The organism is Sphingobium fluviale, assembly GCF_004122115.1.
In the GTDB taxonomy this organism is placed as follows: domain Bacteria; phylum Pseudomonadota; class Alphaproteobacteria; order Sphingomonadales; family Sphingomonadaceae; genus Sphingobium; species Sphingobium fluviale.
Genome location: NZ_SBKP01000005.1, coordinates 111,940 through 168,020, shown reverse-complemented (window position 1 = coordinate 168,020; position 56,081 = coordinate 111,940). Strand labels below are relative to the sequence as shown.

General features: G+C 61.7%; 56 protein-coding genes and 1 tRNA gene (2 of these 57 only partly in view). 21 read left to right on the top strand and 36 right to left on the bottom strand.

Annotation, left to right across the window (positions count from 1 at the left end):
• From EQG66_RS07400 to coxB, 3 genes are all read right to left on the bottom strand, one after another.
• Nucleotides 1–576, bottom strand: the 5' portion of a protein-coding gene (locus EQG66_RS07400) for a heme o synthase (protein ID WP_129403943.1). 333 nt of this gene lie to the left of the window's left edge; only the first 576 of its 909 coding nucleotides appear in the window; it begins with the start codon at nt 574–576; the stop codon falls past the left edge of the window.
• 96 nt (nt 577–672) lie between these two features.
• Nucleotides 673–2,352: a cytochrome c oxidase subunit I gene (ctaD, locus tag EQG66_RS07395; protein ID WP_129403942.1), complete on the bottom strand. Its 1,680-nt coding sequence runs from the start codon at nt 2,350–2,352 to the stop codon at nt 673–675.
• An 18-nt stretch (nt 2,353–2,370) separates the two neighbouring features.
• On the bottom strand, nt 2,371–3,372 hold the full coding sequence (gene coxB, locus EQG66_RS07390) for a cytochrome c oxidase subunit II (protein ID WP_129403941.1): 1,002 nt from the start codon (nt 3,370–3,372) through the stop codon (nt 2,371–2,373).
• Between the two features lie 192 nt (nt 3,373–3,564).
• On the opposite strand from coxB, the gene pyrE reads away from it, so the two are divergent.
• Genes pyrE through lepB form a run of 4 tightly spaced genes read left to right on the top strand, consistent with a single transcriptional unit; the run spans nt 3,565 to nt 6,162 of the window.
• Nucleotides 3,565–4,152, top strand: a complete 588-nt coding sequence (gene pyrE, locus EQG66_RS07385; protein ID WP_129403940.1) for an orotate phosphoribosyltransferase — start codon at nt 3,565–3,567, stop codon at nt 4,150–4,152.
• A gap of 8 nt (nt 4,153–4,160) precedes the next feature.
• Complete coding sequence (locus EQG66_RS07380) at nt 4,161–4,886, top strand: pyridoxine 5'-phosphate synthase (RefSeq protein WP_129403977.1); 726 nt, start codon at nt 4,161–4,163, stop codon at nt 4,884–4,886.
• Complete coding sequence (gene acpS / locus EQG66_RS07375; RefSeq protein WP_129403939.1) at nt 4,883–5,293, top strand: holo-ACP synthase; 411 nt, start codon at nt 4,883–4,885, stop codon at nt 5,291–5,293. Before EQG66_RS07380 ends, acpS begins: the two co-directional genes overlap by 4 nt.
• A gap of 17 nt (nt 5,294–5,310) precedes the next feature.
• Nucleotides 5,311–6,162, top strand: coding sequence for a signal peptidase I (gene lepB, locus EQG66_RS07370; protein ID WP_129403938.1), 852 nt, complete (start codon nt 5,311–5,313; stop codon nt 6,160–6,162).
• A gap of 317 nt (nt 6,163–6,479) precedes the next feature.
• On the opposite strand, the gene EQG66_RS07365 is transcribed toward lepB, so the two are convergent.
• Together EQG66_RS07365 and rpsU are read right to left on the bottom strand one after the other, a co-directional pair.
• On the bottom strand, nt 6,480–7,040 hold the full coding sequence (locus EQG66_RS07365; RefSeq protein WP_129403937.1) for an FKBP-type peptidyl-prolyl cis-trans isomerase: 561 nt from the start codon (nt 7,038–7,040) through the stop codon (nt 6,480–6,482).
• Between the two features lie 67 nt (nt 7,041–7,107).
• Nucleotides 7,108–7,314: a 30S ribosomal protein S21 gene (gene rpsU / locus EQG66_RS07360; RefSeq protein WP_129403936.1), complete on the bottom strand. Its 207-nt coding sequence runs from the start codon at nt 7,312–7,314 to the stop codon at nt 7,108–7,110.
• 316 nt (nt 7,315–7,630) lie between these two features.
• Between rpsU and EQG66_RS07355 the strand changes: the two genes are divergently transcribed.
• The 3 genes from EQG66_RS07355 (at nt 7,631) to EQG66_RS07345 (ending at nt 9,574) form a co-directional block, all read left to right on the top strand.
• The gene (locus tag EQG66_RS07355; protein WP_129403935.1) at nt 7,631–8,167 is read left to right on the top strand and encodes a (2Fe-2S)-binding protein; all 537 of its coding nucleotides are present in this window, start codon (nt 7,631–7,633) and stop codon (nt 8,165–8,167) included.
• Nucleotides 8,164–8,910: a prolyl hydroxylase family protein gene (locus EQG66_RS07350; protein WP_129403934.1), complete on the top strand. Its 747-nt coding sequence runs from the start codon at nt 8,164–8,166 to the stop codon at nt 8,908–8,910. The genes EQG66_RS07355 and EQG66_RS07350 overlap by 4 nt, the downstream gene beginning before the upstream one ends.
• 142 nt (nt 8,911–9,052) lie before the next feature.
• Nucleotides 9,053–9,574: an RcnB family protein gene (locus EQG66_RS07345; RefSeq protein ID WP_129403933.1), complete on the top strand. Its 522-nt coding sequence runs from the start codon at nt 9,053–9,055 to the stop codon at nt 9,572–9,574.
• 44 nt (nt 9,575–9,618) lie between these two features.
• Here EQG66_RS07345 and EQG66_RS07340 read toward each other — a convergent pair whose 3' ends face one another.
• Complete coding sequence (locus EQG66_RS07340) at nt 9,619–11,262, bottom strand: lysine--tRNA ligase (RefSeq protein ID WP_129403932.1); 1,644 nt, start codon at nt 11,260–11,262, stop codon at nt 9,619–9,621.
• Nucleotides 11,263–11,429: 167 nt separating this feature from the next.
• On the opposite strand from EQG66_RS07340, the gene EQG66_RS07335 reads away from it, so the two are divergent.
• The 3 genes from EQG66_RS07335 to EQG66_RS07325 are packed head-to-tail and all read left to right on the top strand — an operon-like array spanning nt 11,430 to nt 15,204.
• Complete coding sequence (locus EQG66_RS07335) at nt 11,430–11,852, top strand: PilZ domain-containing protein (protein WP_129403931.1); 423 nt, start codon at nt 11,430–11,432, stop codon at nt 11,850–11,852.
• 50 nt (nt 11,853–11,902) lie between these two features.
• A complete protein-coding gene (locus EQG66_RS07330) occupies nt 11,903–14,662 on the top strand; it encodes an ATP-dependent DNA helicase (RefSeq protein ID WP_129403930.1) in 2,760 nt (919 codons plus the stop codon).
• Nucleotides 14,659–15,204, top strand: coding sequence for a SixA phosphatase family protein (locus EQG66_RS07325; RefSeq protein WP_129403929.1), 546 nt, complete (start codon nt 14,659–14,661; stop codon nt 15,202–15,204). Before EQG66_RS07330 ends, EQG66_RS07325 begins: the two co-directional genes overlap by 4 nt.
• Before the next feature lie 4 nt (nt 15,205–15,208).
• Here the strand turns inward: EQG66_RS07325 and EQG66_RS07320 are convergent, their stop codons facing one another.
• From EQG66_RS07320 to EQG66_RS07285, 8 genes are all read right to left on the bottom strand, one after another.
• Complete coding sequence (locus tag EQG66_RS07320) at nt 15,209–15,586, bottom strand: MerR family transcriptional regulator (protein ID WP_129403928.1); 378 nt, start codon at nt 15,584–15,586, stop codon at nt 15,209–15,211.
• Between the two features lie 59 nt (nt 15,587–15,645).
• Entirely contained in the window at nt 15,646–15,942 is a 297-nt protein-coding gene (locus EQG66_RS07315; protein ID WP_129403927.1) for an integration host factor subunit alpha, read from the bottom strand.
• Nucleotides 15,943–16,077: 135 nt separating this feature from the next.
• Nucleotides 16,078–17,046 (bottom strand): beta-ketoacyl-ACP synthase III, encoded by a 969-nt coding sequence (locus EQG66_RS07310; RefSeq protein WP_129403926.1) that lies wholly within the window; start codon nt 17,044–17,046, stop codon nt 16,078–16,080.
• Entirely contained in the window at nt 17,046–18,092 is a 1,047-nt protein-coding gene (gene plsX, locus EQG66_RS07305; RefSeq protein ID WP_129403925.1) for a phosphate acyltransferase PlsX, read from the bottom strand. The genes EQG66_RS07310 and plsX overlap by 1 nt, the downstream gene beginning before the upstream one ends.
• Nucleotides 18,093–18,121: 29 nt before the next feature.
• Nucleotides 18,122–18,301 (bottom strand): 50S ribosomal protein L32, encoded by a 180-nt coding sequence (rpmF, locus tag EQG66_RS07300; protein ID WP_129403924.1) that lies wholly within the window; start codon nt 18,299–18,301, stop codon nt 18,122–18,124.
• A 149-nt stretch (nt 18,302–18,450) separates the two neighbouring features.
• The gene (locus EQG66_RS07295; protein WP_129403923.1) at nt 18,451–18,819 is read right to left on the bottom strand and encodes an iron chaperone; all 369 of its coding nucleotides are present in this window, start codon (nt 18,817–18,819) and stop codon (nt 18,451–18,453) included.
• A 6-nt stretch (nt 18,820–18,825) separates the two neighbouring features.
• Nucleotides 18,826–19,503 carry an MBL fold metallo-hydrolase gene (locus EQG66_RS07290; protein ID WP_129403922.1) on the bottom strand — a complete coding sequence of 226 codons (678 nt, stop codon included), beginning with the start codon at nt 19,501–19,503 and terminating at the stop codon, nt 18,826–18,828.
• A gap of 69 nt (nt 19,504–19,572) precedes the next feature.
• Nucleotides 19,573–20,271 carry a S24 family peptidase gene (locus tag EQG66_RS07285; protein WP_129403976.1) on the bottom strand — a complete coding sequence of 233 codons (699 nt, stop codon included), beginning with the start codon at nt 20,269–20,271 and terminating at the stop codon, nt 19,573–19,575.
• A 304-nt stretch (nt 20,272–20,575) separates the two neighbouring features.
• Here EQG66_RS07285 and EQG66_RS07275 point away from each other — a divergent pair, with 304 nt between their 5' ends.
• Nucleotides 20,576–21,031: a hypothetical protein gene (locus EQG66_RS07275; RefSeq protein WP_129403920.1), complete on the top strand. Its 456-nt coding sequence runs from the start codon at nt 20,576–20,578 to the stop codon at nt 21,029–21,031.
• A 172-nt stretch (nt 21,032–21,203) separates the two neighbouring features.
• Here EQG66_RS07275 and EQG66_RS07270 read toward each other — a convergent pair whose 3' ends face one another.
• The 9 genes from EQG66_RS07270 to EQG66_RS07230 all read right to left on the bottom strand — a co-directional run bounded on the left by EQG66_RS07270 (nt 21,204) and on the right by EQG66_RS07230 (nt 30,470).
• Nucleotides 21,204–21,410 carry a formate dehydrogenase subunit delta gene (locus EQG66_RS07270; protein ID WP_245987926.1) on the bottom strand — a complete coding sequence of 69 codons (207 nt, stop codon included), beginning with the start codon at nt 21,408–21,410 and terminating at the stop codon, nt 21,204–21,206.
• Nucleotides 21,411–21,414: 4 nt separating this feature from the next.
• Nucleotides 21,415–24,264 carry a formate dehydrogenase subunit alpha gene (gene fdhF / locus EQG66_RS07265; protein ID WP_129403919.1) on the bottom strand — a complete coding sequence of 950 codons (2,850 nt, stop codon included), beginning with the start codon at nt 24,262–24,264 and terminating at the stop codon, nt 21,415–21,417.
• Nucleotides 24,254–25,066, bottom strand: a complete 813-nt coding sequence (fdhD, locus tag EQG66_RS07260) for a formate dehydrogenase accessory sulfurtransferase FdhD (protein ID WP_129403918.1) — start codon at nt 25,064–25,066, stop codon at nt 24,254–24,256. Before fdhD ends, fdhF begins: the two co-directional genes overlap by 11 nt.
• Nucleotides 25,063–26,580 carry an NADH-ubiquinone oxidoreductase-F iron-sulfur binding region domain-containing protein gene (locus EQG66_RS07255; protein ID WP_129403917.1) on the bottom strand — a complete coding sequence of 506 codons (1,518 nt, stop codon included), beginning with the start codon at nt 26,578–26,580 and terminating at the stop codon, nt 25,063–25,065. The genes fdhD and EQG66_RS07255 overlap by 4 nt, the downstream gene beginning before the upstream one ends.
• Entirely contained in the window at nt 26,577–27,002 is a 426-nt protein-coding gene (locus EQG66_RS07250; protein WP_129403916.1) for an NAD(P)H-dependent oxidoreductase subunit E, read from the bottom strand. The genes EQG66_RS07255 and EQG66_RS07250 overlap by 4 nt, the downstream gene beginning before the upstream one ends.
• Nucleotides 27,003–27,081: 79 nt before the next feature.
• Nucleotides 27,082–27,972 (bottom strand): LysR family transcriptional regulator, encoded by an 891-nt coding sequence (locus EQG66_RS07245; protein WP_129403915.1) that lies wholly within the window; start codon nt 27,970–27,972, stop codon nt 27,082–27,084.
• Nucleotides 27,973–28,062: 90 nt separating this feature from the next.
• Nucleotides 28,063–28,902: an S-formylglutathione hydrolase gene (gene fghA, locus EQG66_RS07240; protein ID WP_129403974.1), complete on the bottom strand. Its 840-nt coding sequence runs from the start codon at nt 28,900–28,902 to the stop codon at nt 28,063–28,065.
• A gap of 25 nt (nt 28,903–28,927) precedes the next feature.
• Nucleotides 28,928–29,326 (bottom strand): VOC family protein, encoded by a 399-nt coding sequence (locus EQG66_RS07235; RefSeq protein ID WP_129403914.1) that lies wholly within the window; start codon nt 29,324–29,326, stop codon nt 28,928–28,930.
• A gap of 31 nt (nt 29,327–29,357) precedes the next feature.
• Nucleotides 29,358–30,470, bottom strand: coding sequence for an S-(hydroxymethyl)glutathione dehydrogenase/class III alcohol dehydrogenase (locus tag EQG66_RS07230; protein ID WP_129403913.1), 1,113 nt, complete (start codon nt 30,468–30,470; stop codon nt 29,358–29,360).
• A 101-nt stretch (nt 30,471–30,571) separates the two neighbouring features.
• Between EQG66_RS07230 and EQG66_RS07225 the strand changes: the two genes are divergently transcribed.
• The 3 genes from EQG66_RS07225 (at nt 30,572) to EQG66_RS07215 (ending at nt 33,700) form a co-directional block, all read left to right on the top strand.
• A complete protein-coding gene (locus EQG66_RS07225; protein WP_129403912.1) occupies nt 30,572–31,456 on the top strand; it encodes a LysR family transcriptional regulator in 885 nt (294 codons plus the stop codon).
• 1,280 nt (nt 31,457–32,736) lie between these two features.
• Nucleotides 32,737–33,366, top strand: coding sequence for a DUF1989 domain-containing protein (locus EQG66_RS07220; RefSeq protein WP_129403911.1), 630 nt, complete (start codon nt 32,737–32,739; stop codon nt 33,364–33,366).
• Between the two features lie 49 nt (nt 33,367–33,415).
• Nucleotides 33,416–33,700 (top strand): hypothetical protein, encoded by a 285-nt coding sequence (locus tag EQG66_RS07215; RefSeq protein WP_129403910.1) that lies wholly within the window; start codon nt 33,416–33,418, stop codon nt 33,698–33,700.
• Between the two features lie 138 nt (nt 33,701–33,838).
• On the opposite strand, the gene EQG66_RS07210 is transcribed toward EQG66_RS07215, so the two are convergent.
• The 5 genes from EQG66_RS07210 to EQG66_RS07190 all read right to left on the bottom strand — a co-directional run bounded on the left by EQG66_RS07210 (nt 33,839) and on the right by EQG66_RS07190 (nt 40,258).
• Nucleotides 33,839–34,024 carry a DUF3008 family protein gene (locus tag EQG66_RS07210; RefSeq protein ID WP_129403973.1) on the bottom strand — a complete coding sequence of 62 codons (186 nt, stop codon included), beginning with the start codon at nt 34,022–34,024 and terminating at the stop codon, nt 33,839–33,841.
• Between the two features lie 38 nt (nt 34,025–34,062).
• On the bottom strand, nt 34,063–35,850 hold the full coding sequence (locus EQG66_RS07205; RefSeq protein WP_072597918.1) for a hypothetical protein: 1,788 nt from the start codon (nt 35,848–35,850) through the stop codon (nt 34,063–34,065).
• Complete coding sequence (locus EQG66_RS07200; RefSeq protein ID WP_062061010.1) at nt 35,847–37,196, bottom strand: tyrosine-type recombinase/integrase; 1,350 nt, start codon at nt 37,194–37,196, stop codon at nt 35,847–35,849. Before EQG66_RS07200 ends, EQG66_RS07205 begins: the two co-directional genes overlap by 4 nt.
• A gap of 156 nt (nt 37,197–37,352) precedes the next feature.
• Nucleotides 37,353–38,102 carry an ArdC family protein gene (locus EQG66_RS07195; RefSeq protein ID WP_129403909.1) on the bottom strand — a complete coding sequence of 250 codons (750 nt, stop codon included), beginning with the start codon at nt 38,100–38,102 and terminating at the stop codon, nt 37,353–37,355.
• Between the two features lie 167 nt (nt 38,103–38,269).
• Nucleotides 38,270–40,258, bottom strand: a complete 1,989-nt coding sequence (locus tag EQG66_RS07190; protein WP_129403908.1) for a ParB/RepB/Spo0J family partition protein — start codon at nt 40,256–40,258, stop codon at nt 38,270–38,272.
• A 418-nt stretch (nt 40,259–40,676) separates the two neighbouring features.
• Here EQG66_RS07190 and EQG66_RS07185 point away from each other — a divergent pair, with 418 nt between their 5' ends.
• From EQG66_RS07185 to EQG66_RS07170, 4 genes are read left to right on the top strand one after another with little or no spacing between them, the layout of a single operon-like run.
• The gene (locus EQG66_RS07185) at nt 40,677–41,564 is read left to right on the top strand and encodes a DNA-processing protein DprA (protein WP_011445843.1); all 888 of its coding nucleotides are present in this window, start codon (nt 40,677–40,679) and stop codon (nt 41,562–41,564) included.
• The gene (locus EQG66_RS07180; RefSeq protein WP_011445844.1) at nt 41,557–42,210 is read left to right on the top strand and encodes a hypothetical protein; all 654 of its coding nucleotides are present in this window, start codon (nt 41,557–41,559) and stop codon (nt 42,208–42,210) included. Before EQG66_RS07185 ends, EQG66_RS07180 begins: the two co-directional genes overlap by 8 nt.
• A 2-nt stretch (nt 42,211–42,212) precedes the next feature.
• The gene (locus EQG66_RS07175) at nt 42,213–43,250 is read left to right on the top strand and encodes a DNA-processing protein DprA (RefSeq protein WP_129403907.1); all 1,038 of its coding nucleotides are present in this window, start codon (nt 42,213–42,215) and stop codon (nt 43,248–43,250) included.
• Nucleotides 43,251–43,252: 2 nt separating this feature from the next.
• Nucleotides 43,253–44,500, top strand: coding sequence for an HAD family hydrolase (locus EQG66_RS07170; protein WP_129403906.1), 1,248 nt, complete (start codon nt 43,253–43,255; stop codon nt 44,498–44,500).
• 251 nt (nt 44,501–44,751) lie between these two features.
• Here EQG66_RS07170 and EQG66_RS07165 read toward each other — a convergent pair whose 3' ends face one another.
• Nucleotides 44,752–45,549, bottom strand: a complete 798-nt coding sequence (locus EQG66_RS07165) for an ImmA/IrrE family metallo-endopeptidase (RefSeq protein WP_245987936.1) — start codon at nt 45,547–45,549, stop codon at nt 44,752–44,754.
• Between the two features lie 40 nt (nt 45,550–45,589).
• Nucleotides 45,590–45,913 carry a helix-turn-helix domain-containing protein gene (locus EQG66_RS07160; protein WP_011445848.1) on the bottom strand — a complete coding sequence of 108 codons (324 nt, stop codon included), beginning with the start codon at nt 45,911–45,913 and terminating at the stop codon, nt 45,590–45,592.
• A 132-nt stretch (nt 45,914–46,045) separates the two neighbouring features.
• Between EQG66_RS07160 and EQG66_RS07155 the strand changes: the two genes are divergently transcribed.
• Both EQG66_RS07155 and EQG66_RS07150 read left to right on the top strand, forming a co-directional pair.
• Nucleotides 46,046–46,264: a hypothetical protein gene (locus EQG66_RS07155; RefSeq protein WP_083440007.1), complete on the top strand. Its 219-nt coding sequence runs from the start codon at nt 46,046–46,048 to the stop codon at nt 46,262–46,264.
• Nucleotides 46,265–46,321: 57 nt separating this feature from the next.
• Nucleotides 46,322–47,227, top strand: coding sequence for a hypothetical protein (locus EQG66_RS07150; protein WP_129403905.1), 906 nt, complete (start codon nt 46,322–46,324; stop codon nt 47,225–47,227).
• A gap of 169 nt (nt 47,228–47,396) precedes the next feature.
• Here EQG66_RS07150 and EQG66_RS07145 read toward each other — a convergent pair whose 3' ends face one another.
• From EQG66_RS07145 to EQG66_RS07130, 4 genes are all read right to left on the bottom strand, one after another.
• On the bottom strand, nt 47,397–48,131 hold the full coding sequence (locus EQG66_RS07145; RefSeq protein ID WP_129403904.1) for an RES family NAD+ phosphorylase: 735 nt from the start codon (nt 48,129–48,131) through the stop codon (nt 47,397–47,399).
• Nucleotides 48,128–48,541: an MbcA/ParS/Xre antitoxin family protein gene (locus EQG66_RS07140; RefSeq protein WP_129403903.1), complete on the bottom strand. Its 414-nt coding sequence runs from the start codon at nt 48,539–48,541 to the stop codon at nt 48,128–48,130. Before EQG66_RS07140 ends, EQG66_RS07145 begins: the two co-directional genes overlap by 4 nt.
• A gap of 53 nt (nt 48,542–48,594) precedes the next feature.
• Nucleotides 48,595–52,836 carry a bifunctional class I SAM-dependent methyltransferase/DEAD/DEAH box helicase gene (locus EQG66_RS07135; RefSeq protein ID WP_129403902.1) on the bottom strand — a complete coding sequence of 1,414 codons (4,242 nt, stop codon included), beginning with the start codon at nt 52,834–52,836 and terminating at the stop codon, nt 48,595–48,597.
• A gap of 75 nt (nt 52,837–52,911) precedes the next feature.
• Entirely contained in the window at nt 52,912–53,808 is an 897-nt protein-coding gene (locus EQG66_RS07130; RefSeq protein ID WP_129403901.1) for a DUF7146 domain-containing protein, read from the bottom strand.
• A gap of 124 nt (nt 53,809–53,932) precedes the next feature.
• On the opposite strand from EQG66_RS07130, the gene EQG66_RS07125 reads away from it, so the two are divergent.
• Entirely contained in the window at nt 53,933–54,589 is a 657-nt protein-coding gene (locus tag EQG66_RS07125) for a lytic transglycosylase domain-containing protein (protein ID WP_129403900.1), read from the top strand.
• A 54-nt stretch (nt 54,590–54,643) separates the two neighbouring features.
• On the opposite strand, the gene EQG66_RS07120 is transcribed toward EQG66_RS07125, so the two are convergent.
• On the bottom strand, nt 54,644–55,897 hold the full coding sequence (locus tag EQG66_RS07120; RefSeq protein WP_129403899.1) for a tyrosine-type recombinase/integrase: 1,254 nt from the start codon (nt 55,895–55,897) through the stop codon (nt 54,644–54,646).
• 177 nt (nt 55,898–56,074) lie between these two features.
• Nucleotides 56,075–56,081, bottom strand: a tRNA-Met gene (locus EQG66_RS07115); it runs 70 nt beyond the window's last position.

Here is a 56,081-nt window from a genome sequence, read left to right as displayed (position 1 = left end):
CGCAAGTGCCCAGAAATGCGGCGGAGTCCAGAAGAAGATCAGGCAAAAGAGCGCTATGGGCAGCGCGGAGACGTCCCCCGTCACCGCCGCCCAGCCAATCACTGGCGGAAACGCGCCCGCCGCACCGCCGATAACGATATTCTGCGCGGTGCGCGGCTTGAGCCAGATCGTATAGACGAACACGTAGAACAGGATCGAAACGCCAAGGATCGCGGCGGCAAACCAGTTGAGCGCGAGGCCCATCAGGATCACTGAAAAGAACGAGAGTCCCACCCCGAAATGCAACGCCGACTGCCGGTCCATCCGCCCTGCGGGCAGCGGGCGGTTGGCGGTGCGTTTCATCAGGCCATCGCTGTCCGCCTCAACCCATTGATTGAGCGCCGCGGCTGCGCCCGCGCCCAGCGCGATGCACAGGATCGCGGTGAAGGCCAGCACCGGGTGGATATGCCCCGGCGCCGCAAGCAGGCCGCACAGGCCGGTGAACACGACCAGCGTCATCACACGCGGCTTCGTGAGCGCGACAAAATCGCGCCAGTCGGCGGTGAGGGCAGCAGGATTCATCGTCGCGGTCGTCATGCTCGTTGCGCCACTCCGGGGGCGAAGAGAGAAATGCGGCTGAGGGCGGGCCAATTCAAGCCCGCCCCCTCAAAGTTTGTCAATGTCAGCGCACGATCAATGGTGCGCATTGTCCTCGATCACCGGCAGGGTCTCGAACTGGTGATAAGGCGGCGGGCTGGACAGGGTCCACTCCAGCGTCGTCGCGCCCTCGCCCCAGGGGTTGCCCTCCGCCTTGGCGCCGAACATCATCGAATAAGCGATGTTCACGAACCAGATGCCAACGCCAACCGCCATGATCGTGTAGCCGTGGCTCGCGATCTGGTTCCAGTATGCGAACGCCTCCGGATAGTCGGGATAGCGACGCGGCATGCCGGAAAGGCCGAGGAAGTGCATCGGGAAGAACAGCACGTTCACACCAATGAAGAAGATCCAGAAGTGCAGCTGGCCGAGCAGCTCGCTATACATGCGGCCCGACATTTTCGGGAACCAGTAATAGAAGCCCGCAAACAGCGAGAACACCGCGCCCAGCGACAACACATAGTGGAAGTGCGCCACGACATAATAGGTGTCGTGCATCACATCGTCGATGCCGCCATTCGCCAGCACCACGCCAGTGACGCCGCCCACGGTGAACATGAAGATGAAGCCCAACGCCCACACCATCGGAGTCTTGAAGCTGAGCGAGCCGCCCCACATCGTCGCGATCCACGAGAAGATCTTCACGCCGGTCGGCACCGCGATGACCATGGTTGCCGCGGTGAAATACATCTTCACGTTCACGCTCATGCCCGTGGTGTACATGTGGTGCGCCCACACGACGAAGCCGACGACACCGATCGCGACCATGGCATAGGCCATGCCGAGATAGCCGAACACCGGCTTGCGGCTGAAGGTAGATACGATCTGACTGATGATGCCGAAGCCGGGCAGGATCATGATGTACACTTCGGGGTGGCCGAAGAACCAGAACAGATGCTGATACAGCTCCGGGTCGCCACCCTTCAGGCCATCATAAAAAACGGTGCCGAAGTTGCGGTCCGTCAACAGCATCGTGATCGCCGCAGCAAGGACCGGCAGCGCGAGCAGCAGCAGGAACGCCGTGACCAGCACCGACCACACGAACAGCGGCATCTTGTGCAGGGTCATGCCCGGCGCGCGCATATTGAAGATGGTCGTGATGAAATTGATCGCACCCAGAATCGAGCTGGCGCCCGCGATGTGGAGCGACAGGATCGCCATGTCCACCGCTGGCCCAGGCGAGCCGGAGGTCGAGAGCGGAGCATAGACCGTCCAGCCCGTGCCCGCGCCGTTGCCGGCGCCGCCGGGTACGAAGGTCGAGCCGAGTAGCAGCAGGAACGCCGGGATTAGCAGCCAGAAGCTGATGTTGTTCATGCGCGGGAAGGCCATATCCGGCGCGCCGATCATGATCGGGACGAACCAGTTGCCAAAGCCGCCGATGATCGCGGGCATCACCATGAAGAACACCATGATGAGGCCGTGCGCGGTGATCAGCACGTTCCAGAGGTGATAGGCCTGATCGAGCGATGCGGTGCCGCCTTCCGCGATGGAGGCCCAACCCTGAAGGTACTGGATGCCGGGCTGCGCCAGCTCGATACGCATCAGGCCGGAAATCGCACCGCCGATCACCCCCGCGATAATCGCGAAGATGAGGTAGAGCGTGCCGATATCCTTGTGGTTCGTCGACATGAACCAGCGGGCGAAGAAGCCCGGCTTGTGATCAGCGTCGTGATGATCGTGGGCGTGGCCGTGAGCGTCTGCTGCAATCGTCGTCATGATGAAGAGACCCTTATATCAAATCTTGGCGGGCGCGACTGGCGCGGCTGTATCGGCGGTCTTGGCCGGTTCAGCACCAGCCTTGGCTGTGGGATCGCCGCCCTGCGAACGGACCCACTGCTCCCACTCGGCCACAGGCCGCGCCTCGATGGCAATCGGCATGAACCCGTGCTTCACGCCGCACAGCTCTGAGCACTGACCGTAATAGACGCCCGGCTTCTCGATGAAGATACTGCGCTCGTTGAGGCGGCCCGGCACCGCGTCCATCTTGAACCAGAGTGATGGGACAGCAAAGCTGTGAATAACATCTGCCGCAGTGATTATAAGACGGATCGGGCGGCCAACGGGGAGAACCAGACGGTTATCCACCGCAAGCTGGTTCGGTTCGCCATTTTCCAGAGCCTTTTCGGGCGGCAGGATGTTCGACACATATTCCGGTATGCCCTGATCGGGATATTCATAGCCCCAATACCACTGATATCCGGTGACTTTAACCGTCAACGCATCCTTGGGCGCGGGTTTGTATTGCTCGGCAATCAGGCTGATCGAAGGCACCGCGATCACCACGAGGATCAGGACTGGAACCACGGTCCAGACGATCTCGATAAAGGTGTTGTGTGCCGTCTTGGACGGAACGGGGTTGGCCGCGCGGCGGAACCGGACGACGATATAGAGCATCAGGCCGAGAACGAACAGCGAGATCACGGTGATAATCGGCAGCAGCAGCGCATCATGCATCCACAGCGCCTCGCGGCCGGTCGGACTGAATTGCTTCTGGATCGTATATTCGCCCGGCGAGGGCATGCCGATGCCTTCTGTCGGCTTCATACGCTCAGGAGCGGCCACCTTTTCCGCAGCGGGGGCGGCAGCATTAGCGGCAGCAATATCAGCCGGAGCGGCCATCGATTCGACTGCCGCAGCAGGTGCAGCAGCTTCCTGCGCCATAGCCGGATAAGAGCCAGCCAGCGCCGGCACCAGTGCCAGCAATCCCGCCGCAAGCAATGATTTCACGATATTCATAGGCGTATGATACCCCGTTCCCCTTAGGCCTTGCCCCCTCTACCGCAACGCATTGTCGCAGGGACGTAACTGGCGGGCTTATAGGCATGGTTGCCAGCAGGCTCAAGCCGCAAAAGGGGTTTTTCTTCATGGTTGCATCAGCTACCCAACCCCCCTATCTGCACCGCGGAAAATGAAACGGATTCAAGGTAAATGAACGAAGACGCGATACTGGCAGAATTCCGTGCAGCCGAAGCATTGCTTGAAGGGCATTTCGTCCTTTCATCGGGCAAGCACAGCGCCTATTATTTGCAATGCGCACGTGTGCTGATGAGCGCCGAACGCGCGGGAAGACTGGCGCTGGCGCTGGCGCAAAAACTGCCGCGCGATCTGAAAGCCGAGATAGATCTGGTCGTCTCGCCTGCGATGGGTGGTCTCATCATTGGCCATGAAATGGGCCGCGCTCTGGGTGTGGACGCAATTTTTCTGGAGCGGCCGGAGGGGCAGTTCACTCTTCGGCGTGGCTTTGCCATCGAGCCGGGGCAGAAGGTGCTGCTGGTTGAGGATGTAGTGACCACCGGCCTGTCATCGCGCGAAGCGATGAAAGCTGTACGAGCCGAGGGCGGCATCGTGCTCGCCGAAGCTGCGCTGGTCGATCGCTCGGCAGGCGAAGCGGAACTGGGCGTGCCCTTCTATCCTCTAGTGTCGCTGAATTTTCCAGTTTATGAGCCTGATGCCCTGCCACCAGAGCTGGCCGCAACCCCCGGCATCAAGCCGGGAAGCCGCAAAAACGCCGTATAGTGGCCGCGCTGCCGCCCCTGCGCTTAGGCGTCAACATCGACCATGTCGCGACGATCCGCAACGCGCGCGGTGGCGATTTTCCCGATCCGGTGCGCGCCGCGCTGATGGCCGTTGAGGCAGGCGCGGACGGCATTACGGCCCATCTGCGCGAAGACCGGCGCCATATACGCGATGAGGACATCGCCAGCCTGATGGCCGCGCTCACCGTGCCGCTGAACCTCGAAATGGCAGCGACGGACGAGATGCTGGAGATCGCGCTGCGCCACAAGCCGCACGCCGCCTGCATCGTGCCGGAAAAGCGCGAGGAGCGGACGACCGAGGGCGGGCTGGACGCCGCGCGGCAGTTCGATGCGCTCGCCCCGATGGTACGTGCGCTGGGCTATGCCGGCGTGCGCGTCTCTTTGTTCATAGAACCGGACGTGGCGCAGATCGATGCCGCCATCCGCTTGGGCGCGCCGGTGGTGGAGTTCCACACCGGGCGTTATGCGCATCTCGATGGCCAGCCGCGCGCCGACGAGTTGCGCCGCATATCGGATGCCGCCGCCCTCGCCGCGCGCAACGGCATCGAGCCGCATGCAGGCCATGGCCTTACCTTTGAGAATGTTGGGCCGATCGCCGCGATCCCGCAGATCCGCGAACTCAACATCGGCCATTTTCTTGTCGGCGAGGCGATCTTCACCGGCTTGGCCGACGCCATCCGCACCATGCGCGCGCATATGGACGCCGCGCGATGATAGTGGGTTTAGGCTCAGACCTCTGCAACATTGACCGGCTGGCCAAGGTGCTGGAGCGGCACGGCGAGCGGTTCGAGCTGCGCGTTTTCACGGCCACGGAACGCGCGAAGGCCGCCAGACGCCCGTTCACCAAGGCCGGCACGCTGGCCAAACGCTTCGCCGCCAAGGAAGCCTTCTCGAAGGCGATAGGCACCGGCTTCAACCATGGCGTCTATATGCGCGACATCGGCGTGGTCAACGCGCCATCGGGTGCCCCGACGCTGGAACTGACCAACGGCGCCGCCGCGCGCCTTGCGGCGATGACTCCGCCCGGCCACCGCATGCTTGTTCATCTCACGCTCACCGATGATCATCCATTTGCGCAGGCGTTCGTTATATTGGAAGCGGTGCCGGATGCCGCGGCGTGAGCGGGAATGATTCGGATATGAACCATATTGCTGGTAGCGCCGTCGCTCCACCCGCCCGTTCCGGCATAGACTGGTGGGCCGAGTTCAAGAGCCTCGCGGTACTCCTGCTCTGCGTATTGGGGTTCCACAGCTTCATTGCCAAGCCCTTCTATATCCCTTCCGAATCGATGATGCCGGTGCTCCTGAAAGGCGACCGTCTGGTAGTCAGCAAATATCCCTATGGCTGGTCCTATGTGTCGCTGAGCTTTCATCCGCTGCCCTTTATGCCAGGGCGTGTGATGAGCCAGCTGCCTGAGCGCGGTGACGTCGTTATCGTTACGCCCCGCAACAGCCGCGAAGATTATATCAAGCGTGTGATCGGCCTGCCGGGCGACACGATCGAGATCCGCGGCGGGACCGTGATCCTGAACGGCGTGCCTGTGCCGCAACGAACTCTGCCGCCGCTGATGCTGCCTGTCGACGCCAACGCCCCCTGCCCCGCCGGGCAGTTTCCCGGCGCGCTGGTGGCCGGGCAGGATGGCAAGCGCTATTGCCGCCTGCCGGTCAGCGAAGAGACGCTGCCCAATGGCCGCCACTATCAGGTCATCGATGTCGGGCCCAGCGCGCTGGACTGGTATGGCCCGGAGAAAATTCCCGCAGGCCATCTATTCCTGATGGGCGACAACCGAGACAACAGCGCGGACAGCCGCGCGACGCTGGCCGAACGGGGCTTGGGTGGCCCTGTGCCATTTGAAAGCATCGGCGGGCGGGCGGAGTTCATCACTTTTTCGGTGGACGGCACAACGAGCCTTTGGAATCCGCTGAGCTGGTGGACATCCCTGCGCGGCGGCAGGGCGGGCGCAAGTTTGCATGCCGAAGGGGGAAACTGACGTACCATAACGTCATGCTGAACTTGTTTCAGCATCCATCAAGCCTCACGGTCTCCCGCAACTGAGGGAGCGGGCTTCGCCCGATACTGATATTTCGCAGAGTTCAAGATGCGCGGTTGCTGCTCGATCTTGGAGCATCGTGCGCAAAAGTGGGAACCGGTTTTTGGAAAAAAACGATGCGACAACAAAAAGTTAGAGCGCACATCTTGCGTCAGATTTAACGCAGCGCGCTCCAGAATTGAGCCTGCCGCACAATGGATGCTGAAACAAGTTCAGCATGACGGTGGGATAAGTCGAAACCTACCCCAGCCCGGAAATCAGGGCTGCATAGCCTCGCCGCCGCCCTGCATCTGTTGCATCTGCTGCTGCATCGCCATGATCTCGGCGCGGGATTTGAAATCGAGCAGCTTCACGCTGAAAATCAGCAGAGAGTTGGCCGGGATCGGGCCGGACTCTTTGTCGCCATAGCCCAATGCGGGGGGAATGAAGAGTTGATACTCGCCGCCGCGCTTCATCCGTTGCAAACCCTCGGCAAAGCCAGGCACAACGCCATCGACCGGCATCGCCGCCTGCTCACTCTGGTCGAACACCGTACCATCGGTCAGCGTCCCGGTGTAGCCGACCAGCGCGATGTCGCCCGCCGTGGGGCTTGGCCCCTCGCCTTCGCGGATCACTTTATACTGCAGGCCGCTATCCGTGGTGATCACGCCCGCCTCTTTGCCGTTTTTTGCGAGATAGGCGGCTGCAGATGGCACCACATTACGCTGCCCCGCATAGGCAAGGCCCGCCGCAGCGAGCGCTATAGCGCCGACGCCCACCCACAGGCGGGTCAGCGACCATTTAGCGACAGGACGAAGCGGGACAGCTGTGATAGACATGGACAAGGCCCTGATATAGCGGAACGGAACAAGAAATGCGGGCAATCACGCCCGCATCGTCTCCAGCTTAGCGGCTGCCGTCGCGCTCCACGCGCTTGCGCTCCAGCTTGCGGGCGCGGCGCACGGCAGCGGCCTTTTCACGGGCGCGCTTTTCCGACGGCTTTTCGTAGTGACGGCGCAGCTTCATCTCCCGATACACGCCCTCGCGCTGCAGCTTTTTCTTGAGCGCGCGAAGTGCCTGATCGACATTATTGTCGCGGACGATGATTTGCATAAGGCCGTCTTGCTCCAATCTAGCATGGCTGGAGGGCGACTTACTCGCCATACACACAGCCGAAATAACATATTAAAAACAACAAAAAACATAGCGCCGCAAGCAACAAGCTGCGTCGTGATCGGCGCGCCCTACCAGCGAACAGGATTAACATCAAGATGATTCCTGATTTTTGGTGCGTGTGTGATCCGCTCACGCGGATATGCCGTACCAGCCCTCTCCCCCACCCGAACCTCCGAAACGCAGCAAAGCTGCCTGTTTCGGATCATGCATATAACTGTTGCGAGCGAACCACGCTCAAAGCCATAAGCGCATCATGACGAGCTTTACCGTGAACGACCGCCCGGTGCGCTACCTGATGGATCCGGAGACACCCCTCCTGTGGGCTTTGCGCGATGCATCGAACCTGACCGGCACCAAATATGGCTGCGGCACCGGCGATTGCGGCGCATGCACCGTGGATGTGGATGGGCAAGCGGTGCGCTCCTGCCGTATCTCGATTGCCGCGTGCGAGGGGCGCTTCGTCACGACGATCGAGGCGCTCTCCACCGATCGCAGCCACCCGGTGCAGCAGGCGTGGATCGAGGCGAACCTGCCCCAATGCGGCTATTGCCAGCCGGGCATGATCATGGCCGCCGCCGTCCTGCTGAAAAAGAACCGCGCGCCGTCTGACGCGGACATAGACGCCGCCATCACCAATATCTGCCGCTGCGGCACCTATCCGCGCATTCGCGCCGCGATTCGCCGGGCGAGCGCGATGATGAACGGCTCAGGCCCGGCTCCCGCCGGTCCCGCCACCCCGGACACACAAGCCGAGCCGCGAGCCGCCACCCAAGCAGAGCCTACCACATGAGCCTGCTCTCGCGCCTGCCGTTCTTCGGCGCCTCGAAGCAAGCAACCCAGCCCCCGACGATACGACAGGACGGCCCCTTCCCGGATGATGCCGACCAACCCTCAGCGGCGCGCGCGCATATCGCGCGGCAGGTCAGCGCCAAGCTCGCCCGTAACCCGATGATAGAGCGGCTGGGCGATGCGCGGCTCGACCTGTTCCTTCGGCCCCATTTCGCGACGCCCGCCGAGTGCGCAGCCCTGTGCGCAATGATCGACGCAGGTGCGCAGCCCTCTATCCTCTTCTCCGGCACACAGGGGCCGGAATATCGCACCAGCCACAGCTGCCACATGGACCGCGCAGACCCGCTCGTTACCACCATCACGGAGCGCATCTGCGCCCTGATGGGCATCGAACCGCGCTTCACCGAAACGTTGCAGGGCCAACGCTATACGGCGGGGCAGGAATATAAACCGCATTGGGATTACTTCCCGCAAAACGACACCTTCTGGCCGCAAATGCGCGACATGGGCGGGCAGCGAACCTGGACTGCAATGCTCTATTGCAATACCGTAGAGGCGGGAGGCGAAACGCAGTTCGTCACCACCGGCCTTTCCATAATCCCCTCGCAAGGTGCGCTGCTCTTATGGAACAATATGGACCGCGATGGAGCGCCCAACACAGACAGCGCCCATTATGCAAGGCCAGTGGAAGCAGGCGTCAAATATGTGCTGACCCTGTGGTTCCGCGAGCGACCCTGGCTCTAAAAAAGCGTCCAGGCGTTAACCTCAACTGCTCATCACCCTTTCTGTTCGCTGAACCTTCCATTCCCGCTCCGTTCAGCACGACTCGGCAATAACCTTCTTGTCGGCACGGCATTGCCCGCCGAAAGGAATGAGGAGAACGACTATGCGTAAACTGATACTTTCCGCCGCGATGGCCGCCACCGCGCTGACTGGAATGACCCTGTCCATGGCCGCGAACGCGCAGGACTGGCGTCAGGAACGGCGTGAAGAACGGCGCGATGACCGCCAGGATGTGCGCGAGGCAGGCCGCGATGTACGCGAAGAGCGGCGCGAACTGCGTGAAGCCTATCGCGAGGGCGACCGCCGCGACATTCGCGAGGAACGGCGCGATGTTGCTCGCGCGGAGCACCGCTACTCCCGCGAACTGCGCGATTACCGGCGCGATAACCCCCGCGTCTATTCACGCGGCAACTGGAGCGCGCCGTACCGCTATCGCCACTGGGATCGTGGTGTGCGCGTCGACCGCGTCTATTATGCGCCGCGCTATTATGTGAACGATCCGTGGCGCTATCGTCTGCCGCACGCACCGGGCTATGCCCGCTGGGTGCGCCATTATGACGACGTGCTGCTGATCGATCTGCGCAGTGGCCGGGTGATCGACGTCTACCACCGCTTCTTCTGGTAAGGAGCTTTGCGGAAGACCGCCCGGAGAAATCCGGGCGGATTTTCCTATGCCGACAGAGCTTCCGCGATAAGCCGCCTACTATTCTCTATGCCGTAGAGCGCGATGAAGCTGCCCATGCGCGGACCTTGATCGGCCCCCAATAGCGTCTGATACAGCGCCTTGAACCAGTCTCGCAGTTGCTCGAACCCATAGTGCGGATCTTTGCCGATCGCGTAGACGATGTTCTGGATGTCCTCCGCCGAAGCATCTTCGGAAAGCGCGCCCAGCTGTGCGTCCAGCTCCGCCAACGCACCGGCCTCGTGCGCTTCCGGCTTCCGCCGCTTTAATGTCGGCGCAACAAAATCCCGGTTATAGGCCAGCGCGCAAAGTATTAGTTTTCCCAGATAATCGTCTGCAAACACCTCGGTGTTATTAATGAATTCTGCCTCTGCTGGCGACGTTGATCTGATATTGGGGTTATTACCCAGCAACTTATCTAAATAACCTCGGACCTGAAGCTCAGTAGCTTCGGCTCCAAGTACCCCAACGAGATTCAGCAACAAGCCATAGGAAACAGGCAGCGGCTGTTCGGGCACAGCCTCTCCCCGCGCGGCATGAACATGATGCACCGGGTTGCCAAGCTGCTTGTCGAGCGGTTGGGACGCATAATTGCCGCGAAACTGCTCATACTCATCCACTGCGCGCGGGATCACGCCGATGTGGAGCTGCTTGGCGCTCTTCGGCTCGCGATAAGCATAGAAAGCGAGGCTTTCTTCGCTGCCATAAGTCAGCCACTCTTCCAAAGACAGGCCATTACCCTTTGATTTACTGATCTTTTCCCCTTTTTCATCGAGGAACATCTCATAGATCAGCCCTTCGGGCTTCCGCCCTCCCAGCACCTGCGCGATCTTGCCGGATTGCACGCCGCTGTCGGTCAGGTCCTTGCCATACATCTCATAGTCGACATCCAGCGCGACCCAGCGCATCGCCCAGTCAACCTTCCATTGCAGCTTGGCCCCGCCGGAAAGGATGCAATGCTCTACCTGTGCGCCTTCGTCCTCGAACCGCACGATGCCGCTTTCAGCGTCCACCACCTCCAGCGGCACCTGCAACACCACACCGGATCGAGGGCTGACGGGCAGCACCGGAGAATAGGTCGCCGCGCGCTCCGCCCGCAATGTCGGGAGCATAATATCCATTATTTTCTGATAGTTACGCAAGACGTTCCGCAGCGCGTCGTCAAACGCCCCTGATTTGTACAACTCCGTTGCACTATGGAAAGAGTAATGGAAACCGAACCGGTCCAGAAACTCCCGCAGCATCGCATTGTTATGCGCGGCAAAGCTGTCATACTTGCCGAACGGATCGGGGATGGCGGTCAGCGGCTTGCCAAGATGCTCCCTCAGCATCTCCTGATTGGGCACGTTGTCCGGCACCTTGCGCAGCCCGTCCATATCGTCCGAAAAAGCGATCAGGCGCGTGGGGATGTCAGACATTTCCTCGAACGCCTTGCGCACCATCGTTGTGCGCAGCACCTCGTTGAACGTGCCGATATGCGGCAGGCCTGAAGGACCATAGCCGGTCTCGAACAGCGCATAGCCCTTGGCGGGCGTAGCGTTAGCCAGGCGCTTCAGAACCTTACGCGCCTCTTCATGCGGCCAGGCTTTGGAAAGGAGGGCGGCTTCGCGCAATGTCGTGGTGTCAGTCATACGCGCCCCCATAGAGCATCGCGCGAAAAAGTGGGAACCGGTTTTTTCGCCTAGCGGTGCGACCAGCAACAACAGCGGCCTTGAACATAAGTTTAAGCCCTTTCTACAGGCATACCTGTATCACGGTTTACCGGCAATTAAGCATCTGGGGCTATGCTAATCCCATCATGCACGCATCGCAGAGTCAGGCCCAATATAAGCGCGAGCTGCGCATTCCGGTGGACATACCGGTGCGCATAGACAGTGTGCTTGTCTCCACCGATGCGATGTTGCGCAATCTCACCGAGCATGGCGCGTTGATCGAGGGCATATCGCTGCCCAAGGGAGCGCAGTTCCAGATCGATTATGAGGGGCAGATCGTGTTCGGCATTGTCGCTTGGGCGGAAGACGACCGCATCGGCGCACGCTTTCCATTCATGCTGGACGATGGCCCGCTCTATACGCGGCTGCAACAGGCCGTAGTGGAGCATGAGGTACGGCAGAAGCATACGCCGCGCGTCTACGCTTCGGCACCCGCGCCGCATATTCAGAATCCCGCGCCCAGCGCCTTGCGTCGCGCGACCGGGGGTTTTGGCCGCAGAGGCCTCTGATTTCTTCTCAAAAGCATTGAAGCAATTGGACGAGGCGCTATGCCGGGTTGATGAACCGGCTGCCTCCCCTGCCCGCGCTCCACGCCAGCCACGCTGGCATCTGGCTGTGCGAGCCGGGGGGCGAGGCGCGAGCGGTATCGCGCGGCGAGGCGGTGTCTGCCGCCGCCGAAACGCCGGTGCTCGTTTTGAATGCACCGCTCACCGGCCAGCGGCTGGGCTATGATGCGCTGTCGGGCCTGGATCTTCTCGAACTTTGGGCCTTCATCCACCCCGCACGGTTTCTGGTTCCCACGCCTTCCGGGTTGGCGCGCGCACTTGACCTGACTGAACCTGAACGAGAGCAAGACATCCCCGCTCTGCTGACAGCGGCAACGGGCGCCTTGCTGGCCCGGCTTGGCGAACCGGATTGGCGCGAGCGCGAGGGCGCGTGGTTGTCTGCGCAATCATTGCAGCGTTTGCGCTGGCCCTGGGCACCGATTGTCGGCCCGCTGATCGCACGGCCAGACGATAAGGACCGCTGGCTGTTCAGCCGCCTGCCGGAATGGGAGGAAGGCGCGCCCCGCCCTGCCCCGCGCGCCTATACGCCCGACCCGGACGCCATCGAGGCACGGCTGGAGGCACTGACCGGATCGGGCGCGGAACCCCGGCCCGGCCAGCGAGCCTACGCGCAATCCGCTGCCGCAGCCTTCGCCCCTCGTCAGGCGCGGGACCGGCCCAATATCCTGCTCGCCGAGGCCGGCACTGGTATCGGCAAGACCCTGGGCTATCTCGCCCCCGCCTCATTATGGGCGGAGCAGGCGGGCGGCACCGTCTGGGTCTCTACCTACACCAAGGCGCTGCAGCGCCAGCTTGATGCCGAGACACGGCGACTGAGAGAGAACCCCGGTAGCGCGGGGGGGAAGGTCGTGGTCCGCAAGGGTCGCGAGAATTATCTCTGCCTGCTCAACCTTGAGGACGCGCTGCAGGGAGGCTTTTCCGGTCGTGCGGCGATCCTCGCCCAGCTCGTCGCGCGCTGGGCGGCCTATACCAAGGATGGCGACATGGTCGGCGGAGATCTGCCTGGCTGGCTGCCCACGCTGTTCCGACGCAACGGCTCCACCGCGCTGACCGACCGGCGGGGCGAGTGCGTCTATGCCGGCTGCCCACATTACCGCAAATGCTTCATCGAGCGTAGCGTGCGCGGCGCGGCGCAGGCGGACATTGTCATCGCCAATCATGCGCTGGTGATGATCAACGCCGCACGCGGGAGAGACGATGGCGGCGCACCCACCCGCCTGATCCTCGATGAGGCGCACCACATCTTCGACGCCGCGGATTCGACCTTTGCAGTAGCCTTGACCGGGCAGGAAACGATAGAGTTGCGTCGCTGGGTCATCGGGCCGGAGGGCGGATCGCGTGGGCGCAGGCGCGGACTTGCCGCCCGCCTTGCCGATGTCGCCAGCTATGATGCCGAGGGCGCTGCCGCGATCAATCAGGCGCGCGATGCAGCCAGCCTGCTGCCTGCCGACGAATGGCTGAAGCGTGTGGTGCATGGCGAACCGTTCGGCCCGATCGAGGATTTGTTGTGCGCCGTGCGCGCGCATGTCTTCGCCCGCGCCGAGGATGGCAAGGCCGCGGATGCCGATGCGGGCTATGGGCTGGAGGCAGAGCTGGCCGAACCAGATGGCGCGCTGGTTGAGGCCGCGATGAACGCCGCCGCCGCGCTCGACAGCTTGTTGAAGCCCCTCAACCGCCTCGGCAAAAGGCTGGAAGCGATCCTTGCTGACGGGCCAGACTGGATGGACGGCCCAGCACGCGCGCGGATCGAAGGCGCGATCGGCTCGATGCAATGGCGGACGGATTTACTCTCCGGCTGGCTCGCCCTGCTCGCCCGCATCGGCGGCCCCGGCGACCCGGATTTCGTCGACTGGCTGGCGGTCGACCGGTTCGAGGGGCGCGAATATGACATGGGGTTGCATCGCCACTGGCTCGACCCCACCCGCCCCTTCGCCGAAACCGTGCTGAAAGGCGCGCACGGCGCACTACTGACTTCCGCCACCCTGCGCGGCAGCGTTGGCGAGGGCTGGGCGCGGGCCGAAGCACGCACCGGCGCTGCGCACGTCGAGGGGCCAGTCCAGCGGTTCGAGGCGGCCAGCCCGTTCGATTATGCTTCACAAGCCGAGGTCTTGATAGTCACCGATGTAAAGCGCGGAGACATCGGCGCCCTGTCTGGCGCCTATGCGCGCCTGATCGAGGCGTCAAACGGAGGCGCGCTCGGCCTGTTCACCGCGATCCGTCGTCTTCGCGCCGTCCACGCCCGCATCGCGGACCGGCTGGCGCGCGCATCCCTCCCGCTTTATGCCCAGCACGTTGACCCCATCGACACCGGTACGCTGGTCGATATCTTCCGTGACGACATGCGCGCCTCACTGCTCGGCACTGATGCTCTGCGCGACGGTGTCGACGTGCCCGGTCATTCGCTGCGCCTACTGATCATGGAAGGGGTGCCGTGGTCCAAACCCACGGTGCTGCACGCCGCGCGCAAGCTCGCCTCCAGAGCGGAAGACGGCGGCGGTAACGCCTATGACGACGCGATTATCCGCGCCCGCCTGGCGCAGGCCTTTGGCCGCCTCATCCGGCGCGCCAATGACAAGGGGATTTTCGTCATCCTCTCCGCCGCAATGCCGAGCCGCTTGCTAAGCGCCTTTCCACCCGGCGTCCCGATCCGGCGCATCACCTTGGATGACGCGGTAATTACGGTGAGCGAACGACTTGGATTTGCAACGTCTTTGGTGCATCAGGAGGATGAATCGAGGATGCTCAATAAATGAAAACGCTGATCCTGCTACGCCACGCCAAATCGGGATGGGATGACCCGGAGCTGCGGGATTTCGATCGACCGCTGAATGCCAAGGGTGTGCGCGCAGCTGTTATGATGGGGCGCAAAGCGGCAGCAGATAGACTGAGGGTCCAACGGCTGATCGCCTCTCCCGCCGTGCGTGTGATGCAGACGCTGGAAGGCTTCCGCGAAGGGATAAGCGCTTTGCCTGAGCCGGAATGGGACCGGCGCATCTACCTTTCCTCGGCGGCCACCCTGCTCGATATCATCCGCGAGACGGAGACGGGCATCGATACGCTGATGCTGGCAGGGCATAATCCGGGGCTGGAGGATTTGATCCTGGAACTGGTGGCGGATGACAGCGCATCGCCGCTGCGCGCGCTGGTCGAGGAGAAGTTGCCCACTGCCTCGCTCGCCGTGCTGGAATGGCAGGGAGACGACTGGGCCATGCTTGACAGCAAGAGCGGTGTACGCCTCGCTGCGCTCACCCGCCCGCGTGATCTTGATTCGTCCTTGGGGCCAGACACGGACTAAACGCTCAGTCCAGTGCGACGACCAGCTTTGAACGGATAGACAACAGGCTGGGTATAAGGTCAGCGCTGGGTTGCCCTGCCGGCTGTTGCGTATGCGCAACAGCTTCCACATCGTCAGGTTCAGTCTTGCGCCCCTTTACACCTGCCTTACTGGATAGCGCCTGTTGTGCGCCGCGCACGGTATAGCCTTCGACATTCAGCAGTCTGTGAATGAGCCGGGCCAGCTCTACGTCGTCCGGCCGGTAATAGCGGCGATTGCCTGCGCGCTGGAGCGGGCGCAGCGCCGGAAAGCGCGTCTCCCAATAGCGCAGAATGTGCTGAGGCACGTTCAGCTCGGCTGAAAGCTCGCCAATGGTCAGGAAGGCACCGGATTGTTTGGTCATGTGCGCCACTTTACTCGGCACTCCGAACCCGTCAATCACTCAGCGCACATACTTGCGATTCAGCCCTTGGAGACTTGCTCACGCATGATCTGGCTGGGGCGGAAGGTAAGCACCCGGCGGGAAGTGATCGGCACCTCAACGCCAGTCTTGGGATTACGGCCAACCCGCTCAGACTTGTCGCGCAGCACAAACGTACCAAAACCGGAAATCTTGACGTTCTCGCCACGGGCCAGCGCGTCGCACATCATATCAAGTATCGATTCAACAATGCGCGCAGACTCTGCACGGGAAAGGCCAACTTTCCCGTTCAGGCTTTCTGCAAGATCGGCGCGCGTGAGCGTTTCTCTGCCCCCCATGTATGGTTCTTTCTCTTCTTCCCACCTAGAATTGCGCACTTGATTCCCCAAGCCGCCCTTATTTGCAAGTGCGGTACGTGAAATTGATCTAAAATTGCATCAAATCGGAGCGAAATCAGGGGGAATTTACAATTATTACAGCCGAATCAGGCAAGCGCCCCAGGTAAAGCCACCGCCCATAGCCTCCATTACCACCAGATCACCCGGTTTGATGCGCCCATCCCGCACCGCCACATCGAGCGCAAGCGGCACGGATGCGGCGGATGTATTGGCGTGCTGATCGACCGTGACGATCACCTTTTCAGGCGCAAGGCCGAGCTTGCGCGCAGTAGCATCAAGGATGCGGGCATTGGCCTGATGCGGCACGACCCAGTCAATATTGTCCGCACTCTCGCCTGCCATATCCAGCACCTCGCGCAGCACGGCGGCAAGGTTGGTGACAGCGTGGCGGAACACCTCCTGCCCCTTCATGCGCAGCTTGCCGACGGTGCCGGTGGTTGACGGCCCGCCATCGACATAGAGCAGCTGGTTGTGCCGCCCGTCCGCATGTAGCTTTGTAGCAAGAATTCCGCGTGCGCCGTCTTTACTCTCTTCAGCTCCGAGCACGACTGCACCCGCGCCATCACCGAACAGCACGCAGGTCGTGCGGTCTTCCCAGTCTAAGATGCGAGAAAACGTCTCCGAGCCGATCACCAGCGCCGTATTGGCTGCGCCGGAGCGGATCATGCTATCCGCCACGCTGACCGCATAGAGAAAGCCGGAGCATACAGCCGCAACATCGAAGGCCACACAGTCATTTATGCCCAGCGCCGCCTGAACCTTTGTGGCGCTCGCGGGAAAGGTCTGGTCCGGCGTGGCGGTGGCGAGGATTATGAGGTCTATTGCTTGCGGCTGGACCCCCGCGGCATCCAGTGCCGCGCGCGCGGCCGCCGTGCCGAGGGAGGAGGTTGTCTCGCTCTCGTCCGCAATATAGCGGTTGGCGATGCCGGTGCGCTCGCGAATCCATTCGTCGCTGGTGTCTACCCGTTCTGCCAGCTCAGCGTTACTAACGGATTTCGCTGGTAAGGCAGAACCTGTGCCCAGCAGGACCGAACGACGGATCATCAGGAAGCGAGCTCCATTTTTCCAAGCGCATCGATCCGCGCCAGATCGCTGGTGATACGCTGCGTTATATCGGCCTCCAGCAGGCGCGCTGCGACATGGACTGCGTTGGCGACCCCGGCCGCGTTTGCGCTGCCATGGCTTTTCACCACTACGCCGTTGAGGCCCAGGAACACTGCGCCATTATGCTGGTTCGGGTCCAAATGATGTTTCAGCAAGTGCATCGCCGGCTTGGAAATGAGGAAACCGATTTTGGACCGGATCGAGCTGGTGAAAGCCTTGCGCAGCAGATCCGTCACGAAGCGCGCAGTGCCCTCAGCAGTCTTGAGCGCGATATTGCCGGAAAAACCATCACTCACAATCACGTCCGCCTCGCCGCGCGCGAGCTTGTCGCCTTCGGTAAACCCGTCAAACTGCATCGCGAGCTGTGGGCTGGCCCGCAATATGGCCGCGGCATCGCGAATTTCATCCGTGCCTTTCAAATCCTCAGTGCCGATATTGAGCAAGCGAACGCGGGGCCTCTCCAGCTCCATCGCTGCGCGAGCATAGGCCGCGCCCATCACCGCGAACTGCACAAGGTTGCGCGCGTCGCATTCGGTGTTCGCTCCAAGGTCGAGCATCACCACATCATTGTCACCCAGCGTAGGCAACAGCGCGGCGAGCGCAGGCCGGTCAATCCCTGCCATTGTGCGCAACGCCAGCTTCGCCATCGCCATCAGCGCACCCGTATTGCCGGCCGAAACTGCGGCGCCCGCATCGCCTTTCTTCACTGCTTCGATCGCGAGTCCCATGGAGGTACTTTTAGCGCGGCGAATGGCAGCAGCGGGCTTTTCACTCGCATCGACCACGCCATCGGTATGGACGATCTCGGATGCGGCGCGCAGATTGGGGTGATTATCAAGCGCGGCCTTGATCCGCGCCTCATCGCCAAAGAGGGTGAAGCGCAGGCCGTCGTGCCGTCGACGCGCCTCGGCTACGCCCGCCATCATGACGCGCACGCCTTCATCGCCGCCCATCGCGTCTATGGCGATATGCGGCTTGCGGTTCACATGGTCCCCCTGAATGTCAGTGGCCCCGATCAGGCCCCGACGGCGATAACTTCGCGGCCGTTATAATGGCCACATGCCGGGCAAATGTGATGCGGGCGCTTCAATTCGCCACAGTTGGAGCATTCCTGGAATGCCTCCACTTTCAGCGAATCATGGCTGCGGCGCATACCGCGCTTGGATGGAGATGTTTTCCGCTTCGGGACAGCCATATCGGCACCTGTATCCGTATCTGTAATCAGTTGATGCGACGTCTGGGAAGGCTCAGCATCGGCAAGGCCGACACGGAACCGATTGCGCCAAGGCACCCGGTTGTCGCGAAGTCATGCGCCTATAGCGGGTTTTTGCCGGAGGGCAAGAGTTATTGTCTGCTCTCGGCGCCTGCCGACGCAGCACCAGACGCATATTCCGTGTGCAGCGAAAGGATCACCCGCTCCACCAGATCATAGGGGATGCCATCCGCATAGCGGAACTGCAGATTACCCTTCGGCCCGCGATGCGGCTTCAGCGCTTCCACTAGCTCCGCTGGCGCCTTAACTGGCGGATATATCCCGATATGATGCTTGAAGCCCGCATAATAGAGGAACACCCTGCCCTGCCGCAACGCGGGCATCTTATAGCTGATCGTCTCGTGCGCATCGGGACATAGCACAACCGCCATCTCCCTGATCCGCCGCAATATCGGCCGGGCAACATCGGGGCTGGCCACGATATACTCGTCAACCGTCATGACCTGTTATTCCGCCAGCGCGCGATCCCCCACAAAGGGGTTGGTCGCGCGCTCATGCCCGAAGTTGCTCATCGGGCCATGGCCCGGCACAAATGCCACATCATCCCCCAGCGGCCACAGCCTTTGCGTGATCGCGTCGATCAGATCCTGATGATTGCCGAGCGGGAAGTCTGTCCGCCCGATCGAGCCCTGAAACAGCACATCTCCCACTATCGCGAGGCGGGAGGGCGCGTGATGGAACACCACATGGCCGGGCGTGTGGCCGGGGCAATGGATGACATTAAGCGTCAGCTCCCCCACCTGCACCGTATCTCCGCCGTGAAGCCATCGATCCGGCTCGAACGGCTTCCCCTCCACGCCATATTTGCGGCCGTCATCCTCCAGCCGGGCGATCCAGAAGCGGTCGTCCTCGTGTGGCCCCTCGATCGGCACGCCCAGCTCTGCGGCCAGCACCCCCGCCTGCCCGCAATGGTCGATATGGCCATGGGTCACGAGAATCTTCTCGATAGCCACACCCTGCTCGCGCGCGGCGGCTTTCAGCCGGTCCAGATCGCCACCAGGGTCAACGAACGCGCCGCGCATCGTGACAGTGCACCACAGCAACGTGCAATTCTGCTGGAGCGGAGTGACGGGAATAATCGCCGCGCGCAACGGCGGCTCGGCCTGCTGAGGTGCATCTGTCATATCTGCGATGTGCGTCAGTAATGCGCTGCTTGCAACCACCTAGTGCCCGGCATGGTCCAAATCACGCTATCACACCAGTCGCTTGCAACTCCATACCACGCGGCCGACAATATCAACCAGCGCAGGAGCCACATCCGCCCATGTAGGATAGTGCGGGTTGTCGCTCGATATGGTCAGCCCAGCCTTGCCACGCTTGGGCGAGAGCGAGACACGCTTCACCATCAGCGCATCATCGAGCCTCAGCACATAGACGCCGTCGCGCAGCCGGTCCGCGCCTTCGGCACGATCGACCATGATGCTGTCACCATTGCCGAGTGTAGGCGCCATCGATTCACCTTTTACATCGATAATGGAGAGAGTTTCCGGGGATAAACCGAGCTGTTTGAGCCAGTGCCGGTCAAAATGGATGGTGCCCCTCTCATCCTCCGCCCCGGCAAGCGCGCCATGCCCCGCGGAGGCCTCGACAGACAGGCGGGGTATGGATACCATATCCCCAAGTCTAGGAAATATCCTCGAATTTTCCCGATCGTCTGACAGCATATGCGGTGGCGAATCAGGGGTTGGAGCGCCCAGCAGCGCCTCGTCCACGCCGAAATAGCGCGCCAGTAGCCTGCGATCCTCCTCGCCCAGCCTGCGCGGGCTACCTCGCTTTATAAACTGCTGAATATAGGCCGCATTACGCCCGATCAGGCGAGACAGCGCCCCATAATTCTCGCCCCGGTCCGCAATCAGCCTTGCGAGGAACTGGCGCGGCGCATTCTCATCCATTTCGGCACCATACATTCAAGAAATTTCCTAGACATGTTGGATTTCCCTCTGGATATAGGATTATTCCTATTTGTCGACTCACCATAAGCAAGCTACTGGAAAGTGGAGGAAAACTGATGCCCATATTGAGGAAAATTGAGTCCTTTCTGCGTGACACTGGGATGGCTCCTACTCGATTCGGGCGGGACGCGGTGCGAGACCCGCGACTCGTGTTCGACATAAGAAATGGAAGGGAGCCTAGCCCCAGAATGATCCAAAAGATAGAACATTTCATGAACATATTCCAAAATGGAGCTATCAGCCAATGACTCGCCCTCAGACTCAACCCAAGCTTTCAGTCCCATCGACACGCAACCGTCAGCGCCTGCGCTCCCGCGACTGGCCACGCCAGCCACGCCGCGATCCGCATGTGCGGGTGATAACACAGCTCTCTGAGCTTGCCGGATCGGATATGTCCATTATTGCCAGTTCATCGCGCCCATGGGCAAGCGCGACCTTCATCGGAGCGCAGCACCGCGTGATTCTGCGCTTTGCTGGAAAAGATGCCCCGGAGCGCGCAGCGCGCTTTGCCGAATGTCTGCCGGAGGCCGAATTCGCTATTGCCGGGCATATAGTGGCTGACGCCTGCGTCGACGAATGGCTACGCGAAACGAACAAGCGCGAAGACACAGCAGATCAAGACTGTACTGATAAGGGCCATCAGGCGCAGGCGGAAGGCCTTACGCTACGAATCACCGTGCTGACGGTGGAGGACTGGTGAGCTCCCTTCACTATAGCGACAGAAGCCTGCTGGAAGGTTTCTGACGTGCTCCAGTCAGTGTAGACACGGAAGAAACCTCTCAGTGGATGGCTGAAGAATAGAGAGCAGTAATTGTGCCAGTGGCAGCTGATTTATACCAAGCTGCACTGATTGTGACCGATCACAGCTGGTATCAGCCACTATCCCCAAGTCGCGTAAGCGCTGCACGGGCGATCGGCTCAAGTGAGTCACGCGCGGCTTCGTGCAACGCCTTGATCATCCGCGGGTCCCAGAAATCACGGATATGCTCAGCCACTGCGGCCACAGCCACCTCTTCACCCCTCGCGGCAAGATTGCGGGCGATCTGGTTCGCCATCATCACGAGCGTGTCAACGTTCATGCGATTACTCCGCCGCCTCGGCATGACCCGCGATACGGCGTGACTGGCGCGCCTGAGCGTCATAGTCCCGCTGCCAGTCTGATGGCCCGTTGGAGGGCGCCACCTGCACCGCCGTCACCTTGTATTCCGGGCAGTTGGTGGCCCAGTCGGAATAGTCCGTCGTGACGACATTGGCCTGCGTGCTCGGATGGTGGAAGGTCGTATATACGACGCCGGGCGCGACCCGGTCCGTCACCAGCGCGCGTAGTGTCGTCTCGCCGGTGCGGCTGGCGAGGCGCACCCAGTCGCCGGTATTAAGGCCGCGATTTTCGGCATCTGTCGGGTGGATTTCTAGCACGTCTTCGTCATGCCAGATGCTGTTCTCGGTCCGCCGCGTCTGCGCGCCGACATTATACTGTGAAAGGATGCGCCCTGTTGTGAGCAACAGCGGGTAGCGCGGACCGGTGCGCTCGTCGGTCGGGATATAGTCTGTGACGACAAAATGGCCTTTCCCGCGTACAAAGCCATCCTCGTGCATGATCGGGCTGCCATCCGGGTGGGCGGCGTTTACCGGCCACTGCAACGACCCCGCCTCCTCCAGCCGCGCGAACGACACGCCTGCAAAGCTCGGCGTGAGGCGTGCGACTTCGTCCATGATCTCGCGTGGGTGAGAATAGCTCCAGCCCAAACCCATCGCGTTGGCAAGCGCCTGCGTCACCTGCCAGTCCGACATGCCATTGGCCGGTTCCATCACCTTGCGGACGAGCTGGATGCGCCGCTCGGCATTGGTGAAGGTGCCGTCCTTCTCCAGAAAGGTGGAACCGGGCAGGAACACATGCGCGTAGTTAGCCGTCTCGTTCAGGAACAGGTCGTGGACTATGACGAGGTCCATCGCCTTGAGACCAGCCGCGACATGGTGGGTGTTGGGATCGGATTGCAGGATGTCCTCGCCCTGCACATAGAGCGCGCGGAAGCTGCCATCCACCGCGGCATCGAGCATGTTCGGGATGCGCAGACCCGGATCGGGGTCGAGAGCGACGCCCCAGTCCGCCTCGAACAGCGCGCGGGTAGCACCGTCCGAAATATGACGATAGCCGGAGAGCTCGTGCGGGAAGCTGCCCATGTCGCAAGCACCCTGCACATTATTCTGGCCACGTAGCGGGTTCACGCCCACGCCCCGGCGGCCGATATTGCCAGTCGCCATCGCGAGATTGGCGATCGCCATCACGGTCGAGCTGCCCTGGCTATGCTCGGTCACGCCGAGGCCATAATAGATCGCGCCGTTGCCTCCGGTGGCGTAGAGCCGCGCCGCCGCGCGCAGGTCAGCGGCGGGAACGCGCGTTACGGCTTCCAGCGCTTCAGGGCTATGGCGCTCGTCAGCGACGAACGCGGCCCAATCCTGATACTCGTCCCAATCGCACCGCTCACGGATGAACGCCTCGTCCGCCAGCTTTTCGGTCACGATCACATGCGCCATAGCGGTCAGCACCGCGACATTGGTGCCCGGTTGCAGCGGCAGATGATGTGCCGCCTCAACATGGGGCGATCGTACCAGATCGATCCGGCGGGGGTCGATGACGATCAGCTTTGCCCCTTGCCGCAGCCGTCGCTTCATGCGGCTGGCGAAGACAGGATGTGCGTCCGTCGGGTTCGCGCCGATCAGCAGGATGACGTCTGCATCCATCACGCTGTCAAAATCCTGCGTGCCCGCCGAAGTGCCGAAGGTCTGCTTGAGACCGTAGCCGGTGGGCGAGTGGCACACGCGGGCGCAGGTATCCACATTGTTGCTGCCGAACCCTGCGCGCACCAGCTTCTGCACGAGGAAGGTTTCCTCGTTGGTACAACGGCTCGAGGTGATACCGCCCAGCGCCCGCGCGCCATGCTGCGCCTTGATCGCGTTAAGACGTGTGGCGGTATGACTCAGCGCCTCGTCCCAGCTCACCTCGCGCCAGGGCTGGTCGATGCTCTCGCGGATCATCGGGCTGGTGATGCGGTCCTTGTGATGGGCATAACCCCAGGCAAAGCGCCCTTTGACGCAGCTGTGCCCACGGTTTGCCTTGCCATCCTTCCACGGCACCATGCGCACCAATTGCTCGCCGCGCATCTCGGCGCGGAAGGTGCAGCCGACCCCGCAATAGGCGCAGGTGGTGATGACGGCGCGCTCCGGCTTGCCGATCTCCTTCACCGCCTTTTCCTGCAAGGTCGCAGTAGGACAGGCCTGAACGCAGGCGCCGCAGGACACGCACTCGCTGGAGAGAAAATTATCTGCGCTCTGCCCCGCGCTAATGGTGCTGGCAAAGCCGCGCCCGTCCATCGTCAGCGCCAATGTGCCCTGCACCTCGTCACACGCGCGGACGCAGCGCGAGCAGGCGATGCACTTGGACGGGTCAAAATCGAAATAGGGGTTGGAGCTGTCAACACCCAGCCCAAGATGACTCGCGCCTTCATAGCCATAGCGCACATCACGCAGACCAACCTGCGCCGCCGTATCCTGAAGCTCGCAGTCGTTGTTGGCGCTGCATGTCAGGCAATCGAGCGGGTGGTCGGAGATATATAGCTCCATCACACCCTTGCGCAGCCTTTGCAGCCGGGGCGTCTGGGTGTGAACCACCATGCCCTCCGCTACCGGCGTGGTGCAGCTTGCGGGCGTGCCGCGCATGCCGTCCACCTCAACGAGGCACAGCCGGCAGGAGCCGAATGCGGCCAGATTGTCGCTGGCGCAGAGCTTGGGGATGGAGCCGCCGCTTTCCGCTGCCGCGCGCATGACGCTCGTGCCCGCCGGAACGCTGATGGGGCGCCCGTCTATCGTCAGCGTCACTGTGATCTCAGAGAGGACTTCCGGCGTTCCGAAATCAGCCTGCGGTTCATAGCCCATATGCGGCCTCCATTTGTGGGCCTGTCACCCATAGCATAGTATCATTTCGAGCGACCACGGCCAAGGCCAGTCCAGCCGCCTTCGCCCGGCGTACAGCAAGGTCTGTCGGTGCGGAGATCGTCACCAGCAGCTGGCAATTCGCGCGGACCGCCTTCTCGACCAGCTCGTAGGAGCAGCGCGATGTCATCACGATGAAACCGAGCGACGCATCTTCACCTGCGCGAGCGAGCGCGCCAATCAACTTATCGAGTGCGTTGTGGCGGCCGACATCCTCGCGCACCAGCACAAGCGCACCGTCGGCCTGCGCAAAGGCGGCAGCATGGGTGGCGGAGGTCAGCGCGTTCAGGGGCTGAGCATCGTGCAACGCGGCCAGCGCGTTACGGATCGCTTGCGGCGTCGCGGTTGATGGAGTGGTGAGTTTGGGCAGGGGGCGTAGCGCCGCCTCTATGCTCTCCACCCCGCACAGCCCACAGCTGCTGTCCCCCAGCCGCCTGCGCGCGCGCTCCATGATCGGCACGGCACGGTCAGCGGGCAGGTTGATCCGCGCGACCACTCCCTCGCCGTCTGCAACCCGTACCAGCTCCACCGGCCCGATCTCGCCTGCGTCGGCCAGCCCTTCGGACAGGATGAATCCGGTGACGAAATCGTCCAGATCGGCAGGCGTCGCCATCATTACGGCATAGACCACGCCGTTGATCTCGATCGCCACCGGCGCCTCGATGGGGATGGCGCGCTCGCCTTGCTCCAGCGCGTCGTTATAGGCGCTGCGTCGCGTCGTGATGCTGGCTACGCCCTCAGTCACGGGCGGAAATCTTCCGGCCAGTGCTTCAAGGCCGAAAGCACCGGATAGGGTGTGAACCCGCCGAGTGCGCACAGCGAGCCGAACTTCATCGTCTCGCACAGATCCTCAAGCAGGGCGATGTCATCCTCGGTACTGCGCCGGGTCTTGCGAGCATTATGCATCTGCGGCAGCACCTCGACCGCATCGACGCCCCTGCCCCCTGCCCTGATCCGGTCGATCAGCTCCACCCCACGGGTCGAGCCAATGCGGCAGGGCGTGCATTTGCCGCAGCTTTCCGCCGCGCAGAATTCCATCGCGAAGCGCGCCATGTGGCCCATATCCGCGCTCTCATCGAACACCACGATGCCCGCATGGCCGATCAGCGCATCGGCCTGCGCATAGTCCTCATAGGCGAAGCGCAGATCAAACTGATCCGGCGGTATATAGGCCCCCAGCGGCCCGCCGACCTGAACCGCCTTCACCGGACGACCGGACGCCGTCCCACCGCCGATTTCGTAAATCAGCTCGTTCAACGTGATGCCGAACGCGATTTCATACAGCCCGCCATGCTTGATATTGCCCGCGAGCTGGATCGGCATCGTGCCCTTGGAGCGATCGACGCCCAGACTGTCATACAAGCTCGCGCCGCCCTCGGTCAGAATGTGAGGCACCGCGGCCAGCGTCAGCACATTGTTAACCACGGTGGGGCAGCCGAACAGTCCCTGCAAGGCGGGCAGCGGCGGCTTGGCACGCACCTCGCCGCGCTTGCCCTCGATGGAATTCAAAAGCGAGGTTTCTTCACCGCAGACATAAGCCCCCGCCCCCATCCGCACTTCGAGCCTGAGGGGCGCAATGATGCCCGCCGCAAGCTCGATCGCGGCATTCAGCTTGGCGATGGCGTGCGGATATTCGCTGCGCACATAGATGTAGCCCCGCTGTGCGCCGACTGCATAAGCGGCAATCGCCATGCCTTCGATCAGCTGAAACGGGTCGCCCTCCATCAGCATCCGGTCGGCGAAAGTGCCGCTATCGCCCTCGTCCGCGTTGCAGACGATATATTTGCGCGCTCCCGCCGCCTTGGCCACCGTTTTCCACTTAACGCCCGCCGGGAAGCCCGCCCCGCCGCGTCCGCGCAGGCCGCTTTGCAGAACTTCGGCGACAACTTGCGCCGGCTCCAGCGAGCGGGCGCGATTGAGGCCCGCCCAGCCGCCGGTGGTGGCATAATCCTCAAGGCTCAAGGGCCGCGTCTTGCCCGCGCGCGCAAAGGTCAGCCGCTGCTGCCCCGCGATGAAGGGGTGATCCGATATCTTGCCGATGCACTTGGCGCTGGTGCCGTCCAGCATCGCCGGTACATCGGCGGGCATCGCCGGGCCATAGCCGATGCCGTCAATCTCGACCAAGGGTTCGAGCCAGTGCATGCCCCAGCTCGATACCCGCTCAACGGTGCATCCTGCGGCTTCAAACGCCTGCGCCACCGCCTCGGCGCCGCATGCGATGCTGAGGGCGTCGTCGGAAATGCGCGCAACCCGTTTCATGCTTGCTCCACCAAGGCGACAAGCGCCGCCTGATCCAGCCGGGCGTACAGCGCATCGCCCATGCGCGCGGCGGGGCCGACGCTGCACAGGCCGAGGCAATAGACGGTCTTCAGTTTCACGCGCTCGCCCGCAGCCACCTGTGCCGCGTCAACAAGCGCCTCCACCCCGCGCGCCTTGCACGCCTCCGCGCGACACAGCTCGATGTGCGGGCGCAGATCGGCGGCAGGGGTAAAATCGTGATAGAAGCTCACCACCCCGTGCACCTCGGCGCGGGAGAGGTTTAGCGCCTTGGCAATCGCCGCCTCCGCTTCCCCGTCCACACAGCCAAAAGCGTGCTGCACATCATGAAGGATGGGTAGCAGGGCGCCTTCTTTGCCTGCATGAGCGGCGATCAGTTGCGCCAAATCCTGAGAGTTTGCCATTGGCCGATGTTCCTGCATCCGCCCCTTCAGTCAAATAGAAATATCAAATCATCAATAGACGATGCCTATTGATCTTCTCTCATTCCGGTGCGGCGAGCGACTTTGCCACGGTCAGAATTGCGGAAACCAGCGGCGACAAAGGCTCGCGGTCGACCACCACAACGCCCACCCGCTGAAGGTCGTCCGGTTCCTCGAATGGTAGGAAAACCGCCCAGTCCAGACCCGACAACAGATTAGCATAGCCGTCAGGAACAATGGTCGCGAACGATGCCTCTTTGACTAGCGCCAGCAGCGAGACATTGCTGTCAGCATTGGCGCGCGGAGCGGCCATCAAACCCAGATGGGAAAGGCGGGCATCGAGGATGCGGCGAAACTGCATGCCCTGATGGAGCAGGCACAAGGGATAGCGCGCGGCTTCCTGCCATGAAATGCTGTTGCGTCCATCCAGCGCCTCGGACCGACGCGCAACGAAGACAAACCGCTCCCCGTACAGCGGGATCGAGAGCATGTTGGTGAGTGGCTCGTGATCGAGATAGGTCAGCCCGGCGTCGACCTCGAATGCGCGCAGCCGCCGTTCTATCTCGCGCGAGGTGCCAGACTGCACGGTGAGCGAGACACCTGGAAACCGCCTGAGCAGCGCGTCTCCCAATATCCCCACATAGGGCAGCGCGGCGGGGATCGCCGCCAGCGTGACCTCACCTTCCAGATGCGCACTGGTCACCGAGATCGTCTGATTCATGCTGGCGAGCGCGCCGACGATCTGCTGCGCCCAGGGAAGGATCGCCTCGCCGTGCCCAGTCAGGCCGATGAACCTCCGGTCCCGCTCCACCAGCCTCTTGCCCAGTTCCTGCTCCAGCGCATTCAGCCCGGCAGAGAGCGTGGGTTGGGATACGCCGCAGGCGCTGGCGGCCCTGGCGAAATGCCGGGTCTGCGCCAGAGTGACGAAGTAGCGGAGGTATCTGAACTGCATCGGACTGCCTGCCTTCCCGTCCTTGTCTTCGGTGCAAGGAAGGGGGTCCGCAAGTGTTTATTTATTGCTCTTGCTCAACAGGCGTCCGTATTACTGTTTCAGGCGCGTGGCATGCCAGGCGATATGATCGGCCATGAATGTGGAGATGAAATAATAGCTGTGGTCATATCCGGGCTGCATGCGGATGGTAGCGGGCTGGCCTGCGCGTGTGCAGGCTTCCTGAAGCAGATGGGTCTTCAGTTGCTCTCCGAGGAAATTATCGGCCTCGCCCTGGTCGACGAGCAGATCGGGCAGGCGCGCACCGTTGTCGATCAGCGCGCACGCATCATATTCGGCCCAGGCGTTCCGATCTGGCCCCAGATAGCCACCCAGCGCTTTGTGCCCCCAGGGGCACTGCATCGGCGCGACAATCGGGGAGAAGGCCGACGTTGACTTAAAACGCCCCGGATTGCGCAGGGCTATGGTCAACGCACCATGTCCGCCCATCGAATGACCGGTGATGCCCTGCCGATCCATATCGACCGGAAACTCCTCGGCGATCAGCGCGGGCAGGTCCTGCTCGATATAGTCGCGCATGCGATAATGCCGCGCGAACGGTTCCTGAGTGGCGTTGACATAAAAGCCCGCACCGAGGCCAAAGTCATATGCGCCGTCCGGATCATCAGCCACACCCTCGCCGCGCGGAGAGGTGTCGGGCGCAACGAAGATGATTCCGTGCTGTGCGCAGGCAGCACGGAGCTCCCCCTTCTCAGTCACATTGGCATGCGTGCACGTCAGCCCCGACAGATACCATAGCACGGGAAGCTTCGTGCCGGGCGCATGGTCCGGCACGAACACGGAGAAGGTCATTTCCGTGCCCGTTGCCGAGGAGGAGTGCTTATAGACGCCCTGCGTGCCGCCATGACTGCGGTTTGCGCTCACTTGTTCCATCATGGCAGAACAGGCTCCTTAAGATTTACACAAATGCGTAGGCGCAAATCTTGTTGCCGGCGGGATCGCGCAGATATCCGGCATATGCACCGGGCAGATGGCCGCGCGGACCGGCTGCGCCCTCGTCGGTGCCTCCCGCAGCAAGACCTGCAGCATGAAAGGCGTCGACTTCAGCGGCGCTGGCTGCCGCAAATCCTACAGTAACACCGTTACTCGAAGGTGCCTCGCCGTTGCCGGGCTTCAACACAAGGAAGGCTGGTTTATCCTTGCCATACAAAACGCAGGTGTCGCCAAACGGGCCCATATTCTTGATGCCCAATGCACCCAAGGCGGCATCATAGAACTTTGTTGAAGCAGCGAGATCGCTAGCTCCAAGGCAGGTGTGGGAAAACACGTCATTTCCAGAAATTACAGAATCGGCCATCTTTACGCTCCTTAGGATTAATGGATAAAACTCAAAACACGACGACGCTGCGGATGGATTTGCCGGCGTGCATGAGGTCGAACGCGGTGTTGATCTCTTCGAGGCCCATGACGTGGGTGATCATGGGGTCGATCTCGATCTTGCCGGTCATGTACATGTCTACGATTTTGGGGACATCGGTGCGGCCCTTTGCTCCGCCGAATGCGGTGCCGCGCCAGTTGCGCCCGGTGACGAGCTGGAACGGGCGGGTGGATATCTCCTTGCCTGCTTCGGCGACGCCGATGATGATAGACGTGCCCCAGCCGCGATGGCAGGCTTCCAATGCGGTGCGCATCACCTCGGTATTGCCCGTGGCATCGAAGGTGTAGTCCGCGCCGCCGTCGGTCAGCGCGACGATCTTCGCCACCACCTCCTCGCGGCTTAGCCCCTTGGAGTTGAGGAAATCGGTCATGCCAAAACGGCGGCCCCATTCCTCGCGATCGGGGTTGATGTCAACGCCGATGATCCGTCCAGCCCCCGCCAGCCGCGCGCCCTGCAACACGTTGAGGCCGATGCCGCCCAGACCGAAGACCACGACATTGTCGCCAACCTGCACCTTCGCGGTGTTGACCACCGCGCCCACGCCCGTCGTCACGCCGCAGCCAATGTAGCAGCTCGACTGGAACGGGGCGTCTTCGCGGATCTTCGCCACCGCAATCTCCGGCAGCACGGTGAAGTTGCTGAAGGTGGAACAGCCCATGTAATGAAAGATCTGCTGGCCCTTGTACGAAAACCGGCTGGTGCCATCGGGCATCAGCCCCTTGCCCTGCGTCGCGCGGATCGCGGTGCACAGGTTGGTCTTGCCCGAAAGGCATGACTTACACTGGCGGCATTCCGGCGTGTAGAGCGGGATCACATGATCGCCCGGCTTCACGCTCAGCACCCCCGCGCCAACCTCGCGCACGATCCCCGCGCCCTCATGGCCCAGCACGCTAGGAAAAATCCCCTCGCTGTCAAACCCGTCCAGCGTATAGGCGTCCGTGTGGCACACGCCCGTTGCCATGATCTCAACCAGAACCTCGCCCGCTTTCGGACCATCCAGATCCAGCTCAACAATCTCCAAAGGCTTCTTCGCTTCAAAGGCCACAGCGGCACGCGTCTTCATACAAAACTCCCATATCTGGCTTCATATCCCACTAGCTGATATCCAACATCGCGATAAACGACTATAACCGCAATACATTATTGCATATAAGGGATAATCAAGTGCATCAAAAATGGGATGGGATCGATGAGTTTGTCGCGGTGGCCACTGCAGGCAGCTTTGCAAATGCAGCGGCCCGCCTTGGCGCCTCAACCTCCCAAGTCAGCCGCGCCGTCATACGGCTAGAAGAAAGATTGGATACGCAACTCTTTTACCGGACTACCCGTAAGGTTGCACTGACGGATACAGGCCGCGCGCTGGTCGAGCGATTCCGCGAGCTCATAAGACAGCGGGATGAAGCGCTAGATCTGATAACCGACGTCGGCGAACCGCAGGGAGAGTTGAGGATCACATGTTCTACCGCTCTGGGATCGCGGTTTGTCGCGCCGATCGTCGCGCGCATGGCAAAACAGTTTCCACGCCTGAGTGTCAATCTTGAGTTGAGCAATCGGATTGTCGATCTGGTGGCGGAAGGATTTGATCTAGCGATCCGCACAGGTAACCTCGCGGACTCCGGCCTGATCGCAACCCGGATAGCCTCCAGACGTTTATACCTGTGTGCCTCTCCCGATTATCTGAAACCAGCTGGGCGTCCCCAGACCATAGAGGACTTAGCAAATTTTGAGTGTCTCAGAGGTACAGCCTCTACATGGCATTTTCAAATGGATGGCGTAAGCAGGACCGTACGTCCTAACGGAAGATGGCGCTGCAACAGTGGCGATGCTGTGCTTGAGGCCGCACTTCTTGGATTGGGCATATGCCAGCTTCCTGAATTTTATGTTTTGCCACAGATTGCAAATGGTGCTTTGGAACCTCTGCTAGAAGCGTTTAGGCCTAGAGACGAACCGATCTGGGCTGTCTATCCGCAACGCAGGCACTTGCTTCCCAAAGTCCAGCACCTGATTAGCATATTAAGGGTAGAGTTAGGGGCAGCATTGGGGCAGTAGATTCTGTTCAACTAAAGATGCAGATTATTTGTTAATGCAGCTTTGTTCCGCTTCCACTTATTATGCATGGTAATATCATGCCGATACGTTGATTTATGATAAACAGTCCTCACGTCGCATTGTATCGCGGGTTTCGACCGAGCTGAAATTTAACCGCAATTCGATTCCCGGCCTTTCCAGTGGCGTGACTGTCGCGCTGAGCCAGCTACCCGCGTCCGCTACACATTCTCTTGGAAGATACAATCAGGCAGCCACACTTGGAGGATATCGCTTTCCTTCGCTTTTGCGCGCTTTGCAAAAACTGTGTTGTCTGACAGAGAACCGCAGGTGAAGGCACAAAAGTGACCATGCCCCAGTTGAGCGTCGAATGTGGCAGGGTCAGACCAGACAGGAGCCGATAAAACCACCCTGCCTTCATAGCACATGGTGGTTTACAATAGTTTCTAAACCAATCCGATCTAGCCCTGACAAAACCTAGCAAGATACTGTTTTATATGTATAAATGGTAGCGGAGGAGGGATCCACCAACCTCGCTTAAGCAGCTGTTAAAATGTCATTCTGCTATCAGTTTCGCGATAAATACCCCCTGCAATACCCCCATCGTGGGACGTTTGCGATGAGCGGAATTTTGATCGCGGCAAACCGTTCGCCTTACCCCAAGCAGTGGGCATTGACTGCGCGAGTTGGCGTATATCGCAGGCAGCGTAGCTCCCACTCACGACACCTAAGAACCAATCTAGATCACTCTGCCAACGACATTGATCGCCTTTCGCTGAACACCGTTCCAGCTTGGATAAGCGGGATGCTCGGTCAGGACAAAATGCGATCTGGTCGGGTCCAAAGCGATCCGCCTGACGAACTTCTCTGACGGTCCCCGGACAGCGTAGAGCCCGTCGTGAAGGGCATCGTGAGGGCGCAACCTTTGGATTATGACTTCGTCGCCATTCTAGAGGGTCGGATGCATAGCCTCACTAGCAATGGGTAAGATCGCCAAACCTGCAGGCCTGTTGCATAGGCGTCTTAGGCAGGCTTCATCGACGATCCGAGATTTTCCCCGTGGGAATTGCAGGCCTTTTACCTCCCCATGACCGGCACAGTGATGACCGAACGTCGCGGAGTTGAAGTACACTGTCTACCGCCGAGCAGTTTGGCCGGAACATCGAAACGCAGAGCTATCTGAGCGATATCGCTTTGATCGAGACGCGTGAGGCTCTACAATACTCTGGCAGGCTGGTTGATGAACAATGGCAATGCCCATTTCAGGACAAAAGAGCGGATCAATGATTGAACCCTCACGGATACCGCCCCGGAGCGGAATCGCATTTCGTCTCCGTTCTGGCGAAATCCTGGAGGTAATTGATCCCCACGGATGCCAAGTGGCCGATTTGCTAGCCTATTCCGCAGATGACGTCGGTGAGGTGATTTCCAACGGACGCACGTTTGATTACGAGGAGACAATCTGCCTCACGACCGGCAACGTGTTGTGGTCCAACCGGTCGCGCAAGATGCTGACTATCCTGGGCGATACCGTCGGCCGCCACGATTTCTTGCTGACTCCCTGTAGCGTGGATACCTTTCGTCATTTCTATCCGGACAAGCCAATTCATCACGGATGCTTCGGTAATCTCGCACAAGCACTGGCCCCTTACGGGATCAGTGAAGATGCGATTCCTGTGGCATTTAACTGTTTCATGAATGTCCCCCTCCAGAATTCGGGTCGGTTGAGCGTAGAGCCGCCCGTAAGCCGACCGGGCGACTTCATTCAATTGCGAGCAGAGTGCGATCTCATCATCGGACTGACTGCATGCTCTGCCTATTCTAGTAATGGCGGCTCGTTCAAACCAATAGATTACCGAGTAATCTTGCCTCCGACAGCCCCGAATGAGCCAGCGGAAGCCGACCAATCGTAGCGTTGAGAAGATCAACAACAGGATAACATTTGAAGAGTTTTATAATACGATGAACGATTTTGTACTCACATCCCTTCAATATTATGGCGCCGGTGCCGCTGCCCTTGCAGCCCTGATCCTTTCTCTAAATCTTGGTCGCCTGTGGAGTGGACGCGCGTTCTTGATTTTCGTGACCAGCTCTCTTGCGCTGATCGCGTGGGGTTTTCTCGATGAGAATTCGGAAGGGATCGGCGTTCAAAACGTCATTTTGCTCGTCATCAATTGCGTCGGCGTATACCGCTATTTGATTGCCGGTGAGCGGGGAAAAGAAACGACTCATCAGGGAACTGTTTGATGCATCTGGCGGTTCGCTGTCCCCGAGCGAACGCGATCCAAGACGCCAGAAGGTTTGCTACCTCACAATCGAGACGGTCTTGGAAATGTTACCGGATGCACTGAGAGACAACCGCCTGACGTCACATGATCCCGGGATTTAGTCGCCACTGTGTTCAGGCTTTCCCTTGCGCTGAGTGCTCGCCATATCTTCGAGCTCGCCCTCGCTCATGGACTGGAACATGTCCTTGGAGGCGCCTTTCAGTGCGGATTTCTTCGTATCGCCGCGTTTGGCCGAAAGCGCCGCGCCTGCGGCTTTTTGCTGCGCCTTGGATTTTGCGTGCATCATGCCTCTCCTTTCTGCGTCAATCCTTTGCGTTGTCCCTATGCGCGTGCCTCCGGCGGCAGATAAAGCCGCTCGCTCTCCATCTGCCGGCGCGCATCGGCGATGACGGCATCGGAGAAGGCCGGCACGACCTGGGCGGTGATGCGGGCATGGACGCGGCCGAACTTGGCCGCCCAGTCGGTCGCGGGCAGGCTCAGCCGCTGTTCTTCGACGAAGACGAGGAAAGCCAGGATCGCGGGGAGCTTGCGCGCGGTGATGACGGCGTTAGGGCAATCAAGGCAGCCCCAGAAGGGCTGCGCACAGGGCGAACCGGCCTCGGCGAAGGGACTGTTATGGAAGCCCGCGCAGGCGGCGAGCCAGACATCCTGTTCGCCGTCGAGCAACGGACCCACGGTAGCCAGCGGCATCAGCGGCTCGGCCTGATCGGGCGCTTTGCGCAACGCCTGCTCGGCGGTGGGCGGAAGCACGGTCGGCATCGCGGCGGCGACCGCTGCGCGGAAGGCGTCGGCGACGGCCGTCTCGTGCAGGGGCCGGAGCGACGGCAGATCAGCATAGTGGCGCGCCGCTACCTCGCGCGAGTGGCCGACCGCGAAGCGGGCTATATGCCCCTCGGTCTTGGTGTACCATAACGCCTTGTGGGTCTTGCGGAGCCGGGAGAGCAGCAGGTGGAGCGGCTTGCCGTCGTCATCGACAATATCGTTCTGCGCCACCCAGGCATCGATCCGTTCCGTCGGGTGGCGGATACCTGCCCGCAGGCCGCCAGCGTTGTGATAAACCCAAATACGATCGTCGTTTAGATGCGTGCGGGCAGTCGCCGTGACCTCGATCAGGCGACGAATAAGACCGCCAGGCGTGCCACCACCGCCGTCGCGGACGTGCATGCTCTTATGCTCGGCGCCGCGAGCGCGGCGCTTGAGATAGCGCAGTTCCACCGTGCCGGCATGGGGGTTGGTGAGACAATCCACGGTCAGCGTCTTCAGGCACTCGGGCTCGAGGCCGGTATCGAGCGTGAGCAACACGAGCAGCGCCGGCAGATCGCGCGCAAGCAGGTGATGGCGGCCATGCAGGTCGTCGATGAGCGTGCTGATCGGCAATGCGCGCCGCATGCGCATGAAATAGAGGCTCTTCAGCGCGGGCTGGTCTGCGACGATAAAGCCCTGCCGCGCGATGATCGCTTCGACATCGGCGCGCGCGCTGGCGATGACCGGGTCGCCCTCATCGGTCCGGTCGTCGGCGCCGAGACGGCGGAACATCGCTTCGACATCGGTCCTCGCGGCGTCGCGCAACGCGCGGGCGACGAAGGGGCTATAAGCATCGCGCGGGGTCGAGCGGCCCGCCGATGTGGCCAGCGTGTAGCGCAGCCGCTCATGCAGGTCGGACGCGATCCGATCGGGCCGGTCTGCCTCGATCGCGCGCAATGTGTTGATGATCTTGCCGACCGTTATGTGCCGGTGGATCGCGCCCATCCCGCGCTGTTCGAGCGCGGAGGCGAACCCATCGATATGGACTGCGCGCAGGTCGCTGACGCCAGCCACGTTCAGCGCGTCATCGCCAAGCCAGGCGAAGAACAGGCGGTAGGCATTTACATACTGCTTGATGACGCTGGCCGCACCGATGGGGCCGCCGAGCGCCGCTGACCGACGTAGCGCGCCCGCGAAGGCGATGGCGAGTGGGCGAGGAACGAGCCCAGTCATATCGATCAGGACCGTTCCGCCATGCCGTGCCTCGATCGTGAACTTGAGGCCGAGCACAGGATCGGGCTGCACGGACTCCGGCGTGATCGGCGCGAAAGCGACAGGCCGGCCCTTGCGGGGATGCCCGCTCATGCGCCCTGCGGTCCCGGCAGCAGCGCGAGCAGCTCCTCGACGGCCGCGTCCACTGTATCGGCGCGCGTCGCGATATGATCGAGGTAGATATAGGTGGTGGTGAGGCTCGCGTGGCCGAGCAGACGTTGCACCTGTTGCAGCGGGTCGCCCAGGATCAGCCGGTAGCTCTCCACCGGCCCCGCCGGCAATGCCGCTTCGCGCCGCCGCTGCTGGATCAGCAAGGCGAGCATATGGACTGCGAAGGTGTGACGAAGCTGGTGGGGACTGATCGACAGCGGGAAACCGTTCTCCTCGCACCGCTTGCAGGCACGGGTGAAGATCACCTCCCACGAGTTGGGGCGAACAGGCTGCCCTACCTCGGTCAGCCATAGCGCCGCCGGCTCGTGGGGTGGTCCATCCTCGTCGCACAGGATCAGGCGGCATCGTTCCTCTGGGGTGCAGACATCGCGCATGCGGTCGAGACCGGCGCGGGTGACAGGGATCGGTCGTTCGAGCTTGGCCGCGCCGTCCCGCGCGGCGAACTTGGTCACGCCTGCGGCGCGTTCGACGGCGACATAGGCGGCGATCTGACGCAGCAGCCGACGCGGGACCAGCACACTGCGTCCCCGGTCGCCCTTGGTGAGCGGCGGCGGCAGGCGCAGCCAAAGCTGCTGAGCCTGATCGTGGTCGTGATCGATGGCCGCAAGCTCATCGGCGAGCAGGCCCGACGCCTCTTCAAGACGCAGGCCAGTGGTGACGAGAAGGTCGGCGAACAGAGCGTTGCGCAGCCCGTTGCGATCGCGAGCGCCGGGGCGCTCGGTGCCGTCCGGGGTGAGGCCGCGCAGGCCGACCTCGCGGAAAATGTGGTAGTCGTCCATCGTGACGAACCGCACATCCGACCGCCTGGCAACACGTTCATAGGCGTCGTTGCGCGCCGCGATCATGCCACGACGGCCACCTTGCGCCGGTCGCCACACGGCGCGGCGGCTAAACGGCGCGTCGGCGATCAGCCCTTGCTGCTCGCCCCAGCGGTAGAGGCGATCGAGGCTGGCGACAGCCCGGTTCCAGCTTGCCGCCGTGATCCGGTGATCGGCCTCGTCGCGGCGTCGCTCACGATGATAGGCATCGACATCGTCGCGGGTCGCAGCCCACACGGTCTTGCCGCAGGCATCGAGAAAGCGGAGCCAGACCGCAACATCATAGGCGTAGGCGCGAAGCGAGTGCCGCGAGCGGACCCCCGACAGCGGCAGGTCGAGAAAGAAGCGATCCAGATCGGGATCATAGAGCGCGTCACCGCGCAGGATCAGCGGCACATGCGCATCGAGACCCTTGGCCTCGCGGCGCTCGCAAACAGTAATGATCGACACCGGCCCGAAACCCTCCCCCCGGACCCCCCACCCGGAAGCTGACCTCACACCGATGCGCTCTATGGCCCGGCAGTAATCAGGCTGGCCTCCGCCAGCTCTTGGGTCAGCGCTACGGCCAGCCTGATTACTGCCTACCGTGGGCGTCCATCGCCGACCTTACTGCAATGTTGCGGACGGCGCAGACTGTCCAGATAAGGCTACCAGTTCTTCGGCGGCATAGGCCGCCGTGCCGAAGCGGTTCTTGAGATCACGCCCCAGGCGGCTGGCATGGCCGGTCCAGTGCGACAGCTCGTGGGCAAGCGTGGCGTAGTAGTGATCGAAACCGTTAAACAGACTGACAGGCGGCATCGTGACACGATCGGCAGTCGGCTCGTAATAGGCCTCGCAGCCCTGGTGGCGCAGATTAACGGGGATGGCAGCGAAGAAGGCGTCGAGGTCGGCCTCGCGCCCTTCAGGCTCAACCAGTTCCAACGTCGCGGCCGGATGAAAGCGCTCGGGCAGACCTTCGATCTGATCGGCATTGAAGACCGGATAGGCCTTGAGCACCCGGCGGGCTTCGTCGGTCTTTTCGCCGGTATCAGGCGTTTCAACCTCCTTTGTGTAGCTCTTGTAGAAGATCGCGATCGTCGACTTCTCGCCCTTGCGGACCTGGGCGCCGAGCGATTTTGCCTGGTTGTAGGTCATCCAGAACGGGGAGGCGTAGCCGCACATGTCGGCGACCATCCAGAGCCAGAACACGTTCATGCCGCGGTACGGAATCCCGCAGGCTCGCAAGGGCCGGGAGACCGGGACACCGCGCCACGGCTTGATCCACGGCTTTGTGCCAGCTTCCAGACGGGCGATGATTTCCTGGGTGATACGGGTGGCGGGCGACAGGCCGCCGCCCTGCTCCTTGCGATAGGCCATGATGGTTCTCCTGATTGCGGCATCTGGACAATCGGCGACGGGTTCGCCGGTCAGTGCCACAGGGTCCCGAGCCCCCTCTGCTCTTCTCCCAAAAAGGAAGCGGCCCTCCGGCGTGAGCCGAAGGACCGCTTCTCGAGGTACGAGTGGCCTTGCCTGTCAGGAGGAGGTCAGGCGGCCAGCTCGCGGGGGGAGTGAATTTCGCCGTCGACACCAGGCTCAGCGTCAGATGCGTCGATCTCGGCTTCGCCAGCCTCCGTGGCAGCGGAGGCAAACTGCATGACCTCAGGCACCCAGGCCAGGGCCTTCTCGCGAACCTCGACCTCGGTGATGTAGGTGCCGGCGAAGACGCGTTCCGCGCTCATCGCGAGGTCACCCTTCTTGACCGAGGCAAAGCGCGAGGAGAGCTCGAGGCCGCCGACATCGCTCAGCGCGTCGAGGATCACCTGCTTCGAGACCCGGTCGAAGTAGTTGGCCGCCGTCGGCCGCCACCACTGCGCCATATCGATGCCGATCAGACTGCCGAGATGATCGTGGAACGGCAGTTGGCGCTCACCGGTCATGTTGAGGCTCGCCTCGAGCGACCGGGCGACGACGTAGCCGAGCCAGGCCGCGCGGCTGTCATCGGGCAGCGCCCGAAACAGATCGAAGCGGGACGTTGCATCAGGCCCGGCGCGCCAGTTTTCGTCGAGACCAGACCTGAGCTCGGCAAGCGCGCTGCTCGCCAGCGCATCCTTGGCTTCGAAGCCGATGATCGGGCCTGCCGGGACAGGCGCGCGCAGTGTGGTCGAAGGGCGCGCCCGCCAGTCGTGGGTATCGGCATCGGCGAGAGTGAAGACCATGATGTCAAGCGCCAGCCCGGGATCGGATGCAACGTGAAGTGCCAGAACATCGCGGCGCTGCATCGCGAGTTCGTCGACCAGACGTTTCGACAAGGTGGTCCGGCGCCTGTCCGAACCTTCTTCGCCTGCAACGACTTCGATCCCGTCATCGGATTCGGCGGGTTCAGCCTGACGCTCGCCGTAGAACACCGGCTGGAGAACCGGCGTGCCATCGCGGGAGAGCACCAGCACCATTCCTGCCTCGGCCTTGAGCTCCGGCGCGATGACGGGCGGGCGGGCACGAATTTCCTGGCATTCGCGTTCGATGGCCTCGATAGCCGCTTCGGCCGCAGCTACGGCCTCCTCGGCACTGTCCTCGTCTTCAAGGATCGCCGCGTGCTCGTCATAGGAGGCATCGAGTTCGTCGAGCCTTGCCACTTCAGCTTCGGTCAATGGCGCCGGATCGGCGAGAAGCCTGACCAGGCCTTCGACCAGGTCGTGGCTGGCATAAGGATCGAGCGTCGGCTTGACCCAGGCAAGACCCTGCTCAGCGGCGAGGGCTTTGGCCTGCTCTTCCATCTTCGTGGCGGCAAGGCTTTCAAGCAAAGCAACATCGACCCAGGACTCGCTGTCGTCGTTGTCGAACAGTTCGCGCTCAATGCGGCCGCCCGCAGCGATGTAGGCGTCGCGGCCAACGAGACGGGCGCGCGGATCGCTGCCCCGGACCGTGTCGGACAGGACCATGCGCCGAATGCTATCCGGATTGGGCGCATAGTAGGCCGAGGAAACCTGATCGAAGACGCGAGCCTGGATATCCTGGTCCGAGGTCGCACCGAAGGCCTTGGCGATGTCGAGGGTGATTTCGCCCGAGGCCAGCGCTTCGAACACGACCGGCGCAAGCGTCGCAAGGCGCAGACGGCCCTCGACGAAGCGGACGGTTAGACCGAAGCGGCGAGCAACGTCCTCGACAGTCGCACTGCCAGCCACGAGCGCGGCAAAAGCCTGGGCTTCATCGGCCGGGTTCATGGCGAGACGGTGGAAGTTCTCGGCGAGACTGGTCTCGACCGCAGCTTCGGCGCTGTCCTCGAGCACGAGGCACGTGACTTCATGATCGCGGGCGAGGATCTTTTCGTCGACGAGCGCGAGCATTGCGCGGCGCCGACGCTCACCGGCTTCGACATCGAATTTGCCCTTCGCGGCTGGCCGTACGATGAGGTTCTGCAGCAGGCCGCGGGCTGCGATGCTGGCCTTGAGTTCAGCATCGGCTGCCGGATCACCGTGGCGGCGGACATTGCGAGGCGACTGAACGAGCTTGTTCAGCGGGATCGACTTGATCATGGGATACACTCCTGATTGTGAGCCCGGCGCATCGACCATCGACGCCCAACTGGCTCAATCAGGGCAAAGCCAACTCCCCTCTCATGCGGTCGTAGCAGATCCGCCTAGTGGCGCTCCTCCTCAGCGTCCTCCCACCGTTTCCTTTCTCGATCGTCATCTTCATCTCGCATGGATCCAACCGATGCGAAGGGACTTGCTCGACCAAGCCCCACCTTGACTTTGGAACGAATAGAGAACATTATTGAGCGGCTGTTGAGGACGCTTCGTCTCGTGTCGCGGCACCTGGAGCAGCGCGCGGACGTTTCACTTGCCTTAGCACGTCCTTGGCTTCACATCTGTCAAGCCGAGGCTGGCACCGAGGGGAAGGACAAGCCTGGATGGGACACATATATTCAACCGACGCAAGGGCCGCATAAGCATGCGTCTCGCCCTAAACGATTCAGGACCAGCGCTGGCGCCAATCTCGCCGCGCCGAGAGCTCGGCGCCTATGAGGCCCTGTGGCTCGAAAAGGGGGCGACCTTCAAAACCCTGGCCGATCGCTTTGCGCTCGATGCCGAAGCGCTTCCGTCCGACTTCGTGCCCGCCCAGCTTGCCGAGCAGTGCGCGGCCGAGGTGATGGCAAAGCTCAAGAAGGCCGGTGTCCATCAGTTTGGCGTCCGCATCCATCATGCCGGTGACTATCCCGCAAAGCTGCGCGACGCGCGCCACCCAGTCGAGCTTCTCTATTATCGCGGCGCCTGGGAGATCACCGAAACCCGGTGCGTGGCCGTCGTCGGCAGCCGCGAGGCCTCGCCCGACGGTATCCGTCGCGCCGAGCGGCTTGCTCGCGAACTCGTCGATCGCGATTTCACGGTCGTCTCTGGCCTTGCCAAGGGCGTCGATTCGGCTGCCCATCGCGGCGCGATCGCGCGCGGTGGACGCACCATTTCCGTGATCGGGACGCCGCTTGGATCCTGCTACCCCAAGGAGAATGCCGATCTGCAAGAGGAGATCGCCCGCGATCATCTGCTGATCTCGCAGGTGCCGGTTCTTCGCTACGCCAAGCAAGCACCCCAGCATAACCGCCTTTTCTTCCCCGAGCGCAATGTCACGATGAGCGCTCTCACCGAGGGCACGATCATCGTCGAGGCTGGCGATACGTCGGGCACGCTGACCCAGGCGCGCGCCGCGCTCCATCAGGGCCGCAAGCTCTTCATTCTCGACAATTGCTTCCAGCGGACGGACATCACGTGGCCAGCCCGCTTCGAAGCCGAAGGTGCAGTGCGCGTGAAGACGCCCGACGACATCTGGAGCGCCCTTGGTTGACGGTGTCCGGCTCTCGCAGATCGATGAGACGAGCCGCGGGGATCATTATCATCTGACGGCCGAGGATCGGTGCTACTATCTCTACGAATATACCTCGCACCGCGACTATTCCTTCAGCGCCACCAACCAGCTGATCAGCAATCTCAAGAAGAAGCCCAGCCAAGCCGACCAGCCACATTATTGGTACAAGGGCCAAGCGATCGGCACGTGCGGCCGCGCGCTCGGCGCCGCGCTTAACCCGGCGTGGCTCGGCAGTGCTACCCTCGTGCCCGTGCCCGGGTCGAAGGCAACAGATCACCCGGAATATGATGATCGCATGGAGCGCATCTGCCGGCTGATGCGCCAGCCTGCGCCCGACGTGCGCGCGCTCGTCCGTCAGGCTGCCTCGACCACCGCGTCGCACGAAGCAGGACAAGGTGACCGCGTCACCGTCGAAGACCTGCTCGATCTCTACTCGATCGACGAAACCATTGCCGCCCCGGCACCGCAGGCAATCGGTATCGTCGACGATGTCTTGACAGCCGGAACCCATTACCGGGCCATGCACACCGTGCTTGCGGCCCGATTCCCGAATGTTCCGATCATCGGCCTCTTCGTCGCGCGGCGGGTCTTTCCCGAGGATCCACTTGCCTTTGGAGGCCTGTGAGCATGGATCGACCAAGCCACGACGGACCGCCAGACCGTATCAGCGACGTCCATGCGGCGACCGCGCTCACTCCGCCGAGCGCGGGCACGATCGACGAGGAGCGTGCCTTTCTCGCTCTCGCGACGGTGCGGGGCATTGGTCAGAAAACCCTGTTCGCCATGGCCGACGACAAAAGATCGTTCAGCGATGCGCTCGAATATGGGCCAGAGGCGTCCAACCCTGCAGGCAGCGACGGCAAGGCCATCTCAGAGCGGCACTGGTCGCGGGTTCGCGGGCATGCGCTTGAACAGGGTGACCGCCTGGCCGAGCATCTCGAAGCGCTCGGCATCGGTCTGCTCTTTCGGGGGTCGCCGGGCTTTCCCTCCGCCTTGCTCGACCTTGAACGTCCGCCGCACTGGCTTTTCGTGCAGGGCAGCGTCGAGCGCCTTGCCGAGCCGTCCATTGCGATCGTCGGTACCCGCAAGCCCAGCGCCGACGGCTTCTTCCTGTCACGCTATGTGGGCGCTTGTCTCGGCGAATGGGGTGTACCGACCGTCAGTGGCCTCGCGGCCGGCATCGATCAGCTGGCGCATGAACACTCGCTACGCGCTGGCGTGCCGACGATCGCGGTGCTGGGCACCGGCATGCTCGAAGACTATCCCAAGGGCTCAGGTCGACTGCGCGATCATATTCTGGCGACCGGCGGCGCGATCGTCAGCGAGTATCTACCAACAGCGTCCTACAGCGCCGAGAATTTCGTCCAGCGCAACCGGCTCCAGGCGGCGCTCGGCCGGATCCTGATCCCAGCCGAATGGAATCGCCGCAGCGGCACGGCCCATACGGTCCGCTTCGCGACCGCGCTTGGGCGGCCTATTGCCTGCCTGCGCTTGCCTGAGTGGCCGGACGAGCGCGTAGTGCTGGAGCGTGGCATGGGGCTTCCGACCGGCGAAATCTTCACCGTACCGCACGACCAGGGACGGTTCGACGCCTTCGTCCGGTCGGCGATCGGCAAGTCTTCACCCGCTCAGTTGGGCCAACTTTCGCTATTTGGGGATAGCTAGCCGTGCTCAAGGGGGCGATCTTTTCGCTGCACGATGTGCTCGTGACCAAGGGCACGATCAACGCGCCGCTGTTTGAGGAAACGCTGCGGCTGCTGCGCTATCTCAAGGCGCGGGGTGTCGAGCCGGTTTTCATTGGCAACCATGACTGGACGGTCACCAGTCCCGGCCAGTCGAAGCCGTTCCGGACCCTGCTCGAAGAGCGGCTCGGTCCGATCAGCTATTATATCGGCGGCCAAAACGGGATGCCGTATAAGCCACGCGCCGATTCCACCGCGCATATCCTCTCCGACAAGGGCTGGCAGCGGAATGAGGTCCTTTATGTCGGCAACACAACCGACGATATGAAGACCGCTGCCAATGGCGGCCTGATGTTTGTGAACGTCATGTGGCACGGAGTGGCGAGCCCCTACGGCTTTCAATTCGACTCTCCACGCGACGTCGCGCGCTTCGTCGATTGCCTCTGTCTGGGCCTCGACGGCTGGTTCTGGGCGCTCGAACAGGGCGATCTGCGTGTCTATGCGCTCGCGCCTTTCACAACGCTCTCGCCGCGCTACGCACAAGCGCATGCCTATTCTGAAAACGCCAAGGCGACCTCGAAACACGGTGCCGGTGATGCGAATTTCTGGGGCCGTCTGCTCGCGGCGCGCATCTATTTTTCAGGTCTCGCTGACGAGATCGACTATATCACCGCCTATCCCGGGCACGCGCCTACTTCCAACGCGACGGTGATCAGTGAGGCGCTTAACATCCTGGGGCAGTCACTGCGCAAGAGCTATCTGCCCGACCTCATTCTCCGTCACACCAAAGCGGTGAAATCGCAGACCGCGCGGGCCTCAGGGGGAAGCGTGGGCCTCGACAATCAGCTCAACACGATCCGGCTCAACCCGGCACCCGTCCGCGGCGTGGGCGGCAAACCCTATAAGTCGCCGCCCGCGCGCGGCGGCAAGCGTGTCCTCGTTATCGATGATATCTGCACCGAGGGTAACAGCTTCGAGGGTGCGCGGGCCTATCTGAGGGCCGCAGGAGCGCAAACGGTCTGCGTGAGCTGGCTCAAGACGATCAATAAGGACTATCGCGCCGTGTCACCAGCCTTCGGCCCGTTCAATCCCTACATCGCGCAAACCTTTCCGACACCGATCGCGACCACAACGCACTGGTATTCGAGCGCGATCAGCTCGCATGCTGCGCCGACTGACCTCGCCGACGTCTATAATCGCTACTTCAGCTGGGCTTGGCCCGCCGATATATGAAGCAGGCGTTTTCACTGGAAAACGATCAGAAACGCCATTGCCCTCTCGGTCCCTTCCCTCTGAACGTCACTCGGCTCACGTAAGTTGTCAGCCTCACGCTTTTTGCTGTGATCGATGACGCCGAGTGCCATGATTGACGCTCTATGACGGTTTTGTCGTGGATGTGCCGGAAACACAGGTGCGCTCCCAATGTCGGCTATTGCTGCTTCGGCGCTCTTGAGCGGGCAGACAGCAAAGTCGGCGATCGCTGTCTATTTCCTCAGCGCAAAGCGATCAACCGTGTCCTCGACCTCATCGTCTTCCCAGCCGTCGGGCAACACGCCGTGGTCCTCAAAGATAAGCAACGAGATTGTCATTTCGTAATGGTCAGCAAAAATTGCGACTTCGCGCACCGGCCGGTTCCACCAGACGCCCGGCGGCAGGTCCTGCCCCTCGGGCGGGGGAGATGAGCCACCGCTTCCTGCGGCGAGAGACCCTCGCGGCAATTCCATGCCGGATGGGAAAAAGATGCGAGCGCGGCCCGCTGCTGCACTCCGGCGGCCCCACAACACGAAGCCGTTGGTGGCGACCACAACGGCGGCGCACAGACCGGTGCTTTCCAGCCACTTTAACGCAGCGGCCGTCAGCGATACATCATAGCGATCAGCGCAGTGCTTCAAGAGGTCCAGAGTCATGCGCTGTTTACCTACTTGGGCTCGGAAATCGGTGAGCGGCATCAACAGATAGGATGCGAACTTATCTGCCTCCCGCTCCTGCTGCCGCGATCCGCCCAGCACATCGCTCTCACCACACTCGAATCCAGCGGGCGATTGCTGGCGGTGACACAGGTAATGTCCCCATTCGTGCCCGAGGGTGTAATTAATCCGCCCTGCCGAGCGGATGCCCGGATTATACAGGATGGCCCACCCGCCACGCTTTTTGAGCGGAGCAAGCGCGCCCTCGAAGCTCGGCACCGGCGCTTCAATGATGTCCAGGACGGGATCGCTGAAACGCTTGGAGTATTCGAGCGCGATTTGCCGCACATCTACCGGGAACCGCGGCCCCCACATCGTCACGAGGGTATTGGCCCACGCGCTTGGGGTGGTGGGATCACTCCTCATCGTCCAGCACGTCCAGAATCCGCTTGAGCTTCGCCTTCACATCGGGATCAGCTTTCTGAAATCGATGAAAGAATGCTGTGTCTTCCACATCCTCGGTCGGCTTGACCTGCGAGGCGTCAATCAGGAACGCGGACGTGACACCTAAAGCGTTCGCAATCCTCTCAAGTTTCTCGGCAGATGGGCGGGCAACGTCCTTATTTTCGATCTCCCACATATAGCTCTTTGAGCTGTCGGTCGCTTGCGCAAGCTGTTCAAGCGTGAGCCCGCGTTCCCGACGAAGTTCATTAATCTTGGTGCCGAGCAGGGATGGCATCTGTCCTCCGGTGCTGTTAGGGAAGTTCGGCGATAACCTGACTCCTTATGCTTGACAAGCGAACTCGTAGTCACCATACACCTCGTATGGCAGTAGCGAACTCACCTGCCACGAGCACAAGGAGCCTTGATTATGGCAAAAGGTAAAAGTGGCGGTGGGCACTACCGCAGCGCAATCAGTGGACGCTACGTGACCTCGGCACACGGGAAACGCAGCCCGAGCACCACGGTCCACGAAGCGAGCGGCAAGAGCGGAAGCACCGGCGGTGCGTATCGCAGTGCGATCTCCGGGCGCTTTGTAACCTCCGCGCACGGCAAGCGGAGCCCGAACACCACTACCCACGAGAAATAAGCATTCAGTGCCGCCCGCTCACCCGGGCGGCGCTTCCTTTTCAGGAGACAATGCGAAATGGCCTTCCGTACATTTCGGTGGAAGAGGAACTACCGCAAGGTTCCCCCGCACGTTCTGAACGCGCTCGAAGAAGTTGAGGGCGATCTTATTGTGATTGCGGCCACGAAGAGGATTGCTCGCGCAGACATCGAACGGGGCGAGTACGCCCACATCGGATTGCGGGCAGCGGACGGCGCCATAATCATCGACGGGCCGGTAATGCCTCCCGCAGATGCCGGTAAATGGTCGGAGCGTAATGCCCACGGGTGGGATCGGAAGCGAACCGACTGGCCGATGGTCACGAAAACCTATGTATTCGAGACGCCAAATTTTGGGGACGCAGGCACATACGGCACCCACATGCATACATGGGATCGTGAGGTCTATCAGCATCAGGTGTTCGAACCGCAGGGGATGCTGATCCAACCGGAGGTGCTGCAAGACGGGGGCGGTGATTACGTCGCCATCAAATTCACCCTGACCCCTCACCTGGAGCGGGCTGAAAGCGGGTTCGATCTGATGCTACTGTGGTCCATAAATGTTCTTCAGGAGAACACGGGTGTAACGGGGGTTTTCGCGGCCGACGCCACTCGGGACGACTACATCGCCACCATTACCCTCGACTGGCAAATCTTCCCGCCGGGCACGATAGACGAGGTGATCGAGCGGCTGGCGCAACAACCAGTGGACCCGCGCAACGCACCGGACTTCGACAAGCATGTCCGCGACCGTGTGCGTCTTTTCGAGCGGCTGAACCCCACCGCATATATTCGCGGGCAAGGCGGCTTCGGCTCCTATTTCGGAGCTCAGTTCGCCGACGACCTGGTGGTGTTCGAGAACCTCAAATACGGAAATGCAGTTTACGTCCTCTACGAGGATTGGCCTATGCCTATGAAAAGGGCGATGACGACGACCTTCTGGTGATTTCGGCTAAGCTGGCCGAGACACCTTGTAGCCCGCTGTACAAGGGGCCAGTTTCGCCAGACAGAGCGCTTCATGAGCTCGTGAAGGCTGGTGCGCAGGCATGAGCCTTCTGGCCGCCCACTGCGCTCAGAAACCCTCCAGCACTCGGCCGGAAACCCAGCCTATGCGGTCAGACGGGATCGGACGTCAAATCGACGATACGGAAAACAGCCCCTGTTCCAGCATCACGAACGAGGTCAACGCGCTGGCCATCCCAATGATAGTCGAGGTGCCGTCCCTGAAGGGGGTTTGACGCGCAGTCAGGGTAGAAGAGCGCGACGCATTCTCCATCGGGATGCCGGATACTCGGGTAGACAATTCCGTCCGATCCCACGCTCTGGAGGTGCCGCGCGAGCGCTTGAGATGCGGCATAGGCGTCGGAGTCGAGCGCCTGAACCGGCTCGCCTGCCAGAGGACGAAGATCATGCAGTTCTGCATCGACGGACACGACGATTTCCCGGAACTGCGAAGTCCAGCCAGGTGCTTGCCTAGTCCGTGCCATGAAGCGGGCATGGTGGTGGATCGTCTCGAACAGCGCGGTCTCGAACCGGTCCCCAACATAGAGCACGCCGTAGCTACCATCGGTAAACCTGCTTGGCCGATCGGTGCTGACATGGGTGAATGGCGCCATGAGGTAGGATGCCCCGTTTCCGCCTACGCGCCGCTCGACTGGAACGAGGTCAAGATTGCCGATCGTCGCCATGATGCGGGGATTGGTCTTCTGCTCTGCCGAGATCAGCAGCGGCCAGTCGGCAGGATCAGCGATGTCCTCGAACAGGTCGATCGGTGGAAAGGCACTGCGGATGATCCTGACAGCGCCCTTCCACTCAACTCGAGAAACCGCGATATCCGCCGCTCCGCTCACCAGCCGCTACGTTCGGCGTCGAGGTAGCGACGCACCCGCATGATGTCGGTGAGTTCGCCCCCGAGCATCACCTCGAGAGCGCTGAATCCACCGAACGCGTCGTTGGCTGCCCTGATCCATCCATAACCACGGGCCGCCTCCGAGAAGATTATCCGAAGCGCCTTGTGGATGCCCATGAGGTTGGAGAGCCGAGCGCGGCCATCGCGCGAGACGCGCCCCGGGCCTTCTGCCTTCCATCGCCGATAGGAACGTACCGGCATGTCGAGCAGGGTTGCCGCCTGCTCATCGGTCAGTTCCCATTTGGCGAACAGGTTGAGGACTGCCCGGAACATGGCAGCTGCCTCGTCCTGGGTAATTGGATCGGGCCGGAAGGCGGTAACGGCAGTATCAACGGGTTGCAGAGCCAACATAGCAGATCTCCATATGGCAGCATATATTCAAGATAATGCCATTTGGCAAGGAACTATGCCGATGATGCCAGTCTGGCAATCACGCTCACTGCGCCTTCGATCGGCACGAAAAGCCGGGTCTGGTAGCGGATGATCTCGGTGAAGCAGCCTTGGGCCTTGTACCAGTCGAGGCGGGCTACGCTCCATCCCGTAAGCTCAATGCGCTTTGAGCCATTGACCAGGCTGCGCTTGACCATGAGCTGCTCGCGTCCCGCAAATTCCATAGACCGGCCAGTAGCAAGAACGGTCTGCACGATTTCATCGGAGGACAGCGTCAGCTCGCGTTCCAGACCCAGCGCTCGGCACAGTTCGGGCACGCAGTGGACGGGAACCTCCCGGCCGAGGAGCGAACGGCCATCCACTGCCGAGATACGGCTGACTTTAACGAAATCCGATGGCAGCTTGTCCCAGACCGGAAGCAGGAGACCTGTCGCGAGATAGAGGCGCTCGCGCTTATGGCTGGTCCGCGCTTCCTCAACTTCGGCCGCCCAAGCTTCGCGGAAAGCGTAGACGGAAATTGCCTCCCAGCTGCTCTCAGCGAGCTGGTCCTCGGTGATGTGAGTGCGCTTCAACGGGCGCAGCAGTTCGAAGCGGGTCACGCGCGTGCCGTCATCGGCAAGAATACTGCGTGCAGGGACCAGTAGGGCGACCCGACCAGAGCGGGCATTCCGAACCGGTCGCTGCCGCTGCCCGGTAAGGCCATGGAGCTCCTCGAGCCGCTTCAGTGTGAGCGGCTTCAAAGCTCTGGCGATTTCCAGTTCCAGCAGATGGGTGGTCGCGCCCGATGCCGGATCGGTGCGCAGCAGAGTGTCGGACAGGACCGTGAAGTCCGCGACTGCGATGGTCTCGAGGCCCAAGTCGAGTGTGCCGGCCTGCCGGGCGGCATCGATGCGCGCTTCGACCAGCCCCATGAACTCATCGAAGATCGCGTTCTGCAGGGCAATAGGAAGCGCAAGGATGCGATTGAGCCACCGCTGGATCGACGGCAGGTCATCGACCATTGAACCGTCGGTTCCTTCGATCCGGAGGCCCGTCAGCTCCTGAAAGCGACCAAGGCTGACGGCTTCGAGTTTGCCAGTGAATAACAGGCCGAACCAGCGGTGGAGCGCCTCCTTAGCGTAGATGCTTTCGAGATTATCAGCTGGATCAAACAGGTTCTGTCCGCCGGTCTGGCGCTGCCCGCGCGTCAGAGCGCCAAGGCTGTCCAGACGCCGCGCGATCGTCGAGATGAAGCGACGCTCGCCGCGCACATCTGTCGTCACAGGCCTGAACAGCGGGGCCGAAGCCTGATTGGTCCGATTGGTGCGGCCAAGCCCTTGGATTGCCGCATCAGCCCGCCAGCCCGGCTCAAGGAGGAAGTGGACGCGACGAGCCTGGTTCTTCGCGGCCAGATCGGCATGGTAGCTACGCCCGGTGCCCCCGGCATCGGAGAACACCAGGATGCGCTTGGCACCGTCCATAAACGCCTGGGTCTCAGCGACGTTTGCGCGGGGCGACCGGGATTGGAGTTTCTGACGACCGTCGCGGCCGACGATGAGCCGACGGGTGCGACCGGTCACTTCGGCCACTTGGTCAACGCCGAAGCGCTCAATGATGGCATCGAGCGCAGTTGCAATCGGCGGCAGGGCGCAGAGCTGCTCGATCATCCGGTCGCGCGCGGCAAGGGCGGAGCGGCACAGCACAGGTGCGCCTTGCTCGTCACTCATCGGCTCGGACCGAGGGTTGCCGTTTTCGTCTGTGAACACCGCCATCAGGCGGACGGGAAAGCTCTTGGCGAGATAGTCGATCACGTATTCCCGCGGGGACAGGTCGATCTCGAGAGCTTCGCGTTCCTCGTCAGACAGTTCGGCAAGTCGCCGGTCGAGCATGGCCTCTGCCGTTGAGACGAGCTGGACGACAACGGCATGCCCATCGGCAATTGCCGTATCAATTGCGGGCAGCAGGCAGGGGAGCTTCATCGACAAAAGCAGCTGCGCGAAGAAGCGCTGCTTGGTTCCCTCGAAAATCGACAGCGCTGCGGACTTAGCACCGGAGTTGAGCGTCCCCCCAGTCTCGGTGTCGACGATCCGCGTGACCTCTAGCGCTTCGCGCAGGTTTGCGTGGATGATCGCCCAGGCTTCGGCATAGGCATCGTAGACCGCGATCTGATCCTCGTTCAGGCAATGCTCGAGGATTTCATACTCGACGCCGGCGAAGGAGAGTGCGCGGGCCGTGTAGAGACCGAGCGATTTGAGATCCCGCGCAACCAGTTCCATCGCTGCGATGCCGCCGTCGCGAATGTCGGCAACGAAGGCCTCGCGATCGGCGAAGGCGGTCTCCGGACCCCAGAGCCCGAGGCGCGTGGCATAGGCGAGGTTGTTGACGTCGGATGCACCGGTGGCTGAGGCGTAGAGCACCCGCGCGCGAGGCAGGAGATTTTGAAGGCGAACCCCGGCGATGCCTTGTTCCGATCCCTTGATCTTGCCCCGCGATCCTTCGCCGCCGGCGGCGTTGGCCATGGCGTGCGCTTCGTCGAACACGATCACGCCGTCGAAATCTTCACCGGCCCAGTCGAGGATCTGATTGAGGCGCGTTGCGTCGCTCCGGCCCGAACGCAGTGTCGGATAGGTGACGAAGAGGATCCCGTCGCGCATCGCGATGGGGGAGCCCAGCTTCCAGGACGCCAGCGGCTGGATGTCGATCGGGAGACCGCCAAGCGCGGCCCAGTCGCGCCGGGCATCTTCGAGCAGCGCCTCATTCTTTGAAATCCAGATATGGCGGCGTTCGCCGCGCATCCAGCGATCGAGAATGACGCTCGCGACCTGGCGGCCTTTACCGGCGCCGGTGCCATCCCCGAGGAAATAGCCTTGCCGGTAGACCTTACCTTCTGCTGACGCCTTGAGCGAACAGCCCTTGTCCTCGGGCTCGAACCGACCGGGAAGATCGCGGGCGTGAGCGCTGGCGGCGTAGATCAGGGTCTCTGCTTGGGCAGCAGACAGCAACCCTTTGGCGATAAGCCCGTCCGGCAGCTGCGGCACCGCGTCCGGCTTGGGTGCCGAGATCGACCCCATGGCGACGGACTCGACGAGCGGCGTTGGATGCTCGGCCGCGCCATCGATCACGATCCGGCTGGGGCGATAGGGCAGATAGTGGCCGACCTGTGCCTCAAGCGGCGCAGTGGTTGCGAGCGACTGGTAGGTGAGCGACCCGATGGCGGAGGCTGGAGGCGTGATCCTGGCTGGTATCGGCAGCGGCCGGCGCGGCACCGCCACCAGGCGAAACGGCGCACGAGCGGGAAGGCTCGATTGCTCTGGAACAGCCTTCAGGCTGGCGCGAGCCGGCAAAGCATCGACGAGATCGACCAGCTGGGGAAAGTCGTTTGTGCGGATAGCGACAGGCTCATTGGAGCCTTCCGCCTTGTCGAAGACCAACAGCCGCGTGGTAATGCCGGTGCCCTGCCTGACGAACGCGCGTTCGACGGCGGCATTGAGCCTCAGCGAAACTGGCCCTTTCGCCCCGGCCAAAAACCGCACGCAGTCGAACCATTCAGGCATGATCGCCACAAGCCGCCCGCCGGGCGCAAGCCGGTTCCAGGCCGATCGCAGATGCCTCGCCCCGGTGCGGCCATCGTGGCCCCGCTCGATCCCGTGAGAATACGGCGGGTTCATCAGCACGACGCTGGGGACGATGGCCGGATCGAGCAATTCGTCGATCAGCTCGGCATCGTATCCAGTCACACGGGAAGCGGGGAACACAGCAGTCAGGCAGTCGCGCCGCAGCGGAGAGATTTCGTTGAGGGCAAGGCGCGCGCCAGCCTTTGCCGCCCAGACTGCGAGCATCCCCGTTCCGGCCGAGGGTTCAAGCGCGAGCTCATCGACTTCCAGCGCGCAAGCCCGGGCAGCAAGCCAGGCAAGGCGCGGCGGCGTCGCAAACTGCTGCCATTCGATCTGCTCGTCGCTGCGGTTGGTCTGGGTCGGAATTCGGGCATCGAGACCGCTGAAGAACTGTTCCGCCTCGTCGATCGGGCTCGTGGGCTGGACTTGATCTGATGCTTGCAGGTGTTGAACCTGCGCCAGCTCGAGCGCAGCGTAAGCATCACGGACTGACCATGCCCCGAGTGCATCGGTTCCGCCGAAGTGGTCCGTCATGATGCGGTTGATGTCGCTGCGCGAAAGCGCGCTGCCTGCTGCCAATTGCAACGCCATTGCTTTGGCTGCCGTCACGACAAGCGGCGGAGATGGTGGATCGAATGCGAAGGCGAGGGAAGTGTTGGACATGGGAAACCTCCTGACGAAGTCCTGCGTCTCGCAGGCCTCAATCAGCCGAAGGCGCCCTCCCCTCTGGCTCGCTGATCAGGTTTTCCGAGCGAGCTTTGCCTTGAGTTCATCGTTCCAGTCGAAACCGGTCGATGCTGGCGCTCGCGAGCGGATCACCCGGCCCGATGCAGAATAAGCCTTTCGCGCGCGCTGATCCGCGAGTTCGCCTCCCGGATCATTGTCGATGAACAAGTGGAGCTCGCGCACACTCTCCGGGATCGCGACGAGGCCGAACCGCTCGTTCCCGAGCGTTGCCCAGCAAGGAATCCCGGACAACTGCATGGCTGACAGGGCGCTTTCGATACCTTCGGCAAGGCCCAATCGGCCCGCTGCTGGCGGGGCCAGTCTGACAGCACCGCAGCCGAGGCTTCCCAACGCTCGCTTGGGACGCTCGAAACCTGCCAGCTTGCCACTCGCGGTATCGAGAAACGTCCTGTGTATCGCGATTATGCCGATGTCAGCTGTAACTGCCGCCAACATTGCAGGGAGGAACTGGACCGCACCACGTGGTCCGAGCGGCGTGCGCTCGAGATAACGGAGTTGATCAGAGGCACGCAGGATCCCGCGCTTCGCAAGGTATCCTTCGGCAGGGCTGTCGGAGATCGCCGTCGCCGAGTGCCACAAACGCCGCGCATTGGAATTGAAGGCCCTTTTTTCCGGTCGATCAGCGGCAACCGCACCCGAGCCATCGAACAGGTCACCGCTGCGAACACCCTGGCGGTCAAGCGCCGCTATGACCTCCTCGTTCGAGCATCCCGCGAAGCAATGAAACAGGATCGCTTTGCGACCCAGGGTCACACTCAGCGAGGGGGTACGGTCGTCGTGTGCGGGGCAGCAGCACATGCCTTTGCCCCGACCCCATGTACCCTGAAGGCTTTCGACGATCATGCGGGCGCGGCGTTCGAGTTGATGAACTTTGTCTAACGGGGGCATCGACGTTCTCCGGTTAAGGTGCCCTCCCCGCGCAGCCTCCGCTCTGCGCTCGCGCCAATCCAATTTCCTACATCGCTTGTTCTTTATATGTTCTCACTCGATTCGGCTAGACAAGGATCGAGAAATGACAATCAGAACTCTCTTGATCGCAGGCATCGCCATCACCTCTGCTATCCCCGCCAGTGCCCAGGACATAGCAGCGCCAGCCACGATCGACGCCCCGGCCAGCCATTCCGATGGCATCCGCATTGCTGAAAAATCCAACGGCTTCCAGCTGGTCGAGCATGGGCTTTGGCGATCCGTCCAGGACGGGCCGGCACCTGTTCTGACGATCCCGCAAGATGGCCGGCTCAAACTGCCATACAGATACGATCCCAAGGCAAAACCCGGTCCAACCGACTTTCGACGAGCGAGTTATCTGCCCCTCGTCTATGCGGCGGAAGCGAAATACTCATTGCCCGCGGGCCTGCTCGATGCACTTATATGGACGGAGTCTCGATACAACCCCTTTGCCATCAGCCCAGCAGGCGCAGCAGGTCTCGGACAGCTGATGCCAGCAACCGCAAAGGAGCTTGGGGTCTTCAATCGCTTCGATCCTATGGCAAACATCTTCGGCGCTGCGCGATACCTGCGGCAGATGCTCGACAGGTTTGGCGTGGTCCACCTCGCGGTGGCTGCCTACAATGCGGGACCGGGGGCAGTGGAACGTGCTGGCGGCATTCCCCGGAATGGCGAAACGCCCGGATATGTCCGCGACGTCCTGCGGCACTGGCAGTTTTGATACGAACTGCGTCAAATGCCATTTGATCAGATTGAATGCTTCTCCTGACGGGCGTCACGCGGCGCGCTTTCGCCCTTTCCTGATGTCGACGACCTTCCGCCCATCGAGGAAGTCAGCCCAATCCTGCATCATTCGCCGGCGGGGCGCGAGATACTCCGCCGCGTTGTAAGCTCCCCGGACATCATCCTTCTCTGAATGAGCGAGCTGCAACTCGACCCAATCCTCATGGTACTTCCGGATCCACATCGCTGGCTTGCCAAATTCAACCAATTGCTCGTTCGCCCAGGTGCTGGCGAGTCCTCGAAAGCCGTGGATGGTCTGGCGACTATGATATCCAAGGCGGTAAAGCGCATAGATCATCGTGTTTTCAGACAACGGCTTGTCTGGGTGGGTCCCGGGAAACAGGTAATCACCGGTCGCCGCCGATACCATTTTTCTAGCAATGAGTGCGGCCTGGGCTGACAGTGGAACGAGGTGTTCGCGCCCCATCTTCATGCGCGCAGCCGGAATCCGCCAAACGGGTTCCGTACCATCGAGATTTTCAAATTCGGATTTGACGGCCAGTCGAAGCTCTTTTGTCCTGACCCAGGTTAGCAAGGCGAATAGCACTGCATCGCGGGTGATCGCCGAGCGCCGGTCACCTTCCTCTTGGTAGGCTCGCAGCCTTTCGAGGAACGCAGGTATCTCCACCAAAGGAAGGCGGCTCATGTGCTTCACCCTCGGCCGAGGCTTGAGGGCGCCACTGAGGTGAGCAGTGGGATCGCTGGATGCCAGCCCGCAAGCAATCGCGAACTGAAAGACCTGCCCTACCCCTTGCTTGGCACGCCGACTGATATCGAGCGCGCCTCGTGTCTCAATCCTGCGGATCATGTCCAGGACCTCTGGGGCAGTGATCTCGTGGATCAGCTTCTGTCCTAGGGAGGGGAAAACGTCCCGCTCCATTCGTGACCAGACACGCTCGGCATGCGCTGGATTCAATGCCGACTGGCGGTTCTCGTGCCAGCGTTTCGCTACCATGTAGAAGGTGTTACCGTTCTCCGATATCACCTCCCCCTTGGCCTTCATTGGATCCTTGCCCTCGGCAAGGAGCGCCTTGGCCGCTTTGCGTTTGTCCCGGGCGGCGGCGATCCCCAACGCCGGATAAGCGCCAAACGACAGCAACTTCTCCTTGCCTGCAACTCGGTACTTCATCCGCCAAAGCTTCGTGCCGTTCGGCTGGACGAGCAGGAACAAGCCCTCGCTATCGGCAAGCTTGTACGCTCGCTCGCGAGGCTTGGCATTCTTGGCTTGAGTCTCCGTCAGAGGCATGGGGGTATCGCTCCTTTCCGATACTCCGCAAAACTACCCCCAAAATACCCCCACACCAAATCTGGCTGCATGTGGAAGGCCATGGGCGCATGCGGACGCGAATCACCCGCAACCCTCTGCTTTTATTTCGATTTTTGGAAAAATACGGAAGCTGTCGGAAGCTTCCGGATAAGGGATTGGTAGC

Bases quoted from the DNA above. Each gene is read 5' to 3' on its own strand.
- ctaD (WP_129403942.1), bottom strand. From the start codon at position 2,352: ATGACGACGATTGCAGCAGACGCTCACGGCCACGCCCACGATCATCAC.
- coxB (WP_129403941.1), bottom strand. From the start codon at position 3,372: ATGAATATCGTGAAATCATTGCTTGCGGCGGGATTGCTGGCACTGGTG.
- pyrE (WP_129403940.1), top strand. From the start codon at position 3,565: ATGAACGAAGACGCGATACTGGCAGAATTCCGTGCAGCCGAAGCATTG.
- acpS (WP_129403939.1), top strand. From the start codon at position 4,883: ATGATAGTGGGTTTAGGCTCAGACCTCTGCAACATTGACCGGCTGGCC.
- lepB (WP_129403938.1), top strand. From the start codon at position 5,311: ATGAACCATATTGCTGGTAGCGCCGTCGCTCCACCCGCCCGTTCCGGC.
- EQG66_RS07365 (WP_129403937.1), bottom strand. From the start codon at position 7,040: ATGTCTATCACAGCTGTCCCGCTTCGTCCTGTCGCTAAATGGTCGCTG.
- rpsU (WP_129403936.1), bottom strand. From the start codon at position 7,314: ATGCAAATCATCGTCCGCGACAATAATGTCGATCAGGCACTTCGCGCG.
- EQG66_RS07355 (WP_129403935.1), top strand. From the start codon at position 7,631: ATGACGAGCTTTACCGTGAACGACCGCCCGGTGCGCTACCTGATGGAT.
- EQG66_RS07350 (WP_129403934.1), top strand. From the start codon at position 8,164: ATGAGCCTGCTCTCGCGCCTGCCGTTCTTCGGCGCCTCGAAGCAAGCA.
- EQG66_RS07345 (WP_129403933.1), top strand. From the start codon at position 9,053: ATGCGTAAACTGATACTTTCCGCCGCGATGGCCGCCACCGCGCTGACT.
- EQG66_RS07340 (WP_129403932.1), bottom strand. From the start codon at position 11,262: ATGACTGACACCACGACATTGCGCGAAGCCGCCCTCCTTTCCAAAGCC.
- EQG66_RS07335 (WP_129403931.1), top strand. From the start codon at position 11,430: ATGCACGCATCGCAGAGTCAGGCCCAATATAAGCGCGAGCTGCGCATT.
- EQG66_RS07330 (WP_129403930.1), top strand. From the start codon at position 11,903: ATGAACCGGCTGCCTCCCCTGCCCGCGCTCCACGCCAGCCACGCTGGC.
- EQG66_RS07325 (WP_129403929.1), top strand. From the start codon at position 14,659: ATGAAAACGCTGATCCTGCTACGCCACGCCAAATCGGGATGGGATGAC.
- EQG66_RS07320 (WP_129403928.1), bottom strand. From the start codon at position 15,586: ATGACCAAACAATCCGGTGCCTTCCTGACCATTGGCGAGCTTTCAGCC.
- EQG66_RS07315 (WP_129403927.1), bottom strand. From the start codon at position 15,942: ATGGGGGGCAGAGAAACGCTCACGCGCGCCGATCTTGCAGAAAGCCTG.
- EQG66_RS07310 (WP_129403926.1), bottom strand. From the start codon at position 17,046: ATGATCCGTCGTTCGGTCCTGCTGGGCACAGGTTCTGCCTTACCAGCG.
- rpmF (WP_129403924.1), bottom strand. From the start codon at position 18,301: ATGGCTGTCCCGAAGCGGAAAACATCTCCATCCAAGCGCGGTATGCGC.
- EQG66_RS07295 (WP_129403923.1), bottom strand. From the start codon at position 18,819: ATGACGGTTGACGAGTATATCGTGGCCAGCCCCGATGTTGCCCGGCCG.
- EQG66_RS07290 (WP_129403922.1), bottom strand. From the start codon at position 19,503: ATGACAGATGCACCTCAGCAGGCCGAGCCGCCGTTGCGCGCGGCGATT.
- EQG66_RS07285 (WP_129403976.1), bottom strand. From the start codon at position 20,271: ATGGATGAGAATGCGCCGCGCCAGTTCCTCGCAAGGCTGATTGCGGAC.
- EQG66_RS07275 (WP_129403920.1), top strand. From the start codon at position 20,576: ATGACTCGCCCTCAGACTCAACCCAAGCTTTCAGTCCCATCGACACGC.
- EQG66_RS07270 (WP_245987926.1), bottom strand. From the start codon at position 21,410: ATGAACGTTGACACGCTCGTGATGATGGCGAACCAGATCGCCCGCAAT.
- fdhF (WP_129403919.1), bottom strand. From the start codon at position 24,264: ATGGGCTATGAACCGCAGGCTGATTTCGGAACGCCGGAAGTCCTCTCT.
- EQG66_RS07255 (WP_129403917.1), bottom strand. From the start codon at position 26,580: ATGAAACGGGTTGCGCGCATTTCCGACGACGCCCTCAGCATCGCATGC.
- EQG66_RS07250 (WP_129403916.1), bottom strand. From the start codon at position 27,002: ATGGCAAACTCTCAGGATTTGGCGCAACTGATCGCCGCTCATGCAGGC.
- EQG66_RS07245 (WP_129403915.1), bottom strand. From the start codon at position 27,972: ATGCAGTTCAGATACCTCCGCTACTTCGTCACTCTGGCGCAGACCCGG.
- fghA (WP_129403974.1), bottom strand. From the start codon at position 28,902: ATGGAACAAGTGAGCGCAAACCGCAGTCATGGCGGCACGCAGGGCGTC.
- EQG66_RS07235 (WP_129403914.1), bottom strand. From the start codon at position 29,326: ATGGCCGATTCTGTAATTTCTGGAAATGACGTGTTTTCCCACACCTGC.
- EQG66_RS07230 (WP_129403913.1), bottom strand. From the start codon at position 30,470: ATGAAGACGCGTGCCGCTGTGGCCTTTGAAGCGAAGAAGCCTTTGGAG.
- EQG66_RS07220 (WP_129403911.1), top strand. From the start codon at position 32,737: ATGATTGAACCCTCACGGATACCGCCCCGGAGCGGAATCGCATTTCGT.
- EQG66_RS07215 (WP_129403910.1), top strand. From the start codon at position 33,416: ATGAACGATTTTGTACTCACATCCCTTCAATATTATGGCGCCGGTGCC.
- EQG66_RS07210 (WP_129403973.1), bottom strand. From the start codon at position 34,024: ATGCACGCAAAATCCAAGGCGCAGCAAAAAGCCGCAGGCGCGGCGCTT.
- EQG66_RS07205 (WP_072597918.1), bottom strand. From the start codon at position 35,850: ATGAGCGGGCATCCCCGCAAGGGCCGGCCTGTCGCTTTCGCGCCGATC.
- EQG66_RS07195 (WP_129403909.1), bottom strand. From the start codon at position 38,102: ATGGCCTATCGCAAGGAGCAGGGCGGCGGCCTGTCGCCCGCCACCCGT.
- EQG66_RS07190 (WP_129403908.1), bottom strand. From the start codon at position 40,258: ATGATCAAGTCGATCCCGCTGAACAAGCTCGTTCAGTCGCCTCGCAAT.
- EQG66_RS07185 (WP_011445843.1), top strand. From the start codon at position 40,677: ATGCGTCTCGCCCTAAACGATTCAGGACCAGCGCTGGCGCCAATCTCG.
- EQG66_RS07175 (WP_129403907.1), top strand. From the start codon at position 42,213: ATGGATCGACCAAGCCACGACGGACCGCCAGACCGTATCAGCGACGTC.
- EQG66_RS07165 (WP_245987936.1), bottom strand. From the start codon at position 45,549: ATGTGGGGGCCGCGGTTCCCGGTAGATGTGCGGCAAATCGCGCTCGAA.
- EQG66_RS07160 (WP_011445848.1), bottom strand. From the start codon at position 45,913: ATGCCATCCCTGCTCGGCACCAAGATTAATGAACTTCGTCGGGAACGC.
- EQG66_RS07155 (WP_083440007.1), top strand. From the start codon at position 46,046: ATGGCAAAAGGTAAAAGTGGCGGTGGGCACTACCGCAGCGCAATCAGT.
- EQG66_RS07150 (WP_129403905.1), top strand. From the start codon at position 46,322: ATGGCCTTCCGTACATTTCGGTGGAAGAGGAACTACCGCAAGGTTCCC.
- EQG66_RS07140 (WP_129403903.1), bottom strand. From the start codon at position 48,541: ATGTTGGCTCTGCAACCCGTTGATACTGCCGTTACCGCCTTCCGGCCC.
- EQG66_RS07135 (WP_129403902.1), bottom strand. From the start codon at position 52,836: ATGTCCAACACTTCCCTCGCCTTCGCATTCGATCCACCATCTCCGCCG.
- EQG66_RS07130 (WP_129403901.1), bottom strand. From the start codon at position 53,808: ATGCCCCCGTTAGACAAAGTTCATCAACTCGAACGCCGCGCCCGCATG.
- EQG66_RS07125 (WP_129403900.1), top strand. From the start codon at position 53,933: ATGACAATCAGAACTCTCTTGATCGCAGGCATCGCCATCACCTCTGCT.
- EQG66_RS07120 (WP_129403899.1), bottom strand. From the start codon at position 55,897: ATGCCTCTGACGGAGACTCAAGCCAAGAATGCCAAGCCTCGCGAGCGA.